This is a genomic window from Micromonospora sp. NBC_01699 (genome assembly GCF_036250065.1).
Lineage (GTDB): Bacteria > Actinomycetota > Actinomycetes > Mycobacteriales > Micromonosporaceae > Micromonospora_G.
The window spans coordinates 3,448,392-3,506,062 of record NZ_CP109199.1 but is presented as its reverse complement, the minus strand read 5'-3'; the positions used below and the strand labels follow the sequence as shown (position 1 = coordinate 3,506,062).

At 71.1% G+C, this 57,671-nt stretch carries 45 protein-coding genes, 1 pseudogene and 2 riboswitches (2 of these 48 cut by a window edge); of the genes and pseudogenes, 25 read left to right on the top strand and 21 right to left on the bottom strand.

The window, feature by feature from the left end:
• Together OG792_RS15325 and OG792_RS15320 are read right to left on the bottom strand one after the other, a co-directional pair.
• Window positions 1–2,401: the start of a non-ribosomal peptide synthetase/MFS transporter gene (locus tag OG792_RS15325; RefSeq protein WP_329110290.1), read on the bottom strand. Its footprint begins 3,170 nt before the window's first position; the window shows 2,401 of its 5,571 coding nt (coding positions 1–2,401); its start codon is at window positions 2,399–2,401; its stop codon lies beyond the left edge, outside the window.
• Window positions 2,398–5,556 carry a non-ribosomal peptide synthetase gene (locus OG792_RS15320; RefSeq protein ID WP_329110288.1) on the bottom strand — a complete coding sequence of 1,053 codons (3,159 nt, stop codon included), beginning with the start codon at window positions 5,554–5,556 and terminating at the stop codon, window positions 2,398–2,400. The genes OG792_RS15325 and OG792_RS15320 overlap by 4 nt, the downstream gene beginning before the upstream one ends.
• A gap of 617 nt (window positions 5,557–6,173) precedes the next feature.
• Here OG792_RS15320 and OG792_RS15315 point away from each other — a divergent pair.
• Window positions 6,174–7,430, top strand: coding sequence for a glutamate-cysteine ligase family protein (locus OG792_RS15315; RefSeq protein ID WP_329110287.1), 1,257 nt, complete (start codon window positions 6,174–6,176; stop codon window positions 7,428–7,430).
• Between the two features lie 111 nt (window positions 7,431–7,541).
• A complete protein-coding gene (locus OG792_RS15310) occupies window positions 7,542–7,958 on the top strand; it encodes a YchJ family protein (RefSeq protein ID WP_329110285.1) in 417 nt (138 codons plus the stop codon).
• Window positions 7,959–8,067: 109 nt separating this feature from the next.
• On the opposite strand, the gene OG792_RS15305 is transcribed toward OG792_RS15310, so the two are convergent.
• The 4 genes from OG792_RS15305 to OG792_RS15290 form a co-directional block, all read right to left on the bottom strand.
• Window positions 8,068–9,873 (bottom strand): glycoside hydrolase family 15 protein, encoded by a 1,806-nt coding sequence (locus tag OG792_RS15305; protein WP_329110283.1) that lies wholly within the window; start codon window positions 9,871–9,873, stop codon window positions 8,068–8,070.
• 17 nt (window positions 9,874–9,890) lie between these two features.
• Complete coding sequence (locus OG792_RS15300) at window positions 9,891–10,367, bottom strand: hypothetical protein (RefSeq protein ID WP_329110281.1); 477 nt, start codon at window positions 10,365–10,367, stop codon at window positions 9,891–9,893.
• Window positions 10,368–10,695: 328 nt separating this feature from the next.
• Window positions 10,696–11,898, bottom strand: a complete 1,203-nt coding sequence (locus OG792_RS15295; RefSeq protein ID WP_329110279.1) for a hypothetical protein — start codon at window positions 11,896–11,898, stop codon at window positions 10,696–10,698.
• Complete coding sequence (locus OG792_RS15290) at window positions 11,891–12,370, bottom strand: SigE family RNA polymerase sigma factor (RefSeq protein WP_329110278.1); 480 nt, start codon at window positions 12,368–12,370, stop codon at window positions 11,891–11,893. The genes OG792_RS15295 and OG792_RS15290 overlap by 8 nt, the downstream gene beginning before the upstream one ends.
• Window positions 12,371–13,004: 634 nt before the next feature.
• On the opposite strand from OG792_RS15290, the gene OG792_RS15285 reads away from it, so the two are divergent.
• From OG792_RS15285 to OG792_RS15265, 5 genes are all read left to right on the top strand, one after another.
• Window positions 13,005–15,671, top strand: coding sequence for a M14 family zinc carboxypeptidase (locus OG792_RS15285; RefSeq protein WP_329110277.1), 2,667 nt, complete (start codon window positions 13,005–13,007; stop codon window positions 15,669–15,671).
• Between the two features lie 97 nt (window positions 15,672–15,768).
• Window positions 15,769–16,494, top strand: a complete 726-nt coding sequence (locus OG792_RS15280; protein ID WP_329111274.1) for an amino acid ABC transporter ATP-binding protein — start codon at window positions 15,769–15,771, stop codon at window positions 16,492–16,494.
• A 29-nt stretch (window positions 16,495–16,523) separates the two neighbouring features.
• Entirely contained in the window at window positions 16,524–17,429 is a 906-nt protein-coding gene (locus OG792_RS15275) for a transporter substrate-binding domain-containing protein (RefSeq protein ID WP_329110276.1), read from the top strand.
• 4 nt (window positions 17,430–17,433) lie between these two features.
• Window positions 17,434–18,114 (top strand): amino acid ABC transporter permease, encoded by a 681-nt coding sequence (locus OG792_RS15270; protein WP_329110275.1) that lies wholly within the window; start codon window positions 17,434–17,436, stop codon window positions 18,112–18,114.
• Window positions 18,114–18,770, top strand: a complete 657-nt coding sequence (locus tag OG792_RS15265) for an amino acid ABC transporter permease (RefSeq protein ID WP_329110274.1) — start codon at window positions 18,114–18,116, stop codon at window positions 18,768–18,770. The genes OG792_RS15270 and OG792_RS15265 overlap by 1 nt, the downstream gene beginning before the upstream one ends.
• A 16-nt stretch (window positions 18,771–18,786) precedes the next feature.
• Here the strand turns inward: OG792_RS15265 and OG792_RS15260 are convergent, their stop codons facing one another.
• Window positions 18,787–19,764 carry an NAD(+)/NADH kinase gene (locus OG792_RS15260; RefSeq protein ID WP_329110273.1) on the bottom strand — a complete coding sequence of 326 codons (978 nt, stop codon included), beginning with the start codon at window positions 19,762–19,764 and terminating at the stop codon, window positions 18,787–18,789.
• 199 nt (window positions 19,765–19,963) lie between these two features.
• Here OG792_RS15260 and OG792_RS15255 point away from each other — a divergent pair, with 199 nt between their 5' ends.
• The 3 genes from OG792_RS15255 to OG792_RS15245 all read left to right on the top strand — a co-directional run bounded on the left by OG792_RS15255 (window position 19,964) and on the right by OG792_RS15245 (window position 23,787).
• Complete coding sequence (locus OG792_RS15255) at window positions 19,964–21,022, top strand: hypothetical protein (protein WP_329110272.1); 1,059 nt, start codon at window positions 19,964–19,966, stop codon at window positions 21,020–21,022.
• A 263-nt stretch (window positions 21,023–21,285) separates the two neighbouring features.
• Window positions 21,286–22,284, top strand: coding sequence for a DUF5954 family protein (locus OG792_RS15250; RefSeq protein ID WP_329110271.1), 999 nt, complete (start codon window positions 21,286–21,288; stop codon window positions 22,282–22,284).
• A 123-nt stretch (window positions 22,285–22,407) separates the two neighbouring features.
• Window positions 22,408–23,787 carry a glycosyl hydrolase family 18 protein gene (locus tag OG792_RS15245; protein ID WP_329110270.1) on the top strand — a complete coding sequence of 460 codons (1,380 nt, stop codon included), beginning with the start codon at window positions 22,408–22,410 and terminating at the stop codon, window positions 23,785–23,787.
• A 78-nt stretch (window positions 23,788–23,865) separates the two neighbouring features.
• On the opposite strand, the gene OG792_RS15240 is transcribed toward OG792_RS15245, so the two are convergent.
• Entirely contained in the window at window positions 23,866–24,138 is a 273-nt protein-coding gene (locus tag OG792_RS15240; protein ID WP_329110269.1) for a hypothetical protein, read from the bottom strand.
• A 66-nt stretch (window positions 24,139–24,204) separates the two neighbouring features.
• Window positions 24,205–24,771, bottom strand: a complete 567-nt coding sequence (locus tag OG792_RS15235) for a TetR/AcrR family transcriptional regulator (protein WP_329110267.1) — start codon at window positions 24,769–24,771, stop codon at window positions 24,205–24,207.
• Window positions 24,772–24,868: 97 nt separating this feature from the next.
• Here OG792_RS15235 and OG792_RS15230 point away from each other — a divergent pair, with 97 nt between their 5' ends.
• The 5 genes from OG792_RS15230 (at window position 24,869) to OG792_RS15210 (ending at window position 33,334) form a co-directional block, all read left to right on the top strand.
• The gene (locus OG792_RS15230; protein WP_329110265.1) at window positions 24,869–25,786 is read left to right on the top strand and encodes an oxidoreductase; all 918 of its coding nucleotides are present in this window, start codon (window positions 24,869–24,871) and stop codon (window positions 25,784–25,786) included.
• 121 nt (window positions 25,787–25,907) lie between these two features.
• A riboswitch (cobalamin riboswitch) is annotated at window positions 25,908–26,142 on the top strand.
• Between the two features lie 124 nt (window positions 26,143–26,266).
• On the top strand, window positions 26,267–28,666 hold the full coding sequence (locus OG792_RS15225; protein WP_442932420.1) for a ribonucleoside-diphosphate reductase subunit alpha: 2,400 nt from the start codon (window positions 26,267–26,269) through the stop codon (window positions 28,664–28,666).
• Window positions 28,667–28,698: 32 nt separating this feature from the next.
• On the top strand, window positions 28,699–29,718 hold the full coding sequence (locus OG792_RS15220; protein ID WP_329110264.1) for a ribonucleotide-diphosphate reductase subunit beta: 1,020 nt from the start codon (window positions 28,699–28,701) through the stop codon (window positions 29,716–29,718).
• Window positions 29,719–29,774: 56 nt separating this feature from the next.
• Window positions 29,775–29,991, top strand: a riboswitch (cobalamin riboswitch).
• Window positions 29,992–30,107: 116 nt separating this feature from the next.
• Window positions 30,108–32,372 carry a 5-methyltetrahydropteroyltriglutamate--homocysteine S-methyltransferase gene (gene metE, locus OG792_RS15215; protein WP_329110263.1) on the top strand — a complete coding sequence of 755 codons (2,265 nt, stop codon included), beginning with the start codon at window positions 30,108–30,110 and terminating at the stop codon, window positions 32,370–32,372.
• Between the two features lie 146 nt (window positions 32,373–32,518).
• Entirely contained in the window at window positions 32,519–33,334 is an 816-nt protein-coding gene (locus tag OG792_RS15210; RefSeq protein WP_329110262.1) for an SAM-dependent methyltransferase, read from the top strand.
• 170 nt (window positions 33,335–33,504) lie between these two features.
• Here the strand turns inward: OG792_RS15210 and OG792_RS15205 are convergent, their stop codons facing one another.
• From OG792_RS15205 to OG792_RS15185, 5 genes are all read right to left on the bottom strand, one after another.
• Window positions 33,505–36,939: an AfsR/SARP family transcriptional regulator gene (locus OG792_RS15205; protein ID WP_329110261.1), complete on the bottom strand. Its 3,435-nt coding sequence runs from the start codon at window positions 36,937–36,939 to the stop codon at window positions 33,505–33,507.
• A gap of 134 nt (window positions 36,940–37,073) precedes the next feature.
• Window positions 37,074–37,706 carry a polysaccharide deacetylase family protein gene (locus OG792_RS15200; protein WP_329110260.1) on the bottom strand — a complete coding sequence of 211 codons (633 nt, stop codon included), beginning with the start codon at window positions 37,704–37,706 and terminating at the stop codon, window positions 37,074–37,076.
• Between the two features lie 124 nt (window positions 37,707–37,830).
• On the bottom strand, window positions 37,831–38,889 hold the full coding sequence (locus tag OG792_RS15195) for a polysaccharide deacetylase family protein (RefSeq protein WP_329110259.1): 1,059 nt from the start codon (window positions 38,887–38,889) through the stop codon (window positions 37,831–37,833).
• 277 nt (window positions 38,890–39,166) lie between these two features.
• Window positions 39,167–40,360 carry an endo-1,4-beta-xylanase gene (locus OG792_RS15190; protein ID WP_329110257.1) on the bottom strand — a complete coding sequence of 398 codons (1,194 nt, stop codon included), beginning with the start codon at window positions 40,358–40,360 and terminating at the stop codon, window positions 39,167–39,169.
• A gap of 282 nt (window positions 40,361–40,642) precedes the next feature.
• The gene (locus OG792_RS15185; RefSeq protein ID WP_329110256.1) at window positions 40,643–42,268 is read right to left on the bottom strand and encodes a glycoside hydrolase family 43 protein; all 1,626 of its coding nucleotides are present in this window, start codon (window positions 42,266–42,268) and stop codon (window positions 40,643–40,645) included.
• A gap of 253 nt (window positions 42,269–42,521) precedes the next feature.
• Here OG792_RS15185 and OG792_RS15180 point away from each other — a divergent pair, with 253 nt between their 5' ends.
• The 4 genes from OG792_RS15180 to OG792_RS15165 all read left to right on the top strand — a co-directional run bounded on the left by OG792_RS15180 (window position 42,522) and on the right by OG792_RS15165 (window position 46,799).
• Window positions 42,522–43,814: an extracellular solute-binding protein gene (locus tag OG792_RS15180; RefSeq protein ID WP_329110255.1), complete on the top strand. Its 1,293-nt coding sequence runs from the start codon at window positions 42,522–42,524 to the stop codon at window positions 43,812–43,814.
• Between the two features lie 51 nt (window positions 43,815–43,865).
• A complete protein-coding gene (locus OG792_RS15175) occupies window positions 43,866–44,873 on the top strand; it encodes a carbohydrate ABC transporter permease (RefSeq protein ID WP_329110254.1) in 1,008 nt (335 codons plus the stop codon).
• Window positions 44,870–45,715 (top strand): carbohydrate ABC transporter permease, encoded by an 846-nt coding sequence (locus tag OG792_RS15170; protein WP_329110253.1) that lies wholly within the window; start codon window positions 44,870–44,872, stop codon window positions 45,713–45,715. Before OG792_RS15175 ends, OG792_RS15170 begins: the two co-directional genes overlap by 4 nt.
• Window positions 45,716–45,785: 70 nt before the next feature.
• A complete protein-coding gene (locus OG792_RS15165) occupies window positions 45,786–46,799 on the top strand; it encodes a LacI family DNA-binding transcriptional regulator (protein ID WP_329110252.1) in 1,014 nt (337 codons plus the stop codon).
• An 11-nt stretch (window positions 46,800–46,810) separates the two neighbouring features.
• Here OG792_RS15165 and OG792_RS15160 read toward each other — a convergent pair whose 3' ends face one another.
• The 4 genes from OG792_RS15160 to OG792_RS15145 form a co-directional block, all read right to left on the bottom strand.
• Window positions 46,811–47,578 carry an alpha/beta fold hydrolase gene (locus OG792_RS15160; RefSeq protein ID WP_329110251.1) on the bottom strand — a complete coding sequence of 256 codons (768 nt, stop codon included), beginning with the start codon at window positions 47,576–47,578 and terminating at the stop codon, window positions 46,811–46,813.
• A gap of 2 nt (window positions 47,579–47,580) precedes the next feature.
• On the bottom strand, window positions 47,581–49,320 hold the full coding sequence (locus OG792_RS15155; protein ID WP_329110250.1) for a sulfatase: 1,740 nt from the start codon (window positions 49,318–49,320) through the stop codon (window positions 47,581–47,583).
• 18 nt (window positions 49,321–49,338) lie between these two features.
• Entirely contained in the window at window positions 49,339–50,007 is a 669-nt protein-coding gene (locus tag OG792_RS15150) for an HAD family hydrolase (RefSeq protein WP_329110249.1), read from the bottom strand.
• Between the two features lie 139 nt (window positions 50,008–50,146).
• Window positions 50,147–51,004 (bottom strand): CDP-alcohol phosphatidyltransferase family protein, encoded by an 858-nt coding sequence (locus OG792_RS15145; RefSeq protein ID WP_442932419.1) that lies wholly within the window; start codon window positions 51,002–51,004, stop codon window positions 50,147–50,149.
• Window positions 51,005–51,098: 94 nt separating this feature from the next.
• Here OG792_RS15145 and OG792_RS15140 point away from each other — a divergent pair, with 94 nt between their 5' ends.
• The 6 genes and pseudogenes from OG792_RS15140 to OG792_RS15115 all read left to right on the top strand — a co-directional run bounded on the left by OG792_RS15140 (window position 51,099) and on the right by OG792_RS15115 (window position 56,024).
• Complete coding sequence (locus OG792_RS15140) at window positions 51,099–52,076, top strand: zinc-dependent alcohol dehydrogenase (protein ID WP_329110248.1); 978 nt, start codon at window positions 51,099–51,101, stop codon at window positions 52,074–52,076.
• A 4-nt stretch (window positions 52,077–52,080) separates the two neighbouring features.
• Complete coding sequence (locus OG792_RS15135) at window positions 52,081–52,479, top strand: 6-pyruvoyl trahydropterin synthase family protein (protein WP_329110247.1); 399 nt, start codon at window positions 52,081–52,083, stop codon at window positions 52,477–52,479.
• Window positions 52,476–53,567, top strand: a complete 1,092-nt coding sequence (locus tag OG792_RS15130) for a glycosyltransferase family 4 protein (protein WP_329110245.1) — start codon at window positions 52,476–52,478, stop codon at window positions 53,565–53,567. Before OG792_RS15135 ends, OG792_RS15130 begins: the two co-directional genes overlap by 4 nt.
• Window positions 53,564–54,388, top strand: coding sequence for a class I SAM-dependent methyltransferase (locus tag OG792_RS15125; RefSeq protein ID WP_329110244.1), 825 nt, complete (start codon window positions 53,564–53,566; stop codon window positions 54,386–54,388). The genes OG792_RS15130 and OG792_RS15125 overlap by 4 nt, the downstream gene beginning before the upstream one ends.
• Window positions 54,389–54,439: 51 nt before the next feature.
• Window positions 54,440–55,348: pseudogene (locus OG792_RS15120) on the top strand (lysylphosphatidylglycerol synthase transmembrane domain-containing protein); the annotation flags it as partial.
• A gap of 22 nt (window positions 55,349–55,370) precedes the next feature.
• Window positions 55,371–56,024, top strand: a complete 654-nt coding sequence (locus tag OG792_RS15115; RefSeq protein ID WP_329110241.1) for a GTP cyclohydrolase II — start codon at window positions 55,371–55,373, stop codon at window positions 56,022–56,024.
• A gap of 19 nt (window positions 56,025–56,043) precedes the next feature.
• On the opposite strand, the gene OG792_RS15110 is transcribed toward OG792_RS15115, so the two are convergent.
• The 3 genes in view from OG792_RS15110 to OG792_RS15100 are tightly spaced (at most 29 nt apart) and all read right to left on the bottom strand, a layout consistent with a single transcriptional unit that may run on beyond the window.
• Window positions 56,044–56,499, bottom strand: a complete 456-nt coding sequence (locus OG792_RS15110) for a dCMP deaminase (RefSeq protein ID WP_329110240.1) — start codon at window positions 56,497–56,499, stop codon at window positions 56,044–56,046.
• Window positions 56,496–57,188, bottom strand: coding sequence for a RibD family protein (locus tag OG792_RS15105; RefSeq protein WP_329110239.1), 693 nt, complete (start codon window positions 57,186–57,188; stop codon window positions 56,496–56,498). The genes OG792_RS15110 and OG792_RS15105 overlap by 4 nt, the downstream gene beginning before the upstream one ends.
• A gap of 29 nt (window positions 57,189–57,217) precedes the next feature.
• Window positions 57,218–57,671, bottom strand: the 3' portion of a protein-coding gene (locus OG792_RS15100; protein ID WP_329110238.1) for a hypothetical protein. 188 nt of this gene lie beyond the right edge of the window; only the last 454 of its 642 coding nucleotides appear in the window; its start codon lies beyond the right edge, outside the window — the gene reads right to left on this strand; it ends in the stop codon at window positions 57,218–57,220.

Sequence of the window (57,671 nt, the reverse complement as noted above, 5' to 3'; positions counted from 1 at the left end):
CGTCGCCGCCGGCCAGCCCGGCCGCCCAGTCCAGTCGGGACGCCTCGCCGCCGAGCAGCAGCGCCCGCGCCGGAACCAGTCGCTGCGCCGGGACCTCGACCGCCAGCGCGGCCAGGTGCGACGGGGTCATCTTGAGGTAGTCGATGCGCTGGTCACGCAGATAGTCGGCGAGTTCGTCGCCGGTGCACCGACGCGGCACCAGATGCACCGCGCCGCCGCTGGCCAGGCCCAGGTAGAAGACGGTCACCGCGAAGTCGAACGACAGCGACTGGAGCAGCGCCCAGCGGGCGCCCGGCACCACGTCGATCCGCTCGGCGACCCCGTCGAGGTAGTTGCGCACCTGTCGGTGGGCCACCGCCACACCCTTGGGTCGCCCGGTCGAACCCGATGTGAAGATCACGTAGGCGAGGTCGTCCGGCTCCGCCACCGGCTCCGGCGCGACCGGACTCGACGCGGCGATCTCGTCGCGTACCTCGTCGAGCCGGACCGTGGCGACGGCGTCGAACCGGTCCACCAGGTCCGACGTGGTCAGCACCAGCGCCGGTCGGGCGTCGGCCATGATCGTGGCCAGCCGGGCCGGGGGCTGTTCCGGGTCCAGCGGTACGTAGGCGGCGCCGGCCCGCAGCACGCCCAGCAACGCCATCGCCAACTCGGCCGACTGCTCCAGACAGACCCCGACCAACGATCCCCGGCCGACACCACGGGCCCGCAGCCAGCCCGCCATCCGGTTCGCCCCGGCGTCCAACTCGCGGTAGTCGGTGGCGACACCGTCGTGCACGATCGCGGGTGCGTCCGGGGTGGCGACCACGTGCGCCGCGATCACGTCGGCGAGATTGCCCCCGGCCGACTGCGGTGCCGGCGCCCCGGTGCCCAACCCGAGTACGGCCGACCGCTGCGCCGCCGTCATCAGGTCCAGGTCGGCCAGGGACGTGTCCGGTCGGGCCACCGCCGCGGTCAGCAGCCGGTGATAGTGCTCGGCGAACCGGGCCACGGTGTCGGCGTCGAACAGTTCGGTCCGGTAGCCGAAGAGGCCGTACACGCCGTCGGGCAGCTCGTCCACGTACAGCGACAGGTCGTGCTTGTTGGTGGTGATCGGGCCGCCAGCCGGCAGCTGGACCAGGCCGTCGGGCCACTCCCCCGTCGACCCACCGGAGTTGTGCATGCCGAACAACACCTGGAAGATCGGCGACCGGCTGGTGTCCCGTTCGACGTTCAGCTCCTGCACGAGCCGTTCGAACGGCAGCTCCTGGTGACTGAGCGCCTCCAGTACCCGGTCGCGGGTCTGGGTCAGCAGTTCCGCGAACGTCAGCTCCGGACGGAGCTCCGCCCGCAGCGGCAGCATGTTCACGAACAGGCCGACGAGCCGCTCCAGCTCGGGGCGTACCCGTCCCGCGACCGGTGAACCGACCGCGAAGTCACGCTGGCCGCTCAGCCGGTAGAGCAGCACGTGCAGCCCGGCGAGCAACGTCATGAACAGCGTCGCGCCGTGCTCCCGGCCGAGCGACCTGAGCTCCTCGACCAGCTCGTCCGGGAAACGGATCCGATGACCCTCACCGCGCCAACCGGGCTGCGCCGGCCGGGGCCGGTCGACCGGCAGCTCCAGCGGCGGCACCCCGTGCAGCGCCTGCCGCCAGTACGCCAGGTCCCGGTCGGCCGCCGGGCCGGAGAGCCGCTCCCGCTGCCAGGCCGCGTAGTCGCCGTACCGGATCGGCAGCGGCGTGGGTGGCGGTGCCAGGTCGAGCCGGGCGGCGTAGAACGCGGCCCAGTCCGCGAAGAACACCGGCCACGACCAGCCGTCGCCGACGATGTGGTGCATCGCGACGTGGACCACGTGGTCGTCCGGACCGACCCGCACCACCAGCGCCCGCAGCAGCGGTGCCGCGGTCAGGTCGAACGGTCCACAGTCCTCGGTGGTCAGGGTCTGCGCCCGGTCGAGCACGTCCGGCTCGGTGTCCGGGTCCAGCGTCACGATCCGGAACGGCACCTCCACCCGTTGCGCCACCTCGGCCGAGGCCCGCCCCTCGTCGTCGACGGGGAAGCGGGTACGGAGCGTGTCCTGCCGTTCGACGACGTCGTCCAGGGCGTTGCGGAGCGCGTCGAGGTGCAGCCGGCCGCGTAGCCGCACCCCGCCGCGCATCACGTACGCGTCCGTGCCGGGGTCGAGCTGCTCCACGAACCAGAGCCGTTCCTGGCCGAACGAGATCGGCGGCGCGACACCGTCCGGCACCCGAGGAATCTCCGGTGCCTTCACCGCCGCCCCGGACCCCCGGCGCAGCCGCTGGGCGAGCAGCGCCCGACGCTGCTCCGACAGCCGCTCCGTACGCGCCAGCGCGACCGGCGCCAGCACCCTGTCGGGGGCCGGGACCGACTCGCTGTCGAGCTGGTTGTCGAGGTCGGTCACGAGTTCACGTCCTTGTCGAGAAGCCGGACTACCTCGTCGTCGGAGAGCTGCTCAAGGTCGGTGACCAGCAGTTCCTCCAGGGCCGCCGCGAATGCCTCCACGGTGGAGTGCACGAACAGGGTCCGGATCGGTATTTCCAGGTCGAGGGCGGCGCCGAGGCGGGCAACGGCCCTGGTGGCGAGCAGGGAGTGTCCGCCGAGGTCGAAGAAGTCGTCCAGGGCGCCGATCCGGTCCCGGCCGAGCACCTCACCCCACGTCGTCGCGACCAGTTCCTCGACCTCCGTGGCCGGTGGTACGTGTTCTCGGGTGTCGATGTCGAGGACGTCGGTGGGGAGGTTGCGTCGGTCAATCTTGCCGGCGGTGTTGAGCGGCATCGTCTCCAGGACCAGCACATGCCCGGGGACCATGTACCCCGGCAGGACCTCGGCCAGATACGACCGCAGCTGCCGCCCGGTCGGAGCCTCGATGCCAGCGGCGGTGACGTAGCCGACCAGGCGGGCGTCCTCGCCCTTGCCCGTCACGACGACCGCGGCCTGCCCCACCTCGGGATGCTCCAGCAGGCGGGCCTCGATCTCGCCGAGCTCGATCCGGTACCCGCGCACCTTGACCTGGTGGTCGACACGGCCCAGGAACTCCAGCCCGCCGCCCCGCAACCACCGCACCCGGTCCCCGGTCCGGTACAACCGCCCACCGGGCGCGCCGAACGGGTCGGGAACGAACCGACCGGCGGTCAACGCCGGCTGGCCCAGATACCCCCACGCCACCCCCGAACCACCGATCAGCAACTCACCCGGCACCCCCACCGGGACCGGCCGCAACCCCCGATCCACCACGTACACCTGCGTGTTCCCCACCGGCGCACCCAACGTCACCGCACCAACCCCGGCCGGTATCTCGGCGAGGGTGGACCAGATCGTCGTCTCCGTCGGCCCGTACACGTTCACCAGCCGGGACACCCGCGACCGCAACTCCCGACCCAACCCCACCGGTAGCTCCTCACCACCGGACAAGCCGACGACGCTCGGGAAGTCGAACCCGGCGTCGAGGAGCATCCGCCACCCCGACGGCGTCGCCTGCACGTGCGACACGCCCTCGTCCCGCACCAACCGGACGATCGCCGCACCGTCCTTCACCCGCTCCTCGGAAACGAGGACCAGACGACCACCGACGACCAGTGGCAGGAACAACTCCAATCCACTGATATCGAACGACAACGACGTCGACCCCAACCACACATCCGACGGACCACTGCCGAGCGCGTCCCGCATCGACAACAACAGGTTCGTCAACGCCGAATGCCCAACACCCACACCCTTCGGCCACCCCGTCGAACCAGACGTATAAAGCACATACGCCAAAGCCCCGGAATCAGTCGACTCTCCGTACGGATCCGGCGACTCCCGGTCAATGGTTGTCCCGTCCCGGTCCAACCACAACAGCCGCCCCGGACCACCATCACCAAGCTGTGCACCCACACCACTCTGAGTCACCACGAACCCGGCACCCGAATCAGACAGGAGCCACGACATCCGCGCCGACGGCAATCCCGGATCCAACGGCAGATAAGCCGCCCCACACCGCCACACCGCCAACAACGTCGCCAATACATCCGGCGTCCGATCCAGACACACCCCGACGATCGACCCCGGCACGACCCCGGAGCGGTTGAGGTACCGGGCGATCCGGTTCGCCCGCTCGTCCAACTCCCGGTAACTCCACGACCCGACCGCCACCGCATCCGGCGCCGCCTCGACCCGGGCAGCGAACAACGACGCAACAGTGCCCGCGTACGGACGACGCGGGCCCTGCCCCCGCGACAACACAGACCGCACACCCACCACATCGTCCAACGGCAACTCCGACACCCGCCGATCGACGTCCTCCACGCACCCCCGCAGCAACACCTCGAACCGACGCAACATCGCGCTGACCGTCTCGGGCGTGAACAGGGCGGTGTCGTAACGCGCCGTCATGGCCAGGCCGTTCGGCGTCATCCAGGCGTCGACCACGAGGTCGAACAGGGTCTGCACCACCCCGACGGTGAACGGGGCACCCTGGATGCCGGGCAGGACGTCCAGCCCCGGCTGGCCCTGGGTGTGCAGCACGAACATGGTCTCGAACAGCGGCGTACGACTCACGTCCCGCGCCACGTCCAACTCACCCACCAACCGCTCGAACAACACCTCCTGGTGGCCGTACGCGTCCAGGGCGGTGTCGCGGGTACGGCGCAGCAGGTCGCGTACGGTCGGGTCGCCGGACAGGTCACCCCGGAGCACCAGGGTCTGCACCAGGCAGCCGACGAGCCCCTCCAGGTCGGCACGGGAACGCCCGGCGCTGGCCGTACCGACGCAGACGTCCTCCTGACCGGCGTGCCGGCCCAGCAGCACCTGGTAACCGGCGAGCAGAACCATGAACAACGTGCACCGCTGCGTCTGCGCCAGTCGTTGCAGTCGAGCGGTCAGGTCACCGTCGAGCTGGTGCCGCACCTGAGCGGTGCGTGAGGTCTTGAACAGTGGTCGGGGCAGGTCGGTCGGCAGCGCCAGCACGGGCGCGCCGGCGAGCCGTTCACGCCAGTACGCGAGGTCCCGCTCCACCTTGCCCGCCGGCTGATCCGCCTGCTCACGCACGTAGTCCGCCCAGCCGACGGCCGACACCGGCAACTCGACCGGGTTGCCGTCGAGCAGGGCGCCGTAGGCCGTACGCAGGTCGGCCATGAGGATCGCCGCCGAGCTGCCGTCGAAGATCACGTGATGGACCACGACGAGCAGCACGTGGTCGTCCCGGCCCACGGTCAACAGCACGACCCGGATCAGGGGTCCACGGGCCAGGTCGAAACTGGTGTCGAAGACCTGCCGCCCGATCTCGCGGGCCCGGTTCTCCCGGAGCGACTCCGGCTCCCCGGTCAGGTCGACCCGTTCCAGGTCGAACGGACCCGGATCGGCGATCACCTGCACCGGTACCCCGGCCCGGTCGACGATCGTGGCACGCAGCGCCTCGTGCCGGAGGGTCACGGCGGCGAAGGCGCGAGCCAGCAGGTCGGCGTCGACGCTGCCACGCAACCGGCTGGCGTAGGTGACGTTGTTCGGCTGGCCCGGATCGAACCGGTCGAGGAACCACAGCCGTTCCTGCGCAGGCGACAGCGGTAGCTCAATCATGGTTCGCCACACTCCCCATTCGATCCATCAGGCACCCGCCCGGCACGCCATGGTTCACGGCACGTTCCGTGAGCCGCCATAACCGGACAGTGGTGTCCCGGTAACGTACAGGGCGCACATTCGACCGATCGGACACCGGCGCCGGTACGCGCGCGTACCGGCACGGGGCTCTCCGATCCACTGTCGACGGTGGCCGTTTTCGGCTGCTGCCAAAGGAACGGCGCACTTCGACAAGTATCTGTTTGCCGGAAGCGGCTCGGACCAGCCGAGAAAACGCATTCCGATGACCATTTGGACGATCCTGGGCGCCGGCCGATGGACCAGGATGAGTCTCGTCGCCGACCGGACCGGCGACCGGCCCCACGGTGTTCCGCGCCCGTCGGGCGTACCCGCCTGCCGCGTCCCGCCGTTCACCTGCTCGAATCGACTGTTCACCCGCAGTTGGTCCACGGCAACCTGGACACGTGACCGCCGCGGCCCGCTAATGGAGATCGCCTCCAGCCACCGGGCGTCCGGGCCGGCGAGCGGCAAACCCCCTACCTCTCCACCCCGTACCTTCGTGTCCCACGGCTGCCCGCGGTCGGACACCGGGACCCTGCACCCATCGGAGTCCGCCCGTGGACGCTGCTGTCCTCACGGAGGCGACAGCCACCGCCTATGTCGCCGCCGCCGGTTACCGGGTCGGCCCCGTCGGTCGCGTCGGCGTGGAACTGGAGTACGTCGTGCGCGACCCGGCGTACCCGCTCGACCGGCCGCCCGCCACCCGCCTGTACGCCGCGCTCGCCCACCTCGGCGACCCGCTGCCCGGAGGCGGCCGGATCAGTGTCGAACCCGGTGGCCAGCTCGAACTGTCGTCGGCCGTCGGCGCCGGCCTACAGGACTGCGTCGACGACGTCGCCGGGGACCTCGCGCTGGTCCGGGCGGCCCTCGCCGCGGACGGGCTCCGGCTCGACCCGACCGGCCTCGACCCGCACCGGCCACCCCGACTCGTCACCGGGCACCCGCGCTACCTCGCGCTGGCGGCCTACCACGACCGCACCGGCACCGCCGGTCGTACCGTCATGTGCAACAGCGCGTCGGTGCAGGTGTGCGTCGACGCGGGGGACGAATCAGACGGGTGGCGCGGGTACCGGCGGCGCTGGCGGCTGGCCAACGCGATCGGTCCGGTGCTGCTCGCCGCGTTCGCCAACTCCCCGCGCGTCGACCGGTCGGGTACCCGCTGGGTGTCGTACCGACAGGCGCTGCGCTTCGGCACCGACGCCAGCCGTACGCGGGCACCCCGGACCGCTGCCGATCCCCGTACCGCCTGGGCGAGGTATGCCCTCGCGGCCCGGGTCGCGGTGATCGCCCGACCCGATCCGCTGCCGTGGCTCGTACCGGCGGGCCTGACCATGCGGGACTGGCTCGCGGGTCACGGCCCGCGACCGGTCACCCTCGACGACCTGGAGCGGCACCTCGCCACCCTGGTCCCGCCGGTCCGACCGCGCGGCTACCTCGAATTCCGCATGATCGACCAGCAGCCGGGGGACGGCTGGGTGGTGCCGGCGGCGGTGACCACCGCCCTGCTGGACGACCCGACCGCCGCACACGCCGCGGCCGAGGCGACGGCGCAACTCGGCTACCTGCGCCCGCAGCGGGGCTGGCTGACGTCCGCCCGCGAGGGGCTGGCCAATCCGGCGCTGCGGGCCGCCGCGCTCACCTGTTTCACCGCCGCGGCCGATGCCCTGCCGCGACTCGGCGCCTCGACCGCGGTCCGGGCGGCCGTGACCGAATTCGTCGACCGGTACGTCATCCGCGGTCGCTGTCCCGCCGACGAGTTCACCGCGGCCGACCACCACGGTCACCTCCCCCGGTCCGCGAGCGCCCTGGGCTGAGTACGCGACGTCGACTCCGGGCCCGGCCGCACCGCCCCGCACCGGACCGACGGGCCCCGGAGGCGCGGGTCCGCCGCGAGCGGGGTCGGCACGGTCGGCCAGAATGACCGGGTGGCGAAACGCGGTGCCGTCCGGAAGCCGGCCGACGACTCGACCCGGCCCTGCCCCTGCGGCGCGACCCGGACCTACGGTGACTGCTGCCGCCCACTGCACCGGCGGGAGGCGACCGCCGCGACCGCCGAGCAGCTCATGCGGTCACGGTTCAGCGCCTTCGCCGTCGGGGACACCGCCTACCTGCTGCGGACCTGGCACCCCCGTACCCGACCGGCCCGGCTGGCCCTCGATCCGGGGCAACGGTGGACCCGTCTGGAGGTCGTCGGCACCGAGCGCGGCGGGCTGTTCGACACCACGGGCACGGTGGAGTTCCGCGCCCACTACCGGGACGCGGGGCAGCCCGACACACTACACGAACACAGCCGCTTCGTCCGCGAGGGCGGGGAATGGGTCTACCTCGACGCGCTTCCGTGATTCGGTGTCACCGACCCGGTGCGGTCGCAGAAGGAGAACGACCGGCGTACCCGCGCGGCGCGCACCGCCCCGGCCTGGCCGCCACCTCATGGTCGACGGGGTGCCGGGCTCAGCCGCCCGGTCCGGTCCGGGCCTCCCGGATGGCGAGGGCGGCCTGCACGAGTGCCGCGTGGGTCAGCGTCTGCGGGTAGTTGCCGAGGTGGGCGCCGGTCACCGGGTCGATCTCCTCGGCGTACAGGCCGAGCGGACCGGCGTGGTCGAGCAGCGCCCGGAACACCTCGTCGGCCTCGGTCTCCCGTCCGGTCCGGGCGAGTGCCTGGGCGAGCCAGAACGAGCAGGGCAGGAACGCGCCCTCGGTGCCGGGAAGGCCGTCGCTGCCGGGCGGGTAGCGGTACAGCAGCGGTCCGCCCGCGGACAGCTCCGTACGGATGGCCTCGATCGTGCCGCGTACCCGGGGCGAGTCGGCGTCCTCGATCCCCAGCAGCGGCAGGACCAGCAGTGCCGCGTCCAGCTCGGCCGAACCGTAGTGCCGGACGTAGCTGCCCTTCGCCTCGTCGAAGCCGAAGCGCCGGACGTCGGCGGCGATGGCTTCGCGGGCGGTCTGCCAGCGCCGCCGCTGCCGGCTGGACAGCCGGTGGGTGTCGGCGATACGCAGCGCCCGGTCCAGGGCGAGCCAGCCCATGAGTTTGGAGTGCACGTGCTGGACCGGTTGGCGCGACTCCCAGATCCCGGCGTCGGGTTCGGGCCACCGGCGGGCGACCACGTCGGCGAAGCCGCGCACCGTCCGCCACGTCTCGGCGTCGAGGTGCTGTCCGGTCCCGACGAACACCCCGACCGCGTCGACGACCCAGCCGTAGCCGTCGAGCTGGTGCTGGCCGGCGGCACCGTTGCCGGTCCGCACGGGCCGGCTGTCGGCGTAGCCGGTCCAGCCGTCGAGGTCGCGTTCCGCCGGCACCCGCAGGCCGTCCAGGGTGAACAGTGCCGGCAGGCGGGGTCGCTGGAGCCGGCTGGCGCGCAGCAGCCAGGCGAGGAAGCCCCGGGCCTGGTCGGGCTTTCCGACACCGAGGAACGCGGCCACCCCGATGCTGGCGTCGCGCGGCCAGACATACCGGTAGTCCCAGTTCCGGGAGCCGCCGGGGTCCTCCGGCAGGGAGGTGGTCGGTGCCGCGACCGGGGCCTGCGAGGGTGAGTGGGTCAGCAGCCGCAGGGTGAGCAGGCTCCGCGCGACCGGTTCGCGGAAGGGTACCGACGGTTCGACCTCGGCGATCCACGCCTGCCAGCGTGCCTCGTCGGCGAGCAGAATTTCCCAGGCCGCGGCCGGGTCGACCCGGACCAGCGGTTCCCGGTGGGCGACGGCCAGCACGAGGGTGACCGGACGGCCCGGCGAGACCGTGATCCCGGTCGGCCGTCCCGGTTCGACGGTCAGGTCGGGGGTGCAGTCCAGGGACACCGCGAGCGCTCCCCACTCGCAGACGAGCAGTCGGTGGCGACGGCGGATCCGGGGGCGGCGGTGTGCCGTCCCGAGCCGGGGGTCGAAGTCGACGACCGCGCCGATCTCGCCGCCGTCGGCGGTCAGCCGCCGGACGAGGATCGTGGTCGGCAGCAGTTGGCCGGTGACCTCGGCGACCATCGCCTCGGTGAGGGTGAGCCGGCCGCCGTCCACCGCCCAGGTCGTCTCCAGCGTGGCGGTGTGCCGGCGGTACCGGCGCTCGACCACGGCGGCGGGACCCGCCGGACCGATTCGGTACGTCCCCGCCGACGGTCCGCCGACCAGCCGGCCGAACAGGGGCTCACCGTCGAATCGGGGTACGCACATCCAGTCGAGCGAGCCGTCGCCGGCGACCAGCGCGGCCGTACGGGTGTCGCCGATCAGCCCGTAGTCCCCGATCGGCGGGCGGTGCCGGTCTCCGCTCATGTGCTGGTCCGGGCCGGTCAGCGGGCCTGTAGCAGCAGGCCGAGGACGCTGCCGTAGACGATGTGCACGGCGACGGTGACCACCGGGGTCTGCACGCCGTAGTTGAGCGCGAACAGGCCGGGCGGCTCCAGCACGGCCGTACTGGCGGGGCCGGCGCGTGGTGACGCCATCCGGGGATGCACTCCGGGCAGCAGCGGCAGCAGCACCGTCAGCGCGACCGCGACGTGCAGTACGCCGAGCAGTGCCCCGATCCACCAGGTGGAGCGTTGCAGCAGTGCGAACACGGCGGTGTAGCCGAGGGCGAAGCCCTGACCGGCCGCGAAGTGGATGAAGAAGCCGGCGACCCGGGCCCGGTCGGGGTCCTCGGCGACCAGTGTGCCGAGGATGAGGGGCAGGTCGACGCGGGTGATTCCGGCCAGTTGGGCGCCGATCATCGCCACGGTGAGTGCCGCGGTGGCGACGACCCCGAACACCGCCCAGCCGGCCCAGTCCATCTCAGCGGGGCGTCCCCGCCGCCGGGCGTTCCCGGTCCGCCCGCCGACCGGGTTCCGCGCCGGGTCGTTGTGGTACGGCCATCGGTGGTCTCCCGACTGGTGGGGCGGTGGTCGTGAAACGGTACGTGTGCCGACCGACCGGGCAGTCCGCCACAAACCAACCGTAAGCCCCGGACCTGCGCCGGAAGGCGCGGCTCGCCGGGCGGAACGCACCGTCTCGGCGGGACGGCCGTGGAGGTCCACGACCGTCCCGCCGAACGGAGGAAAAGTTTCACGTCACCACCGCCGGTGCCGGTGGCGCCCACCCGGACGCCACCGGCACGTACGGTCACCTGATGGTGATCTTGACCTCGTTGTCCCACTCGCTGAAGTCGGGCGCGACCCTGCCGTTGCCGTCGAGGGAGCGCAGTCCGACCGTCGCGTCGGTCGGCGGTTGGCCGGTGGTGACGATGTGGAAGGTCAGCTTGCGTTTCTCACCGGGCGCGAGCGGTGACAGCGTGCAGTAGAGGTGTTGCCCGTTCACCGCGCGCTCCCGGCAGGCGTACCAGCCGGGGCTGGCCGTGGCCGCCCCACCGTCGGGCACCAGCGCGAAGTCGAGCCGCGGCCGGGGCGCGGTGACGGGTCCGACGTTGGTCATCGTGACGGTGATCTCGCCGGTCCGGGTTCCGTCGTCGTCCGGCGCCCGGTAGACCAGGTCGGTCGCCGTGACGGTCAGGTTCAAGCGGTACTGGTTGTCGGGGAAGGTTCGCTCCCCTTCGGACTGGGTGAACCGCTCTCCGTTCCAGCTGAAGCCACGCCACTGACGCTGGGACCAGTCCAGGTCCCAGCCGCCGCCCGGCGCGAGATCGGCGACCTCGACCCGTACCACGCCGTCGGCGCGCACCTCGACGTCGAGCAGCCACTGCGGGGTGCTCGGATCGGTCCGGACGACCTGGCCGACCGTGACGATCCGGCCCGACTCGTCCCGGTCGAAGGCGACCACCTGCGCCGGCCCGCCCTGGTTGACCAGACAGCGGACGAGTGCCACGGTCTCGGTCGCGCCGTCGTCGTCGATGTCGCCGTAGGCGGTCGCCACCAGGACGTTGTCGCGGTCGCCACCCGGCTCGCCGGTCAGTCGAGCGCCCCGGTCCGGGCAGCCCGGTCCGGCCCGCCAGGCGGGTAGGTCGAGCCTCGCGCCGAGCAGTTCGGCGCGGGAGATCCGACCGTCCGGGACGGTCGGTGTGGTCGGTGCCGTCGATTCGCCCGGAGTGGGACCGACCGTCTCCGACGGGCTCGGACCCGCCGTCGTGCCCGGCGACGGCGAGGGATTCGGCGGGTTGTTGAGCGATGCCACGGCGGCGACCGGGCCGATGACCAGGACCAGGGCGAGGGCCACCCCTGTGGTGGTCGCCACCCGACGGCGGTGCCGGACCGTACGCCGCACCACGTCCGGCCCCGGCGGGACCACCCGACCCAGCAGCCCGGTACGGAAGGCGGCGAACTCGGCGTCCAGCGCGACGTCGTCGTACCCGAAATCGTCGGTGTCAGCCATTGCTCTGCTCCCTGCGGTCGGTCAACTGCTCGGCCAGGGCGACACGGGCCCGATGCAACCAGGACTTCACCGTGCCCTCCGCCACCCCCTCCTGCCGGGCTATCTCGGCGATCGTCATGTCACCGAGGTGGTGCAACACCACCGCCCGCCGATGATTCGACGGCAACAGGGCCAACGCCGCGGTCAACGCCACCCGATCCGGCGTCGGACCCGCCACGTGCTCCTCCCGCTGCCGACGCAGATACGCCTGCGCCGTACGCAACCGCCGCCACCGACTCGTCGCCAGATTCCACGCCACCCGACGCACCCAGGCCACCGGATCGTCGTACCGAACCACCCGGTCCCACCGCGCGAACGCCCGACAGAACGCCTCCTGCACCAGATCCTGCGCCTGCCCCAGATCCCCCGTGTACGCACACAGATGCACCGTCATCGACCTGAAATGCGCGTGGTAGAACGCATCAAACTCCATCTTCTCGGCTCTGTCCTGGCGTCCGTCGCCGGCTGGTCGCACCGCCGGTGAAGCGTTGACGCGCGGTTCTGTCGTCACCGTCACTCGTTCCTCCCCGTCCGGGCCGCTGCCCGAGGACGCCGGTAACACGTACCGGCGCGCGCACCGGTTGCGTCCGGGTCGGCGACCCGACGGAAGGCCGTCGACCCGGCTCGTCGCAAGATCACTACAACCGTTGCCCACCGGTTAAATCTGTTGATCTCTATTGCTCCGGGGTCCCCCGGACTGGTACTCAATGGAGGAAGCTGATCAACAAACGGCCGGGAGGTCGCGATGATCGTTGCTGCCCGTAACCCGATCCGCCATCACCGCAAGCCGATCATCCATACCGGATCCAGACCCTCCACATCGGAGCGGGGCCGCGCTCCCCCGGCGCACGGCCTACCACACAGGGGCTGATGGCTGTGCTCACCTGTCGCTGTCCGGCGGGCACGGGAGCATCCGGAATCCGGGCGACGCGACCCGGTCATCCCTGGCGCACCAGGGGACCACGCACGGATCCAGCAGAAGGACCTACCGGTAGCGGCGCGGAGAGACACACTCTCCGGGCCAGACGATGGCCGGCCGGCAGACCGGCCACGGAAGGCGAATCCAGATGACGATCAGTGAGACCCCGGGCCTGTCCCGTCGCATGTTGCTCAGGTCCACGGCGGCGGCCGGTGCCGCGGCGGCCGCGGCCACCGTGATCCACCCCGACGCCGCCTCGGCCCAGCCGGTCGCGGCCCCGCACTTCGACGCGCTGGCCGCCGCGCGGGTCGCCGCCATTCCCACGCCCGAGCAGTACTTCGGCTTCCGGATCGGATCCGACGGCAAGCTCGCCACCTGGGACAAGATGGTCCCCTACTTCCAGCTCATCGCCGAGCAGAGCGACCGGGTCACGTACGAGGAGGTCGGCAAGACCACCGACGGCAACCCGTACGTGCTGCTGACCATCAGCTCGCCGGCGAACCTGGGCAACCTGGGCAGGCTGATCGAGATCAACGACCGGCTGGCCGACCCGCGCGGGCTGTCCCCGACCGAGGCCCAGGAGTTGGCCCGCACCGGCAAGCCGTTCTACTTCGTGCAGGCCGGTATCCACTCGAACGAGGTCGGCAACTCGCAGGCCACCATCGAGTGGGCACACCGCCTGGCCACCGAGCAGTCCGAGTACATCGAGGAGATCCTCGACAACCTGGTCATCCTGCTGGTGCCGGCGCAGAACCCGGACGGGCTGGTCCTGATCAACGACTACTTCGTCGCCACCGCCGGCACCAACTACACGCGCACCTACCCGGACCTGTACCAGAGGTACACCGGGCACGACGACAACCGCGACTGGTTGATGCTGACCCAGGTCGAGAGCAACCTGAACGTGTCGATCCTGAACAAGTACCACCCGCAGGTGTTCCAGGACTCGCACCAGGCCGGTACCGGCGCTCCCCGGATGTTCACCCCGCCCTACCTGTCGCCGTACGACCCCAACATCGACGCGATCACCGTGCAGCAGACCGACGCGCTCGGCCTGGCGATGCAGCGCGGCATGACCGCCGCCGGCATGAAGGGCGTCGGCTGGGGCATGACGTACGACTACTGGACCCCGTCGCGGCAGTACTGCGTCTACCACAACTCGGTGCGCATCCTGACCGAGGCGGCCAGCTGCTCGAACCTGGCGTACCCACAGGTCAGCACCAGTCCGATCGGCAGCCAGCAATCGACGATCAGCTTCATCGAGCCGTACGACCAGAACACCTGGACGCTGCGGCAGATCGTCGACATCGTCTCGCAGGCGTTCTACTCCGGCATCGAGGCGGTGGCGTACGACAACTACAACTGGCTGTTCAACTTCTACCGGGTCGGGGTGAAGGCGGTCACCCGGACCAGCCCACGCGCCTACGTCATCCCGGCCGGTCAGCGGGACCCGCAGGCGGTACGCGACGCGCTCGACATCCTGTTCAAGGGCGCGGTCGAGGTCCACCAGGCGCAGGCCGCGTTCTCGGCCGGCGGCCAGCAGTACCCGGCCGGGTCGTACGTCATCTACCTGAACCAGCCCTACGGCGGGTTCGCCAAGACCCTGCTGGAGGTGCAGGAGTACCCGCACCTGCTGGAGTACCCCGGCGGACCGCCGCAGCGACCGTACGACGTGACCGCGCAGACCCTGCCGATGCTGCTCGGCTTCAAGGCGAACCTGGTGACCGGCTCGTTCTCGGCCAGTGTCAAGCTGCTCACCGAGATCAAGCCACCGGCGGTCACCATGCCGGCCGCACCGCCCGCCACCGGCGCGTACGTGATCGGCCCGGAGTCGTACGGTGTCTTCCAGATCGTGTCCCGACTTCAGCGCCAGGGCATTCCCACCTTCCGCGCGGCGGCGCAGTTCGTCGACGGTGGCCGCACCTTCCCGGCCGGTACGTTCGTCGTCCCGCCGACCGACGCGGCCCGGCAGATCCTCCAGAACCAGTCCCGCAACACCGGCATCCCGATCTCGGCCATCGCGGCCGTGCCACGGGTCGCCGGGGCACAGCTCAAGCCCGGCACCCGGATCGGCCTGCTGAAGCCGGCCAACAACATCCAGTCCGGCTGGCTGATGTGGCTGTTCGACCAGTACGGGGTGAACTACTCCGTGGTCAAGGCGCAGGACTACAAGAACCTCGCCGGCCGGTTCGACGCCATCGTCATGCCGGAGGGGGTGAGCAAGAGTTCCATCACCAACGGGCTGAACCGGAACAACTACCCGGCGGAGTGGGCCTGGGCGTTCGGCGTCGGCGAGGACGGCTGGGCCAAGCTGCGCGACTTTGTCACCGGCGGCGGAACGCTGGTCGCGTACGGCAGCGGCGCGAGCACGGCGCAGCAGCTGTTCGAGCTGCCGCTGCGGTCGGTCCTGCCCAGCGACTCGTCGGTCTTCTACTGCCCCGGTGCGCTGCTCAGCCAGGACATCGACAACAACAACCCGGTCGCCTGGGGAATGGACCCGCACAACCCGGCCTGGTTCGACGGGGACCGGGCGTACGAGCTCACCGACCCGAACAAGTACCCGGTACAGGTGGTGTCGAAGTACCCGGCCAGCGGGGAGCAGTTGCAGAGCGGCTGGTTGATCGGCGGCGAGTACCTCAACGGCGCGGTGAACGGCCTGTCCTGGACCGTGGGCAGCGGCTATGTCGTGACGTTCGCCAGCGAGATCGCGTTCCGCACCTGGAACCGGGCCGAAGAGAAAATGATCTTCAACGCGATGTACCACGGGCCGGCCCAGAAGCTCACGCCGGACCAGTTCGAACGCCTCGGTCGGTAGTACCCGACCGGGTGGGGCGGGGCCGTACGCCGGCCCCGCCCCGCCCGCCGAAAACCCGCTAGACCAGTCTGTAGAGGAGGATTTGGTGACCGCCGTCATGGTCGAACTGCGTGCGGTACGCAAGTCGTTCGGCGACCTTGAGGTCCTCAGGGGAATCGACCTCACCGTGGCCCGTGGCGAGGTGGTGGCCATCGTCGGGCCCTCCGGCGGCGGCAAGAGCACCCTGCTGCGCTGCGTCAACCTGCTCGAACCGGTCACCGCCGGCCAGGTCTTCCTGGAGGACGAGGACCTGACCGCACCCGGTGTCGACCTCAACCGGGTACGTCGCCGCATCGGCATGGTCTTCCAGCAGTTCAACCTGTTCCCGCACCTGACCGCGCTGGACAACCTCACCCTGGCGCCCCGGAAGCTGCTACGCACACCACGGGCGCAGGCCGAGGAACGCGCCCGGACGCTGCTGGACCGGGTCGGGCTGGCGGACAAGGCGACGGCGTACCCGCGACAACTGTCCGGCGGACAGCAGCAACGGGTCGCCATCGCCCGCGCCCTGATGATGGACCCGCACGTGATGCTCTTCGACGAGGTGACCTCCGCGCTGGACCCGGAACTGGTCAGCGAGGTCCTCGACGTGATGCGCGACCTCGCCCGGTCCGGCATGACCATGCTCTGCGTCACGCACGAGATGGGCTTCGCCCGCGAACTCGGCGACCGGCTGGTGTTCGTGGACGGCGGCGTCATCGCCGAGCAGGGCCGTCCGGCCGACGTGCTGGACAAGCCGCGAAACGACCGTACCCGGCAGTTCTTCCGCAAGGTTCTGAGATGACCCCCCGTACCAAGACAGAAGGAGTTCGTATGAGATCGCGGATCGGCATCGTCGTACTCGCCGTGGCGTTGGCCCTCACCACCGGTTGCTCCGACAGCGGGGGTGACGGTGGAACGGACAGCGGACCGGCCGCCGCGCCGGTGGACGTGGGTGCGCCGCTGCCGGGCAACGTCCGGGACAGGGGCAAACTCGCGATCGGCGTCAAGTGCGACTACCCGCCGTTCGGATACGTCGACGAGGCCGCGAAGAACGCCGGATTCGAGATCGACATCGCCCACCAGCTGGCCGCGTACGCCTTCGGCGACCGTGACGACGTCGAGCTGACCTGCGTCACCGGGGCCAACCGGGTCTCGTTCCTCACCACCAACCGGATCGACCTGATCATCGCGACGATGAACTACACCGAGGAACGCGCCAAGACCATCGACTTCACCACGCCGTACTTCCGCAGCGGGGTGAAACTGCTGGTGCCGAAGGACTCCCCGATCGGCTCGTTCGCCGACCTCGCCGGCAAGTCGGTGATCAGCACCACCGGTGCCACCGCCAGTCTCTGGCTGACCCAGTGCATGAAGGACGTCAAGCAGGTGCTCTTCGGCCAGACCAGCGAGGCGCTCACCGCGCTCAAGCAGGACCGGGGCGACGCCCTGGCCCAGGACGACACCCTGCTACTCGACCTGGCGTCGAAGAACCCGGACCTGAAGGTGGTCGGCGACAGCAAGGCGGCCAGCCCGTGGGGAATGGGCGTACGCAAGGGCGACACCGCCATGCTGGACTGGGTCAACGCGGCGTTGAAGAAGATGCAGGCCGAGGAGTTCTTCTGGACCGAGTTCCAGCAGACGGTGACCGACACCAACCTCCAGCAGCAGTTCGCCCAGTTCGTCCCTCGGCCGGGCAACGACCTGAGCTACCCGACCGGATCCACCCTGGTCTGCTGACGACATGACCACCGCCGACGGCTATCGCTTCGACCCGGGCTTCCTCGCCGACCACCTCGGTGACCTGGCCGCCGGTCTGGTCCGTACGGTCGAGATCAGCGCCATCGGCATGGCCGGGGCGCTGGTGGTCGGCGCGCTGCTCGGCGCCGTCTCGGCGTTGCGGGTCCCGGTCGCACGCCAACTCGTCCGGGTGTACGTGGAGCTGTTCCGCAACACGCCGTTGCTGGTACAGATCTTCTTCCTCTACTTCGCCCTGCCCGAGATCGGACTTCGGCTCGACGCGTTCACCGTCGGCTGGCTGTCCCTGCTGCTCTGGGGCGCGGCGTACAACGTGGAGAACTTCCGGGCCGGGTTCGAGGCGGTGCAGGGCGGTTACCTGGAGGCGTGCCGGGCACTCGGCTTCTCCCGACTGGCGGCCTTCGTCCAGGTCGCCTTCCCGCTCGGCTGGCGGATCGCCCTGCCGTCGGTCACCAACACGCAGATATCGGTGTTCAAGAACTCGTCGTTCATGATCGCGATCAGCTACCCGGAGCTGACCGAAACCGCGGTGAACATCGTCGCCGTCTCCTTCCGGGTGTTCGAGATGTTCCTCGCGATCGGCGTCATCTACCTGGGACTGGTGTGGCTCATGTCGCTGGGTACCCGGGCCGTCGAACGTCGCTTCGCGATTCCAGGAGGAAACTGATGCCCGTCTGGGTCGGCCCGGTCGCCAGTTACCTGGCCACCGGGCTCCGGACCACCGCGATGCTCGCCGCGACCAGCGTGCTGGCGAGCATCGCGGTGGGCGTGCTGCTCGGCACGCTGCTCACGTGGCCGAACCGGCTCGTCCGGGCGCTCGTCCGGACGTACGTCGAGGTCTGGCGCGGCCTGCCGATCATCATCATCCTGTTCTTCGTCTTCTTCGTGCTCCCGATCGTCGGCCTGACCGTCGACACCTTCGCCGCGGCGGCGATCGGGCTCAGCCTCTGGGGCAGCGCCAACGTGGCCGAGGTGGTACGCGGGGCGGTGCAGTCGGTGCCGCGCGGGCAGGCCGAAGCCGGGGCCGCGCTCGGTTTTTCCTGGTCGGGCCGGATGCGTTACGTCGTCCTGCCGCAGGCCGCCCGACGTGCCCTGCCGCCGCTGGTCGGGCTGGTCGTCAACCTCACCCAGCAGACCTCGCTGGCCGCCGTGATCGGGCTGCTCGACATCCTCGAAGCGTCGCAGCGGTCCATCGAGCGGCTCACCCTCACCGGCGGCGACACCCACGCGGTGCCGATCCTCGGGGCCGTGCTCGTTGTCTTCTTCGTCATCTGCCTACCGCTCACCATGCTGTCCCGTTGGCTCGAACGCCGGCTCCGGTAGCACGGCCTCCCTCAGGTCACCCGTCCTCCGGTTCCGGACCCGGCGCGGCCGCGCCGTGCGGGCGGAGGTTCTCGGGAATGAGTTCGAGGAGCTGGTCGCGGCGCAGCGGCAGGTCGAGCAGGCTGAGTTTGAGCCGGCTCCGGCGGGCGTGCGTGCCGGCCGACAGGCGTACGACCTGGCCGGCGTCCTCGCGCAGTCGGACGGTCAGCACGGCGCCGGGCACGAGTTCGGCCGACGGGGTGCCGTCCACGTCGACGTCGACCGGGGCGCTGGCCGGATCGATGTGCAGCGACACCCGGTCACCGGCGCCCAGCACGATGGCCCGGCCGATCCCCGCCATCGCCGCCACCGGCGTGATCACGATCGCCGCGGCCGAGGGCGACACGATCGGCCCACCGGCCGCGTAGTTGTACGCGGTGGAGCCGCTCGGCGTGGCGACCACGAGCGCGTCGCACCGGTAGTAGCCGTACTGCTGGTCGTTCACGGTGAGGTCGAGCGAGACGGCGCCCGACCGACCGCGCCGGGCCAGCACGACATCGTTGAACCCGCTGTCGGTACGCAGCGGTCGGCCGCTGCGGCACGCGGCGACCAGACAGCCGTGGGACTCGACGGTGAAGTCGCCGCTGACCAGTCGCGCCAGCGCCGTCTCCAGCGTGTCCGGGGTGACCTCGACGAGGAAGCCCAGGTTGCCGTGGTTGACGCCGAGCACCGGCACGGGTCGTTCGGCCACCAGCCGCATCGCCCCGAGCATGGTGCCGTCACCGCCGAGGGCGACCAGCCCCTTGACCCGGTCGACGAACCGGGCGTCGGGCAGCGTGTCGACCTGCCCGGTGATCCGGTCCCGGTCCAGATCCCGGGCGATCACCCGGACGGCGTGGGTCCGGGCCCAGCGCAGGATCGTGGACACCGACTCGTCCACCGCCCGGCTGGGATGGACCACGAGCCCCAGGGTGGGGACCTCGCCGTCATCCGCGCTTGCCGCCTCGACACTCACGCCGGCCAGCCTAACCAGGGCGCCGGCCGTGATCGGGCCGATCCGCCGGTCCGGTGGTTCGGGAGGGGGGCCGGTCAACCGACGCCGGATGACAACCGTCGATTGCCCTCAATGATCCATTTGCCCGCCGGACACGTACCGGGCGCCATGGATCACATAGATTGCCGTCGGTCTATCCATACCGGACGTGGGAGCACACATGCTCAACAGAAGCAGGATCGCCGGGAGATCCCTGGTGGCGGCCGCCCTCGCGGCCACGCTCGTGACCGTCGGGCTGACGACGCCCGCCCCGGCGAGCGCGGCGGTCAGCCGGGCGGAGCTGGCACTGCGCTGGGCGCCGATCCACTACCAGGACGTCGACGCCACCGGAAGCCACGCACTCGGCGGCCGGTCCGACTACATCACCAAGGTCGACTTCGACGGCGACCTGAACGGACGCAACAACTGGGACCGCGCCGCCCAGGCCGGCGTCTCGTTCGCCGCGCACGGTTACTACTCCGTGGTCGAGACCAGCACGCACTGGTACATCACGTACCTGTTCTTCCACCCGCGGGACTGGACGGACCACCCGTTCTTCGAGACCGAGCACGAGAACGACGGCGAGGGGGTGCTGTTCGCGATCGAGCGCGACGGGTCGACGTACGGGGTGCTGCGGTCGGCGGTCACCGTGGCACACAGCAGCTTCTACTCGTACACCCCGGCCGGTAGCAGCTGGACCGGTGGACAGGAGAACGTCGACGGCACGCTCCAGCTCCAGGCGTCGCCGCACGACTCGTTCCAGCACCCGGTCACCGCGCAGGAGGCCCAGGGCCACGGGCTGAAGGCGTACCCGCAGTACAACATCAACGGCGACGGGATCGTCTACTACCCGTCCACCGTGGCGGAGACGCCGAGCGACGGCAACGACCGGGACGTGCGCTACCAGCTCGTCGACATGTTCGCCGCCGGTGGCCTGTGGGCGCAGCGGGCGAACGCCAGCCTCTTCGCCAACCTCGGCACCTTCGCCGGTGACACCTCCGACACCTGCGGCTCGGGCACCTTCAGCTGCTCGACCAACTCGGCGAACGCGCCGTGGGGCTGGGACGACGGCGACGACCTGCCCGGCCGGGGCCAGATCGCCACCGATCCGGCGAAGCTGTCCGTCGAGTACTTCACGATCCCCGGCACCACGTCCCGGGCGTACACCTACAACCCGTACGCGAGCGAGGCGGCGGCCCTGGCTGCCGCGGCCAAGACGGCGCCGGCCGTCGTCGACTGACAACTCGCTCCGGGGTCGGCGCGAACCGGTTGCGTCGGGCCGGGCCGGCACGTATCGGCTCGGCCCGGCGCGTACCGAATCAGCTCCACCCGCACCTGACCGGCCGGCGGCGGCCGGGCGTGCGCCGTCCACCGACGGCGCGGCGCCCGGCCGCCGCGCCGTCGCACGCCGGGCGACGGGCCCGATGTCGGATCGACCACCGCCAGTGCGACTCCGGCGTCGGGTGCTGGCGTCGGGTAACCGTCGGCTACATACTGTGTGGCGTGCGTGACGATGAGGCACAGACGCCACCGGGAACAGTGATCAGGATCGTACGACGGGACGACCCGGTCGGGGCGATCACCGAGGACGACGCCGCCCGCCGGGCGGTCGAGTACCCGACCCTACGGATGGGCGGGCCGCTGTTCGGTCACGCCGAGGACCTGGGCAACGGCGGGTGGCACCTCGACTCCCTCCAGGACGACACCCCGCAGTCCGCCCGGGACACGCTCGCGCACCGGTTCCGGGTCCGCCTGGCGGAGGGCACCGACGCCGCCGAGGCCGAGGAACTGACCACGGCCGGGAAGATCCTGGACTGGGAGAAGGTCAACGAGCTCACGGTCGCCGGTCGCCGGTACCGGATCATCCGGGCCGAGACGTTCGCCCGGTTCGGCCCGGACGGGCCGGAGCCCCCACGCCCGAGCGACCCGGACCCGATGGCGCCCGGCGCCGACCAGGAGACGCCGCGCGGTACGGACGGGCTGGTGGTCAACCCCGGGCTGCCCACCGGGGTGGCGCACGGGCTGCTCAAGGTCGACCTGTTGCCGTCGTACTCGTCCGCGAAGAACGTTCCGCCGGACGTGTACGCCGACAGCCGGCGTGCCGTACGGACCCATTTCGACGGGGTTTTCCTGCCCACCGAGTACGCGGTCGCCGAGTACGTCAACGGGCACTGGCAACCGGACACCCGTGCCGTGTCCAGTCCGCAGGCCGCCCGGGACGCGATCACGTTCAACTTCCGGTACCTGATTCCGAAGATCGGCAACCCGACCGAGGCCGAGGCCGCCGCGTACGCACGGGCCGCCGACGAACTCGACGCCAGCCGGGCGGACGAGCTCACCGTGCTCGGCCGCCGGTTCCGGGTAACCCGGATCGAGATCCTGCTGCGGTTCGGATCCGACGGGCCGGAGCCGCCCCGACCGTCCGACTGGGATCCGGAACCCCCGCCGGAGGCCCATTTCGCGCAGCTTCGCGAACAGGGGCTGATGGTGGAACCGGAGTAGCGCGGGAGCAGACGGTGAACCGAGCGCCGCCCTCCGGCGTACCCCGACGGCCTCGGACATCGAAGCAGTTACATTGAAGAAACTTAACTGATAGGCTTCCTGCCCATCGAGAGGTGGGGTGCCATGAGACTGCGACGTGAGGTATTCGCCCTGGTAGCGGGCGCGGCGGTAGCCGTCACGGCCGGGTTCGCGCCGGCCTCGGCCGGCCTCGCCGCGGTGGTCGACACCCCGGCGAACGTGGTGCTCGTGGTCTGCTCCGCGCCGGCCTGGGCCGAGGGCGTCAGCTACCCGGCGGGTAGCCGGGTGACCTACAACGGTCGGTTGTACGAGGCCCTGGTGACCCACACGCCACCGGCGGGAGCGGGCTGGAACCCCGTCGCGGCGGCCTCGCTGTGGCGCGATCTCGGCGCCTGCGACGGCGGCGGCACACCGACCCCCACACCCACCCGCACCTCGACGCCCACGCCGACACCCACCCGGACGGCGACACCCACACCGACCCCGACCCGTACGCCGACCCCCACGCCGACCGTCACGTCGGGGCCGGGGACCTGCGCGGTCAAGTCGAAGCCGGCGGGCAAGGTGTTGCAGGGCTACTGGGAGAACTGGGACGGCGCGTCGAACGGGGTGCACCCGCCGCTCGGCTGGATCCCGATCACCGACTCCCGGATCCGGGCGCACGGCTACAACGTGATCAACGCCGCGTTCCCGGTGATCCGCTCGGACGGCACGGTGCTCTGGGAGGACGGCATGGACGCCACCGTCCGGGTCGCGACCCCGGCGGAGATGTGCCAGGCCAAGGCCGATGGCCTGACGATCCTGATGTCGATCGGCGGCGCCACCGCCGGCATCGACCTCAGTTCGGCCACCGTCGCCGACCGGTTCGTGGCCACCGTGGTGCCGATCCTGAAGCGGTACAACTTCGACGGCATCGACATCGACATCGAGACCGGCCTCACCGGCAGCGGCAACATCAACCAGCTCTCCACGTCGCAGGCGAACCTCATCCGCATCATCGACGGGGTGCTCGCCCAGATGCCGGCCAACTTCGGCCTCACCATGGCACCCGAGACGGCGTACGTCACCGGCGGCAGTGTCACGTACGGGTCGATCTGGGGCTCCTACCTGCCGATCGTGAAGAAGTACGCCGACAACGGCCGGCTCTGGTGGCTCAACATGCAGTACTACAACGGCAGCATGTACGGCTGCTCCGGCGACTCCTACGCCGCCGGCACGGTGCAGGGATTCACCGCGCAGACCAACTGCCTGAACGCGGGGCTCGTCATCCAGGGCACCACCATCCGCGTCCCGTACGACAAGCAGGTGCCCGGCCTGCCCGCCCAGCCGGGGGCCGGCGGCGGACACATGTCCCCCGCCCTGGTCGCGCAGGCCTGGAACACCTACCAGGGCGGCCTCAAGGGGCTGATGACCTGGTCCATCAACTGGGACGGCGCGAAGAACTGGACCTTCGGCGACAACGTCAGGGCCCTCCAGGGCCGCTGACCGCCACCACCCTCCCGGGCGGCGCCGTGGAGTCCGACGGCTCGCGGCGCCGCACCGGGCCGGGCCGGTGGTGCCCCGTCAGGTGCGCCGCTCGCGGATGCTGAACGCGTCGGCGAGCACGATCCCGAGCAGCACCGCCACCACGGTTCCGGCGACAGCGATCGGGGGCAGGAAGATCATCGCCGGTGCCATCGCGACCAGGATCGCGAGCCCAGGCGCAGCGTCGAGTCTCTGCCCGTTGTCATCCGTCGCCCGTTCCCCACACCCCGCCCGCGTCCGGGCCGCCGGCTCGGACGACAGCCGCCCGCCGGGTACCGACCCGTCGTCGAAGCAGTCGTACCACAGCGTCACGGCAGCGATCCGACAATCGGGTGCCGAACGGTCCTCCGGACCCTGCCGCCGCCCCGTTCGGCCCGGTCAGCCGGTGGGGGCGACCAGGCGCCGGACGGCGTCCACGATCGTCGCGCGCCTGCTTTGCTCCGGTACGAGGTCGAGGAAGTCGGCGCCCTGCATCTGCCACATGTTGGCGAGGTTGAGCACCAGCGCGAGGAGCTGTCCGGCGGTGAACCGGTCGGTGAGGACGCCCCGGCGCTGGGCGTCGGCCACGGCGTCCAGCTTCTGCTTCATGGCGGCCGAGGTGGACACCCGGCGCCCGGCCGAGTCACCCCGCTCCAGTTCGTACCAGGCCACGAAGCGCATCACCTCGGGGTGGGCGAGCCCACCGTCGTAGAGCCGGCCGGCGTACTCGCCCGGGTCGTCGGCGTCCATCGGCACACCCGCGACGACCTGCTTGACGATCAGGTCGAAGACCGCCTCGAACAGCCCCTCCTTGTTCTCGTAGAACGAGTAGACCAGGCCGGAGCTGATCCCCGCCCGCTTGGCGAGACGGTCGACCCGCGCGCCGGCCAGGCCGTACGCGGCGAACTCCGCCAGTGCGGCTACCAGTAGGCGCTGGCGCTTGGTCTCCGGGTCGCGGGTGCTCACGCCCCAAGCTTGCCAACTGAACGTTCATTTGACAAGCCGGACCGGCAGCAGATAGCGTCGGGTTATTGAATGAATGTTCATTACGAAGGAGACTCGGATGAGAACCCACGACCACTGGACCCCCGAGACGATCGCCGACCAGACCGGTCGTACCGCCCTGATCACGGGCGCGAACAGCGGAATCGGGCTGGAGACTGCCCGCGTGCTCGCCCGGCGCGGAGCACGGGTGATCCTCGCCGGCCGGAGCCGGGCCAAACTCGACGAGGCGGTACGCACCCTGCACGCCGAGATGCCGGCCGCGAAGCTGGAGACCCTGGTCCTCGACCTCGGCGAGCTGGCCTCGATCCGGGAGGCGGCCACCCGGATCGCCGCCAGCACAACGCTCGACCTGCTGGTCAACAACGCCGGAGTGATGAACATCCCGCAACGCCGAACCACCCGGGACGGGTTCGAGCTGACCTTCGGGACCAACCACCTCGGCCACTTCGCGCTCACCGCCCAGGTCATGCCGGCCCTGCGTCGCTCCCCCGCCGCCCGCATAGTGACGGTCAGCGCGATCGCGGCGAAGTGGCCCAGCGGGGCGCTGACCGACCTGATGAGCGAGCAGCGCTACCGCCCGATGGCCGCGTACGCGAAGTCCAAGCGCGCGAACGTCGTCTTCACCCGCGAACTCGCCCGACGCCTCGCCGGGACGACCATCACCCCCGTCGTGATCCATCCCGGCGCCGCCATGACCAACCTGCAACAGCACACCCGGGGACCGGTCGTCCGGGCCCTGACCGGGGTGATGGAGAAGTTTCTGATGGGTTCGCCGCAGGGCGCGGCATGGCCCAGCCTCTACGCCGCGACCAGCCCCGACGTCCGCAGTGGAGCGTTCATCGGCCCCGCCGCGCGCAACCAGACCACCGGCACGCCGAAGCCGGTCACCCTGCCGCGCGGCGCCGACGACCCGGCCGAGGGAGAGCGGCTGTGGGCCGACAGCGAGCGCCTCACCGGCGTGACCTTCGCCCGCTGACCGGCCGCGTCGGCACCCGGTCACGCTCGTCCGGTCGAGACCGGGCGGCCGGTGCTTCGAATCCGTTCCGCCGACACTCCGGTACGACATCTGGTGTTCAGCATCCGCGCCTCCCCCATATATAGTCCGTGGCACGACTGGTTCGGCCGGGCATCCAACCCGGCCGAGGCAAGAGGGAACCCGGTGCGAATCCGGGACTGCCCCGCAGCGGTGAGTGGGAACGACAGCCGTCACACAGCACTGGGGGACAACCGGCCTCGGCCGGCAACCCTGGGAAGCGACGGCCGGTAGGAGGTCCACGGGTTTCCGTGGCCGTGCCCGCGAGTCCGAAGACCTGCCAGCCGCGCCGCGCCGGCCATCCGTGCGCGGCGGTCCGAGGCCGCGCGGGACGGCTGACGGCTGCGACGCGCGCCCCGGCGTGCGTCTCCGCCTGCCTGCGCGCACTCCGGACCTCGTCGAGGCGAGTACGAGGAGCGACAGGTGACGGTCACAGAGTTGGCTGCGGGCGGTACGGCGACGGACGGCACGGTCCCCGCACCGGGGCAGCGGCGTACCCAGATGCGGGTCCGCAAGCGCAACGGCGCACTGGAACCCGTCGACGTGAACAAGATCGTCCGGGCGGTGGAACGCTGGGCGGACGACCTGGACGACATCGACCCGATGCGGGTGGCGACGCGGACGATCAGCGGCCTCTACGACGGCGCGACCACGGCCGAGCTGGACCGGTTGTCGATCCAGACCGCCGCCGAGATGATCGGCGAGGAGCCCCAGTACTCCCGGCTCGCGGCCCGGTTGCTGGCCGGCTACGTCGACAGGGAGGTACGCGGGCAGGGCATCGCCTCGTTCAGCCAGGCGATCCGGCTCGGCCACGAACTCGGGCTGATCGGCGACACCACGGCGCAGTTCGTCGCGGTCAACGCCCGCAAGCTCGACGACGCCGTCGACCCCACCGCCGACCTGCGGTTCGAGTACTTCGGGCTGCGTACGGTGCACGACCGCTACCTGCTGCGCCACCCGACCGGTCGGCTGGTGCTGGAGACGCCGCAGTACTGGCTGCTCCGGGTCGCCTGCGGCCTGTCGCACACCTCCGCCGAGGCGATCGGGTTCTACCGGCTGATGTCGACGCTGGCGTACCTGCCGAGTTCGCCGACGCTGTTCAACTCCGGTACCGCGCACACCCAGATGTCGTCCTGCTTCCTGGTCGACTCGCCCCGCGACGAACTCGACTCGATCTACGACCGGTACGCCCAGGTGGCGAAGCTGTCGAAGTTCGCCGGTGGGATCGGCATCGCCTGGTCCCGGGTGCGTTCGCGGGGCGCGCTGATCCGGGGCACGAACGGGCTGTCGAACGGGATCGTGCCGTGGCTGCGCACCCTGGACGCGAGCGTCGCCGCGGTGAACCAGGGTGGCCGGCGCAAGGGTGCGGCCTGCGTCTACCTGGAACCGTGGCACCCGGACATCGAGGAGTTCCTCGAACTGCGCGACAACACCGGCGAGGACGCCCGGCGTACGCACAATCTCAACCTGGCGAACTGGATCCCGGACGAGTTCATGCGGCGGGTCGAGGCGGACGGGACGTGGTCGCTGTTCGACCCGGCCGAGGTGCCCGAACTGCCCGACCTGTGGGGCGACGAGTTCGACGCCGCCTACCGGTCCGCCGAGGCCGCCGGCCGGTTCGTGCGTCAGGTCAAGGCCCGCGACCTGTACGGGCGGATGATGCGCACCCTGGCCCAGACCGGAAACGGCTGGATGACGTTCAAGGACCCGTCGAACCGGTTGTGCAACCAGACCGCCGAGCCCGGCAACGTGGTGCACCTGTCGAACCTCTGCACCGAGATCGTCGAGGTTTCCAGCGACGGCGAGACGGCGGTCTGCAACCTCGGCTCGATCAACCTCGCCGCACACGTCGCCGGCGACGATGTCGACTGGGACCGGTTGCGCGAGACCGTACGCACCGCCGTGCTCTTCCTCGACCGGGTGATCGACATCAACTACTACCCGAGCGCCGAGGCGGCGGCGAGCAACCCCCGCTGGCGGCCGATCGGGCTCGGCCTGATGGGGTTGCAGGACGCGTTCTTCGCGCTCCGGCTGCCGTTCGACTCGCCACCGGCCAGGGAACTGTCCACCAGGATCTCCGAGGAGATCTACCTCACCGCCCTGGAAACCTCGGCCGGGCTGGCCGAACGGTTCGGCCCGCACCCGGCGTACGACCAGACCCGGGCCGCCCGGGGCCGGCTCCAGCCGGACCTGTGGGGGGTGGCCCCGACGCAGACCGCGCGCTGGACCGCCGTACGGGACCGGATCGCGGCTCACGGGCTGCGTAACTCGCTGCTGGTCGCGATCGCCCCGACCGCCACCATCGCGTCGATCGCCGGCTGCTACGAGTGCATCGAGCCGCAGGTGTCCAACCTGTTCAAGCGGGAGACCCTCTCCGGCGAGTTCCTCCAGATCAACACCGCGCTGGTCCGACAGCTCAAGGACCTCGGGCAGTGGACCGAGCAGGTCCGCACCGAGATCAGGCGGGCCGAGGGGTCGGTGCAGGGCATCGCGGCGCTGCCCGCCGAGGTACGCGAGCTGTTCCGTACCGCCTGGGAACTTCCGCAGCGGGCGCTGATCGACCTCGCCGCCGCCCGCTCCCCCTACATCGACCAGAGTCAGTCGCTGAACCTGTTCATGAGCGCACCGAACATCGGCAAGCTCTCCTCGATGTACCTGTACGCCTGGAAGTCCGGGCTGAAGACCACCTACTACCTGCGTTCCCGCCCCGCCACCCGGATCCAGCAGGCCACCGTCGCCATCGACCGGCCGGTGCTGGTCGCTGCCGACGAGGCGCTCGCCTGCTCCCTGGAGAACCCCGAGTCCTGCGAAGCCTGCCAGTAGTCCGCGACCGCACCCAGACGTGAGGCAACACGATGACGAGCACCGCCAAGACCTCCATGTTGCTCGACCCGGGGATGGACCTGACCCTGCGGCCGATGCGCTACCCGCACTTCTTCGACCGGTACCGGGACGCGATCAGGAACACCTGGACCGTCGAGGAGGTCGACCTGCACTCGGACCTGGCTGACCTCGGCCGGCTGACGCCGGCCGAACGGCACCTGGTCGGCCGCCTGGTCGCCTTCTTCGCCACCGGCGACACCATCGTCGCGAACAACCTGGTCCTCAACCTCTACCAGCACGTCAACTCGCCGGAGGGCCGGCTCTACCTGTCCCGGCAACTGTTCGAGGAGGCCGTGCACGTCCAGTTCTACCTCAACCTGCTCGACACCTACATACCGGACGAGGACGAGCGGTTCGCCGCGTTCGACGCGATCGAGAACATTCCCTCGATCCGCCGCAAGGCCGACTTCTGCTTCCGCTGGATCGACTCCATCTTCGAGCTGCGCGAACTGCGGACCCGCGACGACCGCCGCGCGTTCCTGCTCAACCTGATCTGCTTCGCCGCCTGCATCGAGGGCCTGTTCTTCTACGGTGCCTTCGCCTACGTCTACTTCCTCCGCTCCCGGGGCCTGCTGCACGGCCTCGCCTCCGGCACCAACTGGGTCTTCCGGGACGAGTCGATGCACATGGCGTTCGCCTTCGACGTCGTCGACACCGTCCGCCGGGAGGAACCGGACCTGTTCGACGACGACCTGCGCCAACAGGTACGCGACATGCTCGCCGAGGCCGTCGAGTGCGAGGTCCAGTTCGCCGAGGACCTGCTCGAACAGGGCATCTCCGGAATGTCCCCGACGGACATGCGCGAGTACCTCCAGCACGTCGCCGACCGCCGGCTGGCCCAACTCGACATCGCCCCGCTGTACGGCTCGAAGAACCCGTTCGCCTTCATGGAGCTCCAGGACGTGCAGGAGTTGTCGAACTTCTTCGAACGCCGGGTGTCGGCGTACCAGGTCGGGGTGAGTGGCACCGTCAGCTTCGACGACGACTTCTGACCGGGGACCGGTGGTGGGTGGGTGAGACGGCCCACCCACCACCGGACGGGACGCGTACGATGGGCGGCAGTGCTGGTTCGCCCCGCTTTCGCGGTGGGGCGTCGTAAGAGGGAACCCGGTGTGAAACCGGGACTGCCCCGCAGCGGTGAGTGGGAACGACCGCCGTCATGAGCACTGGACGCTGACGCGTCTGGGAAGCGACGGCCAGTAGGAGACCGGGTCACCCCGGTCGCGCCCGCGAGTCCGAAGACCTGCCCGCACCGCGTACGCGTCCGCGTACGCCGCCGTCGACCCCTCGGGAGGGTCAGGGCGAGGCCGGTCGTCGCGCCGTGCCCTGCCGTTTCCCTCCCGTGGTCGTCGGCCGACTTCGAGGGAAGGACACCCGTCTCGTGACCGCACCGTTCGGGCTGAGCACAGTGCTCGGCTACCCCCGCATCGGTCCGCACCGCGAACTCAAGCACGCCGTCGAGTCCTACTGGGCCGGCCGCATCGACGCGAACACCCTGGAGCAGACCGCCGCCGGCCTGCGTACGCAGGTGTGGCGCACGCTCCGGGACGCCGGCCTGGACGCCGTCCCGTCGAACACGTTCTCGTACTACGACCAGGTGCTCGACACCTCGGTCCTGATCGGCGCGATCCCGGACCGCTTCCGCCGGCTCGGGCTCGGCGAGCTGGACACCTACTTCGCGATGGCCCGGGGCACGGCCGAGCAGCCGGCCCTGGAGCTGACCAAGTGGTTCGACACGAACTACCACTACCTGGTGCCGGAGGTCGGTCCGGAGACGAGCTTCGTGGCCCTGCCGGACAAGGCACTGCGGGAGTACGCCGAGGCCGGGGCGCTCGGCATCACCACCCGACCGGTGCTGGTCGGACCGGCCACGTTCCTGCTGCTGGCCAAGGCGAGCGCCGGCGCACCGGACGGGTTCCGGCCGTTCGACCGACTCGACGACCTGGTCGACGTCTACGCCGACATCCTGGGCGCGTTGGCCTCGGCCGGGGTGGCCTGGGTCCAACTCGACGAACCGGCGTACGTCGCCGACCGCGACCCGGAGCAGATCGACGCGCTACGGACCGCGTACACCCGACTCGCCGCCCTGGAGCAGCGGCCCCGGCTGTTCGTCGCGTCCTACTTCGGCGAACTCGGCGACGCGTTGCCGGCCCTGCTGGACAGCCGGGTCGAGGCGGTCGGTCTCGACCTGGTCGCCGGACCCGGGAACCTGGACCGGCTCGCCGCCTACGGTCCGCTGCCGGGCCGGACGGTCGTCGCCGGGCTGGTCGACGGGCGCAACGTCTGGCGTACCGACCTGCGGGCCGCCGCCGGGACCGGGGCGATCCTGACCGGACTGGCCGACCACGTCGCGGTGTCGACGTCGTGTTCGCTGCTGCACGTGCCGGTCGACCTGGCCGCCGAAACCGGCCTCGACCCACGACTGCGGGACCGGCTGGCGTTCGCCCGGCAGAAGGTCGACGAGGTGGTGGCGCTCGGCCGGGCGCTGCGCGACGGAATCGCGGCCCTGCCCGCCCCCGCCCCCGCGACGCCCGCCAACTGGCGCGACGACGCGGTCCGGGCCCGGCTGGACGCGCTGGGTCCCGAACACCTCCGGCGCGGCCCGTACGCCGAACGGGCAACCGCGCAGCAGGCCCGGCTCGGGCTGCCGCCGCTGCCGACGACCACCATCGGGTCGTTCCCGCAAACCGACGAACTCCGCCGGGCGCGGGCGGCGCACCGGGCCGGTCGCCTCGACGACGCCGGCTACGCCGAACGGATGCGCGCCGAGGTGGCGCAGGTGATCGCCGTACAGGAACGGCTCGGGCTCGACGTGCTGGTCCACGGTGAGCCGGAACGCAACGACATGGTGCAGTACTTCGGCGAGCAGCTCGACGGCTTCGCCGCCACCGAGCACGGCTGGGTGCAGTCGTACGGCTCCCGGTGCGTACGCCCACCGATCATCTACGGCGACGTCGCCCGACCGGCGGCGATGACCGTGGGCTGGTCGACCTACGCGCAGTCGCTGACGCACCGGCCGGTCAAGGGCATGCTCACCGGGCCGGTGACGATCCTGGCCTGGTCGTTCGTCCGGGCCGACCAGCCGCTGGCGCACACCGCGAACCAGGTGGCGCTGGCGCTGCGGGACGAGGCACGGGACCTGGAGGCCGCCGGCATCCGGATCATCCAGGTCGACGAGCCGGCACTGCGGGAAACCCTGCCGTTGCGCCGGTCGGAGCAGAAGGCGTACCTCGACTGGGCGGTGGCGGCGTTCCGGCTCGCCACCAGCGGGGTCGGCGACGGCACCCAGATCCACACCCACCTGTGCTACTCCGAGTTCGGCGAGGTCCTGCCCGCGATCGACGCCCTCGACGCCGACGTCACCAGCATCGAGGCGTCCCGGTCGAGGATGGAGATCCTGGACGACCTGCACACCACCGGCTACGGGCGCGGCGTCGGGCCGGGCGTGTACGACATCCACTCGCCCCGCGTACCGGAGCAGTCGGAGATCACCGACGCGCTGCGCCGGGCGGTCCGCGCGGTGCCCGCCGACCGGCTCTGGGTCAACCCGGACTGCGGGTTGAAGACCCGCGGGTACGCGGAGGTCGAACAGGCCCTCGCCCGGCTCGTCGCCTCGGCCGCCGAGGTACGCGGCACCCTCGCCTGAGTGCGTGGTGGGGCGGCGCCACCCGGCCGCCCCACCACGTGCCGCCCGGTCTCCGGGCCCCCGCGCGAGGAGGAGGTGCGAGATCGACCAGATGTGGGCGATGGTCCATAATCGTTCCCCTCGGAACCCATCCCCTCGGAGGCACCGTGAGTGACCAGCCCGGTCCGGCAAGCCGGCTCGACACGACGGTGGCGCACCCCGCACGCCGCTACAACTACTGGCTCGGCGGTAAGGACAACTTCGCCGCCGACCGGCTCTCCGGCGACCAGGTCGCCGCCGCGTTCCCCACGGTCAAGCAGGCCGCCCGGGAGAACCGGGCGTTCCTGCAACGGGCGGTCGGCTTCCTGGCCGGCGAGGCCGGCATCCGCCAGTTCCTCGACATCGGCACCGGGCTGCCCACGGCGGACAACACCCACGAGGTCGCCCAGCGGATCGCACCCCGGTCGCGGATCGTCTACGCGGACAACGATCCGCTCGTGATGGCCCATGCTCGGGCCCTGCTCACCTCCTCGCCGGAGGGCCGGACGGCCTACCTCGAACGGGATCTGCGCGACCCCGGGTCGATCCTGGACGACGAGCAGTTGCACGCCACCCTGGACCTGGGTCAGCCGGTCGGCCTGATGCTGGTCGCGATCCTGCACTTCGTACGGGACTTCGAGGACCCGTACGGTGTCGTCGGCCGACTCGTCGAGTCGTTGCCGTCGGGCAGCTACCTCGCCATGTCCCACGGCACGTACGACGGGCTGCCGGCGGCCGCGGTCGAGCGGTTGGAGCAGGCCAACGCCGCGACCGGCGGACTGAGCCGACCCCGTAGCCGGGACGAGCTGGCCCGGTTCTTCACCGGCCTGGACCTGGTCGACCCGGGCATCGTCCCGGTGGGCGACTGGCGACCCGCCCCCGACGCCGACCGACCGGACCCGGTCGACATCTGCATGTACGGGGCCGTCGCCCGCATCCCCTGAACGGCGCCCGAGCCCCGGGCCCCGCGGCCGGACCGAGCCGGTCCGGTGTTCGACCGCGTACGGCGAACACGGACCGGCGATTCGGGCCGGAGGGAATCGCGCGCCACGAACGAAGCCTGTGGAAATCTGGAATTTCCCCGAGAGGGGCTCCGACCGGGAGAAAGCCCGGTTCAGACGGGATGTTGGACGCCGGCCGAGCAGATCGGACAGGTCGGGACCACCTCGTCGGGCACACCGAGCGCGGCAAACCCGTCGATCGCCGCGCGCCAGGAACGCACGGCGCTGTCGTGACGCCCCAACGCACACTCGGCTCGGGCGGTGCCGTGGCGAGCGCGGGCTTGCAGGTAGCGGTCGTCGACGCGACGGGCGTGGTCGAAGTCCCGCAACGCCAGCTCCGGCTCCCCCTCGGCCAGCCGCAGCAGGCCGAGCCGGTGGCGTACCTCCCCGCGCAGCGACAGGTCGTCCACCACGGCACCGATGGCAAGTGCCTCGTTGAGGTGGTCGTGCGCCTGGCCGAGCTGTGCCCGCCCGATACACACCGATCCCAGTCCGCACAGCGCCTCGCCCTCGTGCCGGCGATCGCCGAGCTCGCGGAACCGTCCGAGCGCGTCCCGATAGTGTTCGTCGGCGGCGTCCAGTTCGGCGACGTGCCAGTGGACGTGGCCGAGATTGAGCGTCGCCGCCGCCTGGCCGAAGCGGTAGCCGAGCTTGTCGAACAGGGCCAGCGCACGCTGGGTGTGCTGCAAAGCCGACTCGACGTCGCCCAGGCGGAGGTGGAATCCGCCCAGCGCATTGTGCGCCGAGGCTTCCCCGAACACGTCGTCAAGGTCGCGCCGCAACGCCAGTGTCCGTACGCCGTGCGCGACCGCGTCCGGGTAACGACCCGCGAGGTAGTGCACTATCGCGATGTTCATCAACGTCCGGGCCGCGCCGGCCTGGTCGCCGAGCCCGTCGCGCAGCACCAGGGCCTGCTCGTAGACGGTCAGCGCGTCGGCGTACCGGCGCGCTGTGTAGTGGACCGCACCGAGGCTGTTGAGCAGGTCCGCCTGCGCCTGGACGTCACCGACGAGGCGCGCGGACACCAGTCCCGTCTCGTGGGTGGCGGTCAGGTCGTCGACCAGACCGAGGGTGAGCCAGTGCCGCCACAGCGCGTTCGGTATCCGCCACGCGTACTCGTGCAGCCCGAGGGCGGCGGCGAACCGGGGAACACCGACCAGGACGGTTCGCTCGGCCGCCAACCACCGGGTGGCGTCCTCCCGGTCGGCGAAGCCACCGCCGGGTTCGCCGGTGCCCGCGCTCGGTTCCAGCACGGCGACGGCGGCGCTCGCGCGTTCGAGGTACCAGTCGAGCACGCGTACGGCGGCGTCGCGTCGCTCCTGCACCTCGGCGAGATCCAGGGCGTAGACGCGGAGCAGGTCGTGCATCCGGTAGCGGTCGACCGACGTCTCCTCCACCAGGTGCCCGGAGACCAGGACGGCGAGCGGTCCGTACGGGTCCGGATCGTCGGCGGCGACGGAGGCGGCCCGGACGTCGAAGTCGTCGCCCGGCATGGCGCTGAGCCTGCGGAACAGCATCGCGGCGGCCGGTGGCAGGGCCAGGTAGGACCACGAGAACACCGCCCGTACCGCGGTGGACGGATCGTCGGGCGGCGAGAGCAGGTCCAGCCGCCGCCCCTCGTCCACCAACTGCTCGGCGAGCGCCGTCAACGTGAACCCCGGCCGGCGGCCGGCACGGTGCGCCACCACCCGCAATGCCAGCGGCAGGCCCGCGCACAGCTCCACCAGCCGTACGGCGGCGGGTGATTCCGCGCCGACCCGCTCGCCCACGACACGGCGGAGCAGTTCCAGCCCCTCGTCGGTGGACAGCGGCAGGACCGCAACCGGGTGCGCGCCGTCGCGGGCCGCGAGTCCGGCCAGTTCGGCCCGGCTGGTGACCACGACCAGGCAGCCCGCGGCACCGGGCAGCAGCGGCCGCACCTGTTCGGCCGACCGCGCGTTGTCGAGCAACAGCAGCATCCGCCGGCCGGCGAGCAACGACCGGTACAACGCCGAACGTTCCGCCTCACCTTCCGGCACCTGCTGCGGATGCACTCCCAGCGCGTGGAGAAACCCGGCGAGCACCGCTCGCGGGGTGACCGGCTTGTCGGGCGCGTGGCCGCGCAGATCGATGTAGAGCTGGCCGTCCGGGAAGCGTACGGCGACGGAGTGCGCCCAGCGCAGCGCGAGTGAGGTCTTGCCCACCCCCGGCGGACCGACCAGCGTGACCAGCACCGGTACCTCGGGCGTGACGAGCAGATCGTCCAACGCGGCCAGGTAGCGATCGCGCCCGACGAGGTCGGCGATGGCCGCCGGTAGCTGCCGTGGCACCGCCGGACGCGTCGCGGCGGGCGCGGTCCCGGTGTCGTTGAGCAGGATCTGGTGCAGATGCCTCAGGTCGGCGCCCGGTTCGACGCCGGCCCGCGTCATCAACAGCTCGCGCAGATCCCGGTAGGCTTCCAGCGCCTCGGCCCTCCGCCCGCACCGGTGCAGCGCCAGAATGAACGCTCCGGTGAGCCTTTCCCGGCCCGGATGTTCGGCGACCGCAGCGGCCAGTTCCGCCACGACGTCGTGATGACGGCCCAGCTCCAGGTCCACTTCGAACCGTTCTTCCAGCGCCGCGAGCCGCTCCTCCGGCAGCGCGACGACCGCGCGTTCCGGCGCCGGGCTGGTCGCGCTGCCCGCCGGGACATCGCTGCGCCACTCGGCCAGCGCGGCCGTGAGCAGGCGACGCCGAACGGCCACGTCGCCGCTGTCGCGAGCCTCCCGCACCAGAGCCCGGAACCGCTGGAGGTCGACCTGCGGTGGGTCGGCGGGCCGATCCCGTGGCACGTCGAGGCCCGGATCCACGGTCAGGATCTGCTGGTGCAGCCGCTGCAACGCAGGGGTCGGTTCCATCCCCAGTTCGTCTGCGAGCAGCTGCCGGACGAGCCGGTAGTGGTCCAACGCCTCGGCCTGTCGGCCCTGTCGGTACAGGGCAAGCATGAGCTGGCCGGCCAGGCGCTCGTCCAACGGATGTTGGACGGCCTTGGTGGACAGTTCGGGCAGCAGGCCGGCGTCACGGCCGCTGCGCAGTGCGACGTCGTTGCGGTCGAGTTCGGCGCCGACGCGTTCGCGCTGCAACGTGTCGCGCAGGGCGTTGAGCCACGGGGTGTCCAGGTGGGCGAAGGCGTCACCTCGCCACAACGCGATGGCCCGCTCGAACAGGATCAGGGCCTGACCGTCGTCGTCGGCGGCGCGGGCCTGTGCGAGGAGGTGACGGAATCGGTGCAGGTCCACCGTTGTCGGAGCAATCGCCAGCAGGTAGCCGCTGGGCTGCCGCACGAGGCGGACGTCGACCTCGGCGAGGGACCGCCGTAGACGGGAGAGGTAGCTGTAGAGCGTGTGCCGGGCAAGTCGTGGAGGATCGTCCCCCCACACCCGGTCGATAAGTTGATCAACCGACACCGGCTTGCCCGCGTCGACCAGCAGGGCCACCAGCACACACTGCTGCCGGACATGGCCGATCGCGACCGGCGTGCCGTCGACCTCGGCCCCGACATCCCCGAGCAGGCCGAAGTTCGCCGCCATCCACCCACCCCGTATTTGATCTCCCCGCCGCCCCCAGTCTGACCCGCAATTCCCAATTTCTGCAAGGTTTGCTCAAAGTGCGACACGGATCCTGGGAGCACAGCCCTCGGTCGGGCGGGAGTGGGGGCGGCCGGTCAGCGGGCGGGGATCGGCAGGGTGAACCGCCACCCCTCGGACTTGAGGATGGGAATGGCCTGGTCGACCGCGTCAACGGTCTGGCTGCGATCGCCGCCGCCGTCGTGCATCAGCACGACCGCGCCGGGCGTGACACCGTCCAGCAGGCGGTTCACCAGTACGTCGGTGCCGGGCGGCTCCCAGTCGGTGATGGCCAGGCGCCAGCCCAGTGGTCGCATGCCCAGTGCCGCCGCGACGGCCGGCGTCTGCCCCCAGTTGCCGTACGGGGCACGGAAGTACGGCACGGAGGCACCGGGGACCGCGCGACGGATAGCGGCGTTGGTCTCGCGGAGGTCCGCCCTGATCCGTTCCGGGGTCCAGGTGCTCATGTCGTCGTGGTGCATGCCGTGGTTGGACAGCGTATGACCGGCGGCGGCGATTCGGCGTACCAGATCGGGGTTTTCCTCGACGTGGTCGCCCCAGAGGCAGAAGACGGCCCTGACCCGGTGTTTGTGCAGGACCGTAAGCAGACGCCGGGTGTCGAGCGGGTTGGGTCCGTCGTCGAAGGTGAAGCTGACGACGGGTCCGCTCCCCCACGCGGTGTCGATGATCCGGGGGCCCGGGACGAGCGGGCCGGTGGACGGCGGTGACATGGCAGGTCGCCTTTCCGCCGCCGGGACCGGCGGGATCGGGGTACCCGGATCGGTGGGGGTCCGGCTCGGCCGGGCGGCCGGGCGGCTGGTGCCGGGGTCCGCCCGGCCGAGCCGGACCGTCGGTTCAGGGCGTACGGCAGGAGACCGTCGGGGCGGTCCAGTTGCCGCCGGTCATCACGGTGAAGCCGAAGGTGGTGCTGCCACCCGCGGGCACGTTGCCGTTGCCGCTGGGTCGGACGGTCATGACCAGTCCGCCGCCGCTCCAGCTCGGGCTGCCGTTCCAGACCGTGGAGACCCGCTGCGGGCTGCGCAGGGTGACGGTGCCCGTCCAACTGGTCAGGGCGGTGCCGCCGGCGCGGATGGTGACCTCGCCGTTGAAGCGGTCACCCCAGCGCTGCGTCTCCCGGTACGTGGCCGTGCAGCTGCCGCCGTCGGCCGGGGGTGTGGTCGGGACGGCCGTCGGAGTGGCCGTCGGGCCGGGGTTGCCGCCGTCGGGGGCGACCGCCCGGCCGGTGCTGGTGGAGATCATGCCCGCGCAGAGGTTGCGGCTGGTGAGGTTCGCGACGATCTGCGGGATGGCGTTGATGGTGGTCTGGTAGCCGTCGTGCATCAGGATCACGCCGCCGTTGCCCAGGGTGCCGGCGGCCTGCACGATCTGGGCGGTGCTGGCGCCGTTCCAGTCCTGGGAGTCCACGCTCCACAGCACCTCGGTCAGGCCGAGCTGCGCCTGCACCGATCTGACGGTGCTGTTGGTCTCGCCGTACGGGGGGCGGAACAGCCGGGGCGCGGTGCCGGTGGCCTGCTGGATGGCCTGCTGGGTCTGGCTCAGTTCCGAGGTGATCTGCGCGGTACTCAGCTGGGTCAGGTGCGGGTGCGTCCAGCTGTGGTTGCCGATCCACATGCCGGCCTGCTGCTGGGCCCGGACGAGTGCCTGGTTCTGCTGGGCCTTCTGGCCGATGTTGAAGAACGTGGCGCGTACGCCGTTGGCGGTGAGCGCGTTGATCAGGGCGGTGGTGGTGCCGGCGTTGGGACCGTCGTCGTAGGTGAGGGCGACGTAGCCGTTACTACAGTCGGCGGCGGCGCTGGACGGGGTTGCGGTGAGCGCGACGGCCGTCGCGGCGACGACGGTGACCAGCGCGGTCAGCGCGAGGGCGGGGCGGGACAGGCGGGGTGTCGGTGACATGGTCCGGCTCCTCGGGACGAAGGAGGGTTCGTGGGGTCCGGGTGGTGCGGCGGATCCGGGCCGCCGCACCACCCGCGGTGGGAGTTGGCGATTCCACGATCCACCGACGTCATTTTGGGCGGACGTTCGTAACACCGTCAACAACTTCCGGAAAACTACCGGTCGCTATTGTGCCGGTGATTCCGCATTGACCAGGGCTGATGTGATCGAGGGCGGCAAGAAGCCCGAGCGGACGAGAATCTCGTACGGCTCGATCGACCGAAAAGCGTGGGCGGGGCTACCGGCGCGGCTTCTGCGGGATGCGCGGCAGCACGTACGGGGCCCCGGCGTAGATCAGATCCGCCTTGACGGTGTTGTACGCCCGCTTGGGCTGGTAGTTCTCGTCGTACAGGGTGGCCAGGCCCTCCGGCGGGTTGTCGAACCAGCCGGGAATCCAGGAGTGCCGGTCGGTGAAGCCCCACACGGTGAACGACAGGCAGCGCCGGTTGGCCAGGCACGCCTGGAGCAGGACGCTGTAGTTGGCCGCCGACGCCTGCAACCGCGGATTGATCTCGTTCGAGTCACCGGCCTGCACCCCCGGGGTCATCTGGCTGCGTACGTCGACCTCGGTGAACGCGGTGGCCAGGCCCAGGTCGCCGAACCGCCTGAGGGCGTCGGAGACCTGTAGGGTGTCGTAGTTGCCGTACTGGGTGCCGAGGTGGCCCTGGCTGCCCACGCCATCGATCGGCACCCCGGTCGCGCGGAGCCGCTTGACCATGTCGTACACGAACTGGGTCTTGTCGTTCGCGGGGTCACCGGAGCCGAACGCCTCGATGTTGTAGTCGTTGTAGAAGAGCAGGGCCGTGGGGTCGGCCGCTCGGGCCCAGCGGAACGCGTCGGCGACGTAGCCGGAACCGAGGTGCTGCGCCCAGAAGCCCTTGTAGTGCAGGCTCGGCGGGGTGTCCCAGGGGTCGCTGACCGCCTCGTTGACCACGTCCCACTGCCAGATCTTGCCCTTGAAGTGCTTGACCACGGTGGTGATGTGGTTGCGCAGAATGCCGCGTAGCTCGTCGGTATCGATCGAGCCGTCGGCGACGCCGGCGGTGAGCCAGCCAGGCAGCTGGTTCTGCCAGACCAGCACGTGCCCGCGTACCCGCTGGTTGTTCTGCTTCGCGAAGGCGATCAGCTCGTCGGCGGGGGCCCAGTTGTAGGTGCCACGGGTGGGCTCCAGGCTCTCCCACTTCATCACGTTCTCCGCCGTCACCGAGGAGAACTGGGTGGCGGCGAGCTGCCGGTACTGCGGATCGGCCGGGTCGTTCAGGGCGGCCTGGTCGATGGCGGTGCCGATGTAGAGGTCGTGCCGCATGCCGAGCGTACGCAGGCTTTGGTCTCCGGGTCGGACCGTGTTCCCGGCCGTGGCCGGCAGGCTGTTCAGCGTGCCGGCGGTCGCCAGGGCTACGGTGCCGACGACGATCCATCGTCTCAGCTTCATCGGGCGTCCTCTCAGGACTGGGACGGGACAACGGACGGTGTCGATAGCGCGGACGGGAGTTCGGGCAGCCGGAAGCTGCTCCCGTCGGGGAGGCGTCACTGCGGTGTGTGCGCCGTGCGGACGAGCGCTCACGTACGTTACAGGTCTTCCGTAACTTGGCCGAAACTTTACGACCGGGATCGACAGCCGTCAACAGGTCCGTACCAGTGGTGCCCCTAGTCGGAGAGCATGAAAGGTATTGGCCCAGCCCGGAAGTTTCGGACCCACGGGACGGGGATTCGCTCAGTATTCGAGGTAGGTGGCGTAGTCGTAGTCCGCGTGCACACCGTCGGCACCGAGGTCCTGGACCCAGAGGCCGAGGAAGGCACCGGTGAAACCCCAGGCGGCCGGTTCGCCGTCGATGACGACGGCGGCGTGCTCGTCGGAGAGCACGGTGGCGTCGAACTCGGCCGGCAGGTCGTGCCAGGTGTCGTCGAGACCCCAGGCGAAGCGCAGTACCGGCCCGTCGAACGTGACCCGCAGCCCGACCCGGTCGACGGCACCGACATCGACGCCCAGGTCCGGGTGGGCGGTGAGTCGACCGCTGTCGCAGCTCAGCACCTCCAGCACCCGCCGACCGTCGTCGGCGCGGGTGAGGTAGGCGTAGTACCAGTTCGCGGTGTTGTAGTAGCCGGTGACGCCGGCGAGCTGGCGGTGGTCGGCCGGGTCGAACTCCACCACCGTCTCCAGCGAACAGCGCGTCGCACCGACCCGGCGGGCGACCAGGCTCGGTGTCTGCCGCCCGACCGGCGACTGGCCACCGAGGATCCGCAGGTGAGAGGGGCGACTGGACAGGTCGACCCAGTCCGGCGTCGCCGGACGGCGCAGGGTGGACCAGGCCGGCCCCAGCGAGTCGCCCTCGAAGTGGTCGGTCGCCGGTGACGCCGGCCAGGGGTGGGCGGGCAGGTCGGGTGCGGCGATCTCGTCGGCGGGGACACCGCCCGCGATCGCGGGCCAGCCGCCGACCGGCCACTCGACCCGCTGCAACGCCGTCTCCCGGCCGAGGACGCAGTTTCCCAGCGGGGTGTAGGGCCGCCCGACCAGGTGCGCCAGGTACCACTGCCCGGTCTGGGTCCGGACGAGGCTGCCGTGGCCCGCCTTCTGCAACCGCAGTTCCGGGCGCCCGACGGAGGTGAGCAGGGGCCCGGCCGGGTCGGCCAGGTACGGCCCGAACAGGGAACGGGAGCGGGCGACGCTGACCTGGTGTTCCCAGCTGGTGCCGCCCTCGGCGGTGACCAGGTAGTACCACCCGTCGTGCCGGTAGAGGTGCGGGCCCTCGGTGAGACCGGCCTCGGTGCCGTGGAAGATGAGCCGGGCGTCGCCGACGAGCCGGCGCTCGGTCCGGTCGTAACGCTGGATCTCGATGCCGCCGAAGCGGTCGCGCCCCGGCCGCCAGTCGGCGCTCATCGCCAGCAGCCAACTGCTGCCGTCGGCGTCGTGGAACAGCGAGGCGTCGAAGCCGTGGGCGTGCAGCGGGATCGGGTCGGACCAGGGGCCGTCGATCGCGGGCGCGGTGATCAGATAGTTCTGCGGGTCCCAGTAGCCACTGGCGAAGCTGGCGACGTCGCTGTAGACGAGGTGGAACAGTCCGTCGGCGTAGGACAGGTCGGGGGCCCAGACGCCGTTGGAGTCGCCGGCACCGCGCAGGTCCAGCAGACGCCGCTCAGTGATCACACCGCCCAGGGCCCGCCAGTGCACCAGGTCACGCGAGTGGTGCACCCGGACCCCCGGGTACCACTCGAACGTGGAGGTGGCCAGGTAGTAGTCGTCGCCCACCCGCAGGATGGACGGGTCCGGGTGGAAGCCACTGAGGATCGGGTTGCGGATCGAGCCGGCGGCCGTCGTGACGCTCGCGATGTCGGTCGACATAGTTCGTCCCCTCTGACGATCGTGCTTCCGGCGGTTGTCCGGAAGTTTCGCGCCAAGATGTCGAAATTCTCGCTCACGATAACCGCCAAAGTCGAGACACGACAGACCTTGACCGGCACCTTCGTGGCGTCGTAACGTGCCCGTCATCAATCGAAAATACCGGTCTCCTGCCGAAACTTCCGGGGCCGTTTACCCACCTCCCGCTGACTGATCGGCATCCGAGTACCTCGTACGTACCTCGAAGGGATGGCTCATGACGGCGCACCTCTCCCGCAGATCCCTGCTGGGCCTCGCCGGTGCCAGCGCCGGCGCGTTCCTGCTGGCCGGTTGCGGCAACGACGAATCCGCCGACCCGGACGCTCCGCAGACCATCAACTGGTGGCACATCCAGAACACCGAGCCGATGCTGCCCGTCTGGGCCGCGATGGCCAAGGAGTACGAGACCGCGCACACCAACGTGAAGGTGGCCATCCAGCCACTGGAGAACGAGGCGTTCAAGACCAAGCTCACCACCGCCACCCAGGCCGGCTCCCCGCCGGACCTGTTCCAGTCCTGGGGCGGTGGCGTACTGAAGCAGCAGATCGACGCCGGGTTGGTCAAGGACATCACCGAGGACGTCAAGCCGTGGATCGGCTCGCTGCTACCGGTGTCGGTGGAGCCGTACACGGTCGACGGAAAGATCTACGGCGTTCCGTTCGACGTCGGCATGGTCGGATTCTGGTACAACAAGGACCTCTTCAGCCGGGCCGGCGTCACCGCTGCGCCGGCGACGTGGAGCGAACTGCTCGGCGCCGTCGGCAAGATCAAGGCCGCCGGGATCACCCCGATCGCCCTGGCCGGCAAGGAGAAGTGGCCCGCCCACTTCTACTGGTCCTACCTGGTCATGCGGATCGGCGGACTGGAGGCGCTCAAGCGGGCCGGGACCGACCACAACTTCGACACCCCGGACTTCGTCGCCGCCGGAGCGCGACTGAAGGAACTCGTCGCCCTCTCGCCGTTCCAGAAGGACTTCCTCGCCGCCGAGTACGGCTCGCCGGACGGGCAGGCCGCCACCATGGGCAACGGCGGCGCGGCCATGGAACTGATGGGCCAGTGGGCGCCCGCCGTCCAGGCCTCCTCGTCGACCAGCAAGAAGGGGCTCGGCGACAAACTGGGCTTCTTCCCGTTCCCGTCGGTCGACGGCGGCAAGGGCACCTCGACCGAGGTGTTCGGCGGCGGCAACGGGTTCGCCGTCGGCAAGGACGCCCCGCCGGCCACCCTCGACTTCCTCAAGACCCTGCTCGAAGTGGCCAACCAGCGCAAGTCGGCGGCCACCGGCGCGGTGCTGCCGACCGTCAAGGACGCGGCGGACGCGATCGCCGACGCCAACAACAAGGTGGTCGCGTCGAGCCTGGCCGCGGCGACCGGCTTCCAGCTCTACCTGGACCAGGCGTACCCGCCCGCGGTCGGCCAGCAGGTCAACGACAGCATCGCGGAACTGGTGGCCGGGTCCAAGACACCCGAGCAGATCGTCAAGGACATCACCACGGTGGCGAAGAACCAGTAACGTGCCCCGCCCCCGGAATCCTCGTCACGACCAGCGAGTGGAGCAGGCAGGATGAACCGATCGGCCGGCACCGGCCTACGCACAGACGACGCGCCGGCCGAGCTTCCATCCGCACCGCCGGCGGCCACGCGACAGCGTGGCCGCCGGGCCCGGCCCAGGCTCGGCCGGCTGGGCACGATCGCCGTCTTCCTCGCCCCGGCCCTGGTGCTGTTCCTGCTCCTGGTGATCGTGCCGATCCTGGTGGCCGCCTACACCAGCCTGTTCAAGTGGAACGGCTTCAACCTGCCGGAGAACTTCGTCGGCGTGGACAACTTCACCCGGGCCGTCGAGGATCCGGTGTTCATGGGCGACCTGCGGCGCGGCCTGATCCTCGTCGCCCTGTCGCTGTTCGTCCAGCTTCCCGTGTCACTGGCCCTGGCCATGCTGCTCAACCAGCCCATTCGCGGGCGGGCGATCTACCGGCTCGTGTTCTTCGCCCCGTACGTGTTGTCCGAGGTGACCACGGCGGTGCTGTTCACCCTCGTCTTCTCGCCCAACCGGGGCCTGAGTACGACCGTCTTCGGCTGGTTCGGGGCCGCCGAACTCGGTGGCTCGGTCTTCGCCGACCCGGCCACCGTGCTCTATGCCCTGTTCTTCGTGATCTCCTGGAAGTACTTCGGCTTCTACATGATCCTCTACCTGGCCGGGCGGCAGGGCATCCCCAAGGAGCTGACCGAGGCCGCCACCACCGACGGCGCCAGTGCCTGGCAGGCGTTCCGGCACGTCACCCTGCCGCTGCTCGGACCGACGATCCGGATCAGCGTGTTCCTGTCCGTGATCGGCACCATCCAGCTCTTCGACATGGTGTGGGTGCTCACCGGCGGCGGCCCGATCCGCTCCTCCGAAACCCTGGCCGTGACGATGTTCCAGTACGGCTTCCGCCGCTTCGAGGTCGGTTACGCCAGTGCCATCAGCATCATCATGTTCCTGCTCAGCCTCGTCTTCGCCCTGCTCTACCAGCGCTACGTCCTGAGGCGCGACACCGAGGGCGCGCTCACCACCCGGGGGGTCCAGCGATGACCACGAGACAGCGGGCCAGCACCTCCGCCCGGCTGCGTCGACTGATCCTGCACGTCGTCTCGACGATCATCGGCGTGTGCATCGTCGTACCCATCGGGTTCGGGGTGCTCGGCGGGTTCAAGGACAACGGGCAGCTCTCCACCAACCCACTCGGACTGCCCGACCCGTGGGTGCCGGGGAACTACACCGCCATCCTCGCCTCCGGGGTGTTCTGGCGGCAGCTCGGCAACAGCACCCTGATCGCCGTGGCGACCGTGGTGATCGTGGTCGGTGCCTCGGCGATGGCCGCGTTCGTCTTCGCCCGGTTCGTCTTCCGGGGGCGGGAGTTCCTGTTCACCCTCTTCGCCGTCGGGCTGATGTTCCCGTTCACGGTGGCGATCCTGCCCCTGTTCATCCTGCTGCGCAGCATGGGACTGCTCGACAATCCACTGGGCGTCATCCTGCCCCAGGCCGCGTTCGGGCTGCCCGTCACGATCATCGTCCTGCGCTCGTTCTTCCGTACCATCCCCGGCGAGGTGGAGGAGGCGGCGACGCTGGACGGGTGCGGCCCGTTCGCGTTCTTCTGGCGCATCCTGTTGCCCATGGCCCGGCCCGCACTGGCCACCGTGTCGGTGCTCGCCGTCGTCGCGAGCTGGAACAACTTCATGCTCCCGCTGGTCGTCTTCACCGACCAGAACTGGTGGACCCTGCCCGTCGGGGTGCAGGCGTTCCAGGGCCAGTACGCCGACGACACCGCCCGGGTCCTGGCCTACGTGGTGCTGTCCATGGTTCCCGCCCTGGCCTTCTACGCCGTCGCCGAGCGGCAGCTCATCGGCGGTCTGGCCGGCAGTGTGAAGGGCTGAACCGGTCCCGGCCGGGCCGAAGAGGCCGACGCGACAGCGAACACGTGACGACTGAGAAGGAGCAACCTGCGTGGGCGACAACCGCAAGGTCACCATCGCGGCCATCGCCCGCGAGGTGGGCGTCTCCGTACCGACGGTTTCGCGGGTCATCAACGGTCGCTCCGACGTCTCGGCGGAGACCCGCGAACGGGTCGAGCAGGTCCTCAACCGCCACGGCTACCAGCGCCGACCCACGGCCGTACGGAGCACCGCCGGCCTGATCGACCTGGTCTTCAACGATCTCGACAGCCCCTGGGCGGTGGAGATCATCCGGGGGGTGGAGGACGTCGCGCACGCCGCCGACGTCGGCACCGTCGTCTCGGCGATCCACCGCAAGACATCGTCGGCCAAGCAGTGGCTCGACAACATGCGCGCCCGCACCACCGAGGGCGTCATCTTCGTGACCTCCGCACTGGAACCGCCGTTGCAGGCCGAACTGCGCCGCCTCAACATCCCCGTCGTGATCGTGGACCCCGGCGGCGTACCCACCCAGGGTGCGCCCACCATCGGCGCCGCCAACTGGACCGGCAGCCTGCGCGCGACCGAGTACCTGATCGGTCTCGGCCACCGGCGGATCGGCTTCATCGCCGGGCCGCCGCAGCTGCTGTGCAGCCGCACCCGGCTCGACGGTTACCGCACCGCGATGGAGGCCGCCGGCCTGCCCGTCGACGGCAAGCTCATCCGGCCCGGCAACTTCTACCACGAGGCCGGCTTCACCGGCGGCAGCCTGCTGCTGGAACTGCCCGACCCACCGACCGCCATCTTCGCCTCCAGCGACCAGATGGCGCTCGGTGTGTACGAGGCCATCCGCCGCCGTGGCCTGCGGGTCGCCGACGACGTCAGCGTCGTCGGCTTCGACGACCTGCCCGAGGTACGGTGGTGCTCGCCCCCGCTGACCACCGTCCGTCAGCCGCTGGCCGAGATGGGCCTGCTCGCCGCCCGTACCGTGCTCCGGCTGGCCCAGCGCGAGAAGATCGAGTCGCCACGGGTCGAACTCGCCACCGAGCTGGTGATCCGGGACAGCACCGCACCTCCGCGCCGCTGAGCCGCCGCGGGTCAGCGACCGTCGAGGGCGGCGACGAGCCACGGGCGCAGCACGCCCAGGACGGGGCCGGGCCGACCGGCCCCGATGTGGTCGAGCGCGTCCAGGATCCGGACGTCCCAGCCGAGGGTCGCCAACTCCGCCCGCCGTTCGCGCACCACGGCACCGACGTCCACCGGGATCCCGTCCTGGGTCGGGTCGGACGCGATCCCGTCCGCCCCGCCGACGAAGCAGAGCCGGGGGCAGGTGAGCTGGGACTGGATCGCCCGGTCGTCGAAGCCCCGCAACGACTCGTACAGCGTGACGAACTGCCGGGCCTGCGGTTCGGACGGCCAGCCGTCGCGCCGGCCGGCGACCACTGTCGCGTGTACCGTCACGGCGTCCCGCAGCGCCCGCTCGTACGGGCCGTCGACCGGGGTGAAGCCGCCCAGGACGAGCGCGCGGAGGCGGTGCGTACGGATCGCGAGTTGCAGGCCGCTCAGTGCCAGCCACGAGTAACCGTAGTAGGCGAACCGGTCGACCCCGGCGGCGTCGGCGATGGCGAGCAGGTCGCCGGCGATGTTGCCGGGCGTCAGGGTGTCCGGCCTCGGATGGCGCCGCAGGTGCCCCGCGTAGTCGAAGGCCACCACCCGGAACGAGTCGCGCAGACCGCCGACCAACGGGTTGTCGGCGACGGGATCGGTCGGCCCGTCCGGTGCCGCCACCGGCAGCAGTACGGCCGGACCCGAGCCGTGGACCGCCACCTCGATGGCGGTCCCGTCGTGCAGCCTCACCTCGGGCATGCCTAGCGTCCGAACGCGGTGAGGAACCGGTCCCGGAAGGAGTCCATCCGCCAGACCGGTGCCCCCCGACCCGGCTGGAGACCATCCTGCCAGCCCCAGCCGGAGATCCGGTCGAGCACGGCCGGATCGTGGGCGACGATCGTGATCGGCACGTCCCGGCTGGCGTTCTCGCCGGTGACGATCGGCGCCGGCTGGTGGTCGCCGAGGAACACGAGTACGAGGTTCTCGTCGCCGTACGTCTCCACATAGGAGATGAGGCTGTTCAGCGAGTATTCGATGGAACGCCGGTACTCGGTGCGTACCCGGGTGGGGTCGGGCCACACGTCGTCGGGCGACACGCCGGCCTTGGCGATCGGGTCGAAGACCGAGCCGTCGCCGAGCTCGTCCCAGCCGACCATCCGGGGAATGGGCGCCCACGGACCGTGGCTCGACACGAGCGGGATCTCCGCGAAGACCGGGGCGTGGTCGGGGTTGGCCCGCTCGAAGCGTTCGAAGGCGGACAGGGTGAACTGGTCGGGGACCGGGGCGTAGCTGAACTTCGGACCTCGGTAGCCGAGGTCGTCGACGCCGTAGACCCGGTCGTTGGCGAAGAACGCACCCTCCGGCCACGGTTGGGTCAGGGCCGGCATGACGGCGACCGTTCGCCAGTCCGCGCGGCGGAAGGCACCGCCCAGGGTCAGCCGGTCGCTGGCGAGCAGGTTGTCGTGGCGCTGCTGGTTGTCGATCCAGAGGCCGGACAGCAGCGTGGCGTGCGCCAGCCAGCTACCGCCGCCCGCCGTCGGCGAGGTGAGGAAGGCGCTGCGGGAGACGAACCCTGCCCCGTTCAGTCGCCGGTTGCCGGCGTCGAGCACCGCGCCGACCTGCGACGCCAGCTCCGGGTCCTCGACCGCGTCGCGCCCGTAGCTCTCGACGAACGCGAGCACCACGTCCTTACCACGCAGGCCGGTCAGGAGCTGGTCGCCGGGGGTGTCGCGGAAGGCGTCGACGGAAACCTCGGCGGCGAACGTGCTGCGGTCGCGCAGTCCCGCCCGTACCTGCACGGTGCGGTCGTAGGCGAGGTCGGCCGCGCCGGTGGCGGCGACCGGCAGGCCCGGCACGATCTGCGCGCCGAGTACGGCGCAGGTGACCCACACCGCGGTGAGTGCCGCGACGGTGCGGGTCGCGGTGGTCCGGTGCCGTACCAGGGGGTGGCTCAGGCGTACGACCGCCAGGGTCATCAGGACCAGCACGGCGACGACGAGCAGGACGAGCCCGATCGCGGCGCCGATCGCGCCGACCCGGCCGATCGAGTCGGTGAGGAACGACAGCGCGTCGTCGAGCAGGACCCAGTCGAGGACCAGGTCGAACGGCCGGTCGAGGACCTGGTAGAAGCCCATGTCGAGGACCTTCACGATGGTCAGCAGACCGAGGGCCGCCCCGACCACCGCGGCCACCACCCGCCTGGCCCGGCCGGGCAGGACGAGCAGGACGGCGACACCGACGAGTCCTTCGAGCGGGACGCGGACGAAGGCCACCGGCGTGAGACGACCGACCTGGTCCGGGGCGACGAGGGCGAACAGCACCAGCAGGACCGCCGCGGCCGTGGTCGCCCAGGCCAGGGCGCGACGCTTTCCGCGTACGGCGATCGGGTCCTGCGCCGTGACACCGGCGGCGGACGCGGTGTTGCCGGCGGGGTCACCCGGCGGGTTCTCCGCGCTGCCGTCGGGCGTCGTGTCCCGGCTGGTGGTCGAATCGTCGATCATGGTCGGATCGTCCTTCGTTCAGATCAGGGACAGGACGTGGCCGAGTCCCCGGGGACCGGTCTGCACCGGTGGTGGCAACAGGAACACGTGCAGTCCGGCGGCCACGGCGCCGGAGTCGGTGAGCGGGTTGTCGCCGACCATCAGGGTCCGTTCCGGACGGACCCGCATCCGGTCGCACGCGGTGCGGAACACCTCGACGGCGGGCTTGCAGACCCCCTGCTCGTACGACATCACGACGGTGTCCAGGTACGGCGAAAGGCCGAGCAACTCCATCGCGGGGCGCAGGTCGAAGCCGGTGTCGCTGACGATGCCGACCGGCAGCCCCCGCTCGCGCAGGGCCTTCAGGGTGGGCAGGGTGTCCGGGAACGCCTCCCACGATTGCGCGCTGACGGTGAGTGCGTACAGTTCCCCGCTCAGGCCGGGGGCCAGCCGCTCACACCCGGCCGAGGTGTAGAGCGCGGTCCACACCTCCCGGTGCCGGGCGTTCGACAGGTCCCGGCCCTTGGCCAGCTCCTCGGCCGTACTGCTGGTGTCGAGCACCCGCCGCCACACGCACGCGACCTCGTCCGGGTCGAGCGGGTCGACGCCGAGCCTGGCCGCCGCCCGGTGCAACAGCTTCTCGCCGCTGCCGGAGAGCCGGATCAGGGTGTCGCCCGCGTCGAACAGGACCGCCTCGAACTGACTCACGTCCGCTTCTCCTCGTTGCTCCGGCCCGATCTGTGTATGCACAGCATGCGGGCAGTGTCGTACCGGGTCGGCAGGGGCCACCGGGTGGCCCGGGGCGCGGGCGTCGCCGCGCGGCGATCGAACGACGGCAACCGCCGGGTCACGGCACCGGGTCGTGCAGGCGGTGGCTCCGACCGGCGGTCGCGCGCAGGACTCCGACCGGGCCGGTCCCGCGTACGGCGACGACGTGTGCCGGCAGTCCGCTGCCCGTCCGGATGGACGGTGCGACCCGTACCGACGGTTCGGGTCGGGGTCGCCGGTCGGGGGCGACGGGGTGGTGCCGCCACAGCCAGAGCACGTCCCGGCCGAACGACTCGACGAGCAGGGCCAGCGCCACCGCGACCGCGCCCACCGTCAGCGGCCGGGGCAGCAGGTCCGCCGCCGCGAGCAGCAGGACGATGCCCTGGGTGGCGGCGACGACCTTGCGCCAGTAGCGCGGGGGCAGCGTTCCCCGCATCCAAGGCAGCACCCAGATCGCCGCGACGAAGACGTACCGCATGCCGCCGATCGCGAGCGCCCAGCCGCCGACCGGTGCCACCGCGTAGACGCTCAGCACCAGCAGGAGGAACGCGTCGACCTCCATGTCGAACCGGGCGCCGAGCGCGGTGACGGTGCCGGTACGCCGGGCCACGTACCCGTCGACCGCGTCCAGTGCGAGCGCCACGGCGGTGAGGGTGACCAGCAACGTGACCGGGGTGGGTCGGCTGAACGAGTCCGCCGTCAACGCCGTCACGCCGCCGACGAGCGTCGCCCGGCCCAGGGTCACCCGGTCGGCCGGGCTCAACCGGTCCGCGCCCGAGTCGCGCAGACCGCGACCGAGCAGGACACACATGACGGCGCCGTAGACGCCTCCGGCCAGCCAGCCGGCGATGCCGAGACCGACTGTTCCGGCAAGGCCGGCGAGCAGGACAACCTGGACGATCAACCCAATTTTCGGACCGCTTTGAACCGTGCGCACCCTGCCTCCGTGTCTATCGTGTGTACGCCCTTGATAGGGAAACACGTAAAATGCGGCCGTTCGGTTCGACGGAGATTTCGGGAAGGAGGGTCCGGTGACGCGGGACGCACACGCCTTCTGGCTGCGCTCACCCGGTGCGGGCGAGATCCGACCGGTGACCCTGCCCGACCCCGGCGCGCAGGACGTTCTCGTCCGCACCCGGTTCTCCGGCATCAGTCGCGGCACCGAGACCCTGGTGTTCGCCGGTGGCGTGCCGACCAGCCAGTACGCGGCGATGCGGGCACCGTTCCAGGAGGGCGACTTCCCCGGCCCGGTGAAGTACGGCTACCTGAACGTGGGCGTCGTGCAGGAGGGTCCGGCGCGACTGCTCGGGCGTACCGTGTTCTGCCTCTACCCGCACCAGAGCGCGTACGTCGTCCCGGCCTCCGCCGTGGTCGCCGTACCCGATGGGGTTCCGCCGGCACGGGCGGTGCTGGCCGGAACCGTGGAAACCGCCGTGAACGCGCTGTGGGACGCCGCGCCGCTGGTCGGTGACCGGATCACGGTGGTCGGTGCCGGAATGGTCGGTTGCTGCGTCGCCGCCCTGCTCGCCCGGTTTCCCGGCGTCCGGGTCGAGTTGGTCGACGCCGATCCGAGCCGGGCCGGGGTCGCCTCGGCGCTGGGCGTCGAGTTCGCGCTGCCGGCCGACGCCACCGCCGGGCGCGACCTGGTGGTGCACGCGAGCGCGTCGTCGGCCGGGCTCCAACAGTCGCTGGACCTGCTCGTTGCCGAGGGTACGGTCCTCGACCTGAGCTGGTACGGCGACCGGGTGGTGAACCTGTCGTTGGGCGGGGCGTTCCACTCCGGCCGGCTGACCATCCGCAGCAGCCAGGTGGGCCTGGTGTCACCGGCCCGACGGGCGAGCCGGACCTACGCCGACCGCCTGGCGCTGGCCCTGGACCTGCTCCGCGATCCCGCGTTCGACGCGCTGCTCACCGGCACCTCCCGGTTCGACGAGCTGCCCGACGTGCTGCCCCGACTGACCGCGGGCACCCTGCCCGCGCTGTGCCACCTCATCACCTACGGAGAGTGACCCCTTGTTCAGCGTAACCGTCCGCGACCACATCATGATCGCCCACAGTTTCCGGGGCGAGGTCTTCGGACCCGCCCGACGGCTGCACGGGGCGACGTTCGTCGTCGACGCGACGTTCCGCCGGGCCGCCCTCGACGCCGACAACATAGTTGTCGACATCGGGCTCGCCAGCCAGGAGCTGAACGCCGTACTCGCCCGGCTGAACTACCGCAACCTGGACGACGAGGCCGACTTCGCCGGGATCAACACCTCCACCGAGGCCCTCGCCCAGATCATCGCCGACCGGCTCGCCGACCGGGTGCACGACGGTGCCCTCGGCGAGGGCGCCCGCGGCCTGGACGGCATCTCGGTCACCCTGCACGAGTCGCACATCGCCTGGGCGAGCTACGAGCGGTCCCTGTGACCGCAGCCGACAACGGCCTCCGGTCGGTGCACGTGGTGCTGCCCAACGACATCGACGACCCCACCGACCCCAGTGGCGGCAACGGCTACGACCGCCGGATCTGCGCCGGCCTCGCCGCGACCGGGTGGTCGGTGCACGAGCACGCCGTACGGGGAGCCTGGCCCCGGCCCGGTGACGTCGAGCGGGCCGACCTCGCCCGCGTACTCGGCGCGCTGCCCGACGACGCGGTGGTCCTGCTCGACGGTCTGGTCGCGTCGGCCGTACCGGACGTGCTGGTGCCGCAGGCCGGACGGCTGCGCCTGGTCGTCCTGGTCCACCTGCCGCTGGGTGAGGACTCGGTGGCGGCGCGGTCCGGCGAGGGCGCGGCCCTGGCCGCCGCGACCGCCGTCGTCACCACCAGCGAGTGGACCCGGCGTCGGCTGATCGACCTGTACGGGCTGCCCACCGACCGGATCCACGTCGCCGCCCCCGGCGTGGACGACGCGCCCGTGGCAGCCGGATCGGCCGGCGGCTCGGAACTGCTCTGCGTCGCCGCCGTCACCCCGCACAAGGGACACGACGTGCTGACATCCGCCCTGGCGGCAGTAGCCGACCTGCGATGGAACTGCGTCTGCGTCGGCCCGCTCACCCGCGACCCGGACTTCGTCGACCGCGTCGGTCGGCAGGTCACCGGGTCCGGACTGGCCGACCGGATGCGCCTCGTCGGCCCACGTACCGGCGAGGCGCTCGACGCCGCGTACGCCGCCGCCGACCTGCTGGTGCTGGCGTCGCGCGGCGAAACGTACGGCATGGTGGTCACCGAGGCGCTGGCGCGCGGAATCCCGGTCCTGGCGACCGCGACGAACGGGCTGCCCGAGGCACTGGGCCGGGCACCGGACGGCAGCCTGCCCGGCATCCTGGTCCCGCCCGACGACCCGGCCGCCCTGGCCGGGGCACTGCGCCGGTGGCTCGGCGACGCCGACCTGCGCGACCGGCTGCGGCGCTCCGCCGGTGGCCGCCGCGACACCCTGACCGGCTGGGCGGTCACCGCCGCGCTGGTGGCGGACGTGCTGGCCGCCGTACCGACGACGGTGGGGAGGCCGGCATGACCGAGGAGGTCGGTCGCGTCAGCGCGGCCTGGCTCGGACTCCGGGAGCCCGCCGACGCGGCCGCCCGCGCGGCGGAACTCGTCGAACCGGTCCGCCGCCACCTGGCCGGCAGCCCGCTCACCGTCGTGCACGACCTCGGCACCGGCACCGGGTCGATGGGCCGCTGGCTGGCGCCCCGGATACCCGGACCACAGCACTGGATCATGTACGACCGGGACCCCGAACTGCTGGCACACGCCAGGACCGAGATGACCGACACGGCCGCCGACGGCGCACCGGTCACCGTCGAGACCCGGCAGCGGGACATCACCCGGCTGACCGCCGCCGACCTCGCCGACGCCTCCCTGGTCACCGCGTCGGCCCTGCTCGACATGCTGACCGCCGAGGAGATCGAGCGGATCGTGGCGGCCTGCGCCGGCGCCGGCTGCCCGACCCTGCTGACGATCTCGGTGATCGGCCGGGTAGCGCTCACCCCGCCCGACCCGCTGGACGCCGAGGTACGTGATGCGTTCAACGCCCACCAGCGGCGGACCGCCGACGGCCGGAAGCTGCTCGGACCGGACGCCGTGGACGCCACCGTCGAGGCGTTCGGCCGACACGGGGTCGACGTCACGGTGCGGTCCAGCCACTGGCGGCTCGGCGCGGACCGGGCAGACCTGACCGCCGAGTGGTTCGACGGCTGGCTCGGCGCGGCGTGCGAGCAGCGGCCGGAGCTGACCGGCCCGGCGGCGGCGTACGCGGGTCGCCGGCTCGCCCAGGCGGCGGCCGGTGAACTCGGTGTCGTGGTCGAGCACAACGACCTTCTCGCCAACTGTGAATGAACCTTTGACCGCCGCGGTACGTGTACCCGAGAAGAAAATCTTCGAGGGAGGCTGCGGGTGAACTGGGCCCTGGTACGCACGGTGAGTGGCGTGGGCATCCTCGCCGTACTGCTGTGGTGGCTGGGCACCGGCCCGTTCCTCGATGGGCTTCGCCTGATCGACGGGTGGGCACTCGCGGCGGCGCTCGGCATCGGCGCGCTGACCACCGTCTGCTGCGCCTGGCGGTGGAGCCTGATCGCGGACGGGCTCGGTGTCCGGTTGCCACTGCGTACGGCCGTGGCCCACTGCTACCGGGCGGTGTTCCTGAACTCGACCCTGCCCGGCGGGGTGCTCGGTGACGTGCACCGGGCGGTGCGCCACGGGCGGGACACCGGTGACGTCGGCCGTGGCATCCGCGCCGTGGTGTGGGAGCGGACCGCCGGACAGGTCGTCCAGGCCGGAATCGCACTGGCCATCCTGCTCGTGCTTCCGTCGCCGGTGCGGCCGTACCTGCCCGCCGCGACCGCGCTGCTGGTGGCCGGCGGGCTCGCCGCCGTACTGGTCGCGCGGGCGCTGCCTCGGGGCGGTGCGTCGCGCTGGGCGCGGGCGCTACGCGCCACCGAGGCCGACATCCGCGACGGCCTGCTCGCCCGGGGCAAGTGGGTGGGGGTGTTGGTCGCCTCCACCGTCGTCGTCGCCGGTCACCTGGCCACGTTCCTGGTCGCGGCCCGGACCGCGGGCGCGACCGCACCGCTGTCGCAGCTGGTCCCGCTGACGCTGCTGGCGCTGCTGGCGATGGGGGTGCCGGCGAACGTCGCCGGCTTCGGGCCACGGGAGGGGGTGGCCGCGTGGGCGTTCGGCGCCGCCGGCCTCACCGCGTCCCAGGGCATCGCCACCGCGATGGTGTACGGGGTGCTGGTGCTCGTCGCGAGCCTGCCCGGCGCCGCCGTACTGCTGGTCCGGCGGATCCGGGTGCCGGCCGCCGGCTCGACGAAGGAGAACAATGCTCGAAGCACTGCCCGTCGCGACGGTTCGGACGCAGGTCACGGTACCGCTCCGGTTCCCCGACGGATTCACCACGACCGCGCGGGTGTTCTCGTTCGACGGGCTGGTTGACGGCCGGGAACATCTCGCGTTCGCTCTGGGCGACTGGGCCGGGGCACTCGACCGACAGCACACCGACGGACCCGTACCGCTGGTCCGGCCGCACAGCGAGTGCCTGACCGGCGACGTGTTCGGCAGCGAGCGGTGCGACTGCGGCCCGCAGCTGCGCGAGGGGGTCGAACGCATCGCCTCGGCCGGCGGCTTCCTGCTCTACCTGCGCCAGGAGGGGCGCGGCATCGGCCTCTACGCCAAGCTCGACGCGTACGCGCTACAGGACACCGGCCTGGACACCTACGAGGCCAACGTCGCGCTCGGCCACGCCGAGGACGAGCGCGACTACGCCGCCGCCGCCCAGATGCTGGCCACCCTGGGTGCGGAGCGCGTCGCCCTGCTGACCAACAACCCGGACAAGGCCGAGCAGCTCGGCCGGTTGGGGCTGGCGGTGACAGAGTGTGTACCGACCGGGGTGTACCTGTCCCCCGCCAACGCCGCCTACCTGGCGGCGAAGGCCGGCCGGGCCGTCCGTACCCCGGACTTTCCCCTGGTCCGGTGACCGACTCGGGCCGCCGTGGTCACTGTGGTCGGCCCGGCAGCAGGAGGTGGGCGTTGACCGTACGGACCTCGTCGGCGAGGTCGGGCAGCTCGACCACCTCGACTCCCTCGCCCCGGAGCAGTTCGACGGCGTGACAGTCGGCCAGCAACGGCGGTTCCCGCAGCGCGAACACGACCCGCCTGATGCCGGCGGCGAGGATGAGCTGGGTGCAGGTCCGGGGGCGGGACCGGCGTTCACTGCACGGCTCCAGCGAGCTGTAGATCGTCGCACCGGAGAGGTCCACGCCGACGAGTTTGGCCAGGGCGGACTCCTCGGCGTGGACCTGGGTGTCGGTCTCCCGGCTGAACCCGGTGGCCAACGCCGCCCCGGCGCGGTCGACCACCACCGCACCGACGGCGTACGCGAAGCTGACCGGCGGGCTGTGGTACGACAGCGTGATCGCGGCGGTCAGCCAGTGCCGGTCACGATCGGTCACGCCGCACCGCACCGGTCGGACAGGGCATAGCGCAGCAGCACGACGTCGCCGATCTGGCGGACCTCGGCCAGCCGGGCGCGGCTCCCCGGATGCCACGGGAACTGCCCGTCGCCGACAAAACGCGGAGCCCGGCAGTCGCCGACGAAGAACGGGGCGATCACCAGGTGCAGTTCGTCGGCCAGCCCGGCGGTGAGGAACTGGGTGTGCATCGTGCCGCCGCCCTCGACCACGAGTCGGCGTACGCCACGGGCGGCGAGGTCGGCCAGCGTCCGCTCCGGTGTGACCGGTTCGCCGCCGTCGACCACGGTCGCGCAGTCACCGAGACGCGCCCGGATCTTCTCCACCGAGGGCGACGCGCAGTACACGAGCTTGTCGGTGTCGCCGGTGGTGAAGAACCGGGCGGCCGGGTCGAGGTCGCCCCGGCCGACCATGGTGACCTTCGTCGGCGACGCGGTCAGGCCACGGGCCACCCGAGCGTCCCGGCGCTGCGGCGAGCGCACCAGCAGCCGCGGGTTGTCCAGCCGGATCGTGTTGGCGCCGACCAGGATCGCGTCGCAGTCGGCGCGTACCGCGTCGACCCGGTCGAAGTCCTCGTCGTTGGAGAGCAACAGCCGCTGGTCGGTCGCGTCGTCGAGATAGCCGTCGATCGAGGTGGCGCAACTGAGCAGTACGTAGGGTCGCTCGCCCACCGGTGACTCCCCGTTCGGATCCCCCGACATCAGCCGGCGACCGCAATCCAGGTGGCCCGAGCACGGGCGAGTTCGGCACCGTCCGGGGCGTACAGGGTGGTGTACACGAGGGCCTTGCGCCCCTGCGTCGCGGCCAGCGCCCCCACCACCACGCACCGGTCACCCGGTACGGGCAGCCGACCGATCCGTACGGCGATCCGCCCGAGCAGGTACGGTCGGCCGGTGGCGATGATCGCCCAGCCACCGGGGCAGTCGAGCGCGGCCCAGAGCAGCTCCGGCGTCACGTCGTCGGGGACCGTCCACGGCGCGGCGGTCGTGCCGTCCGCCACCGGGCCGGGGAAGATCCGCAGACCGTCGGTGCGCTGCGGCCCGCAGACGTAGCAGGTGGGGAACGGATGGTCGGTGAACCCGGCGTACGCGTCGCTGGCGCGCAGCGCGTCGGCGTACCCGATCGGCGGGACCACCGTGTCGACGCCACCGGTC

What these genes read in the sequence shown, in the direction of transcription:
- OG792_RS15320 (WP_329110288.1), bottom strand. Translation starts at nt 5,556, where the DNA reads ATGATTGAGCTACCGCTGTCGCCTGCGCAGGAACGGCTGTGGTTCCTC.
- OG792_RS15245 (WP_329110270.1), top strand. Translation starts at nt 22,408, where the DNA reads ATGAGACTGCGACGTGAGGTATTCGCCCTGGTAGCGGGCGCGGCGGTA.
- OG792_RS15175 (WP_329110254.1), top strand. Translation starts at nt 43,866, where the DNA reads ATGAACCGATCGGCCGGCACCGGCCTACGCACAGACGACGCGCCGGCC.
- OG792_RS15270 (WP_329110275.1), top strand. Translation starts at nt 17,434, where the DNA reads ATGACCACCGCCGACGGCTATCGCTTCGACCCGGGCTTCCTCGCCGAC.
- OG792_RS15195 (WP_329110259.1), bottom strand. Translation starts at nt 38,889, where the DNA reads ATGTCACCGACACCCCGCCTGTCCCGCCCCGCCCTCGCGCTGACCGCG.
- OG792_RS15265 (WP_329110274.1), top strand. Translation starts at nt 18,114, where the DNA reads ATGCCCGTCTGGGTCGGCCCGGTCGCCAGTTACCTGGCCACCGGGCTC.
- OG792_RS15305 (WP_329110283.1), bottom strand. Translation starts at nt 9,873, where the DNA reads ATGAGCGGAGACCGGCACCGCCCGCCGATCGGGGACTACGGGCTGATC.
- OG792_RS15180 (WP_329110255.1), top strand. Translation starts at nt 42,522, where the DNA reads ATGACGGCGCACCTCTCCCGCAGATCCCTGCTGGGCCTCGCCGGTGCC.
- OG792_RS15280 (WP_329111274.1), top strand. Translation starts at nt 15,769, where the DNA reads ATGGTCGAACTGCGTGCGGTACGCAAGTCGTTCGGCGACCTTGAGGTC.
- OG792_RS15300 (WP_329110281.1), bottom strand. Translation starts at nt 10,367, where the DNA reads ATGGACTGGGCCGGCTGGGCGGTGTTCGGGGTCGTCGCCACCGCGGCA.
- OG792_RS15160 (WP_329110251.1), bottom strand. Translation starts at nt 47,578, where the DNA reads ATGCCCGAGGTGAGGCTGCACGACGGGACCGCCATCGAGGTGGCGGTC.
- OG792_RS15155 (WP_329110250.1), bottom strand. Translation starts at nt 49,320, where the DNA reads ATGATCGACGATTCGACCACCAGCCGGGACACGACGCCCGACGGCAGC.
- OG792_RS15275 (WP_329110276.1), top strand. Translation starts at nt 16,524, where the DNA reads ATGAGATCGCGGATCGGCATCGTCGTACTCGCCGTGGCGTTGGCCCTC.
- OG792_RS15295 (WP_329110279.1), bottom strand. Translation starts at nt 11,898, where the DNA reads ATGGCTGACACCGACGATTTCGGGTACGACGACGTCGCGCTGGACGCC.
- OG792_RS15125 (WP_329110244.1), top strand. Translation starts at nt 53,564, where the DNA reads ATGACCGAGGAGGTCGGTCGCGTCAGCGCGGCCTGGCTCGGACTCCGG.
- OG792_RS15190 (WP_329110257.1), bottom strand. Translation starts at nt 40,360, where the DNA reads ATGAAGCTGAGACGATGGATCGTCGTCGGCACCGTAGCCCTGGCGACC.
- OG792_RS15170 (WP_329110253.1), top strand. Translation starts at nt 44,870, where the DNA reads ATGACCACGAGACAGCGGGCCAGCACCTCCGCCCGGCTGCGTCGACTG.
- OG792_RS15205 (WP_329110261.1), bottom strand. Translation starts at nt 36,939, where the DNA reads ATGGCGGCGAACTTCGGCCTGCTCGGGGATGTCGGGGCCGAGGTCGAC.
- OG792_RS15185 (WP_329110256.1), bottom strand. Translation starts at nt 42,268, where the DNA reads ATGTCGACCGACATCGCGAGCGTCACGACGGCCGCCGGCTCGATCCGC.
- OG792_RS15115 (WP_329110241.1), top strand. Translation starts at nt 55,371, where the DNA reads ATGCTCGAAGCACTGCCCGTCGCGACGGTTCGGACGCAGGTCACGGTA.
- OG792_RS15200 (WP_329110260.1), bottom strand. Translation starts at nt 37,706, where the DNA reads ATGTCACCGCCGTCCACCGGCCCGCTCGTCCCGGGCCCCCGGATCATC.
- OG792_RS15230 (WP_329110265.1), top strand. Translation starts at nt 24,869, where the DNA reads ATGAGAACCCACGACCACTGGACCCCCGAGACGATCGCCGACCAGACC.
- OG792_RS15220 (WP_329110264.1), top strand. Translation starts at nt 28,699, where the DNA reads ATGACGAGCACCGCCAAGACCTCCATGTTGCTCGACCCGGGGATGGAC.
- OG792_RS15255 (WP_329110272.1), top strand. Translation starts at nt 19,964, where the DNA reads ATGCTCAACAGAAGCAGGATCGCCGGGAGATCCCTGGTGGCGGCCGCC.
- OG792_RS15285 (WP_329110277.1), top strand. Translation starts at nt 13,005, where the DNA reads ATGACGATCAGTGAGACCCCGGGCCTGTCCCGTCGCATGTTGCTCAGG.
- OG792_RS15290 (WP_329110278.1), bottom strand. Translation starts at nt 12,370, where the DNA reads ATGGAGTTTGATGCGTTCTACCACGCGCATTTCAGGTCGATGACGGTG.